Origin of the sequence: Alteromonas halophila (genome assembly GCF_014651815.1) — a bacterium.
Taxonomy (GTDB): Bacteria; Pseudomonadota; Gammaproteobacteria; order Enterobacterales; family Alteromonadaceae; genus Alteromonas; species Alteromonas halophila.
The window spans coordinates 502,037-559,707 of record NZ_BMXP01000001.1; the positions used below are offsets into that span (position 1 = coordinate 502,037).

43 protein-coding genes, 1 pseudogene and 1 other annotated feature (2 of these 45 running past the window's edge) are annotated in these 57,671 nt (G+C 48.7%); of the genes and pseudogenes, 27 read left to right on the forward strand and 17 right to left on the reverse strand.

Annotation, left to right across the window (positions count from 1 at the left end; genetic code table 11):
- Positions 1-1,229 carry the 5' portion of an anthranilate synthase component 1 gene (locus IE054_RS02345; protein WP_189403462.1) on the reverse strand. The gene continues 364 nt to the left of window position 1, outside the view, so the window shows 1,229 of its 1,593 coding nt (coding positions 1-1,229); its start codon is at positions 1,227-1,229; its stop codon lies off the left edge, out of view.
- Between the two features lie 26 nt (positions 1,230-1,255).
- Positions 1,256-1,349, reverse strand: a sequence feature (Trp leader region).
- A gap of 152 nt (positions 1,350-1,501) precedes the next feature.
- Here IE054_RS02345 and IE054_RS02350 point away from each other — a divergent pair.
- From IE054_RS02350 to rluB, 5 genes are read left to right on the forward strand one after another with little or no spacing between them, the layout of a single operon-like run.
- Positions 1,502-2,365: a PHP domain-containing protein gene (locus IE054_RS02350; protein ID WP_189403463.1), complete on the forward strand. Its 864-nt coding sequence runs from the start codon at positions 1,502-1,504 to the stop codon at positions 2,363-2,365.
- A complete protein-coding gene (locus IE054_RS02355) occupies positions 2,362-2,982 on the forward strand; it encodes an L-threonylcarbamoyladenylate synthase (RefSeq protein ID WP_189403464.1) in 621 nt (206 codons plus the stop codon). The genes IE054_RS02350 and IE054_RS02355 overlap by 4 nt, the downstream gene beginning before the upstream one ends.
- Positions 2,979-3,833, forward strand: coding sequence for a segregation and condensation protein A (locus tag IE054_RS02360; protein ID WP_189403465.1), 855 nt, complete (start codon positions 2,979-2,981; stop codon positions 3,831-3,833). Before IE054_RS02355 ends, IE054_RS02360 begins: the two co-directional genes overlap by 4 nt.
- Positions 3,820-4,449, forward strand: coding sequence for an SMC-Scp complex subunit ScpB (gene scpB, locus IE054_RS02365; protein ID WP_189403466.1), 630 nt, complete (start codon positions 3,820-3,822; stop codon positions 4,447-4,449). The genes IE054_RS02360 and scpB overlap by 14 nt, the downstream gene beginning before the upstream one ends.
- Entirely contained in the window at positions 4,442-5,338 is an 897-nt protein-coding gene (gene rluB, locus IE054_RS02370; RefSeq protein WP_189403467.1) for a 23S rRNA pseudouridine(2605) synthase RluB, read from the forward strand. Before scpB ends, rluB begins: the two co-directional genes overlap by 8 nt.
- 101 nt (positions 5,339-5,439) lie before the next feature.
- Here rluB and IE054_RS02375 read toward each other — a convergent pair whose 3' ends face one another.
- Positions 5,440-6,213, reverse strand: a complete 774-nt coding sequence (locus IE054_RS02375; protein ID WP_189403468.1) for a hypothetical protein — start codon at positions 6,211-6,213, stop codon at positions 5,440-5,442.
- A gap of 191 nt (positions 6,214-6,404) precedes the next feature.
- On the opposite strand from IE054_RS02375, the gene dkgB reads away from it, so the two are divergent.
- On the forward strand, positions 6,405-7,208 hold the full coding sequence (dkgB, locus tag IE054_RS02380; RefSeq protein WP_189403469.1) for a 2,5-didehydrogluconate reductase DkgB: 804 nt from the start codon (positions 6,405-6,407) through the stop codon (positions 7,206-7,208).
- 139 nt (positions 7,209-7,347) lie between these two features.
- Entirely contained in the window at positions 7,348-8,637 is a 1,290-nt protein-coding gene (locus IE054_RS02385) for a DUF445 domain-containing protein (protein ID WP_189403470.1), read from the forward strand.
- On the opposite strand, the gene tmpT is transcribed toward IE054_RS02385, so the two are convergent.
- From tmpT to IE054_RS17995, 6 genes and pseudogenes are all read right to left on the reverse strand, one after another.
- The gene (gene tmpT, locus IE054_RS02390) at positions 8,618-9,280 is read right to left on the reverse strand and encodes a thiopurine S-methyltransferase (RefSeq protein WP_189403471.1); all 663 of its coding nucleotides are present in this window, start codon (positions 9,278-9,280) and stop codon (positions 8,618-8,620) included. The two genes, IE054_RS02385 and tmpT, sit on opposite strands and share 20 nt — an antisense overlap.
- 96 nt (positions 9,281-9,376) lie before the next feature.
- Positions 9,377-10,036, reverse strand: coding sequence for a DUF4097 family beta strand repeat-containing protein (locus tag IE054_RS02395; protein WP_189403472.1), 660 nt, complete (start codon positions 10,034-10,036; stop codon positions 9,377-9,379).
- A gap of 174 nt (positions 10,037-10,210) precedes the next feature.
- On the reverse strand, positions 10,211-10,567 hold the full coding sequence (locus IE054_RS02400) for an outer membrane protein assembly factor BamE (protein ID WP_189403473.1): 357 nt from the start codon (positions 10,565-10,567) through the stop codon (positions 10,211-10,213).
- Positions 10,568-10,698: 131 nt separating this feature from the next.
- The gene (recN, locus tag IE054_RS02405; RefSeq protein WP_189403474.1) at positions 10,699-12,384 is read right to left on the reverse strand and encodes a DNA repair protein RecN; all 1,686 of its coding nucleotides are present in this window, start codon (positions 12,382-12,384) and stop codon (positions 10,699-10,701) included.
- An 860-nt stretch (positions 12,385-13,244) separates the two neighbouring features.
- Positions 13,245-14,714, reverse strand: a complete 1,470-nt coding sequence (zapE, locus tag IE054_RS02410) for a cell division protein ZapE (RefSeq protein WP_229804971.1) — start codon at positions 14,712-14,714, stop codon at positions 13,245-13,247.
- A gap of 148 nt (positions 14,715-14,862) precedes the next feature.
- A pseudogene (locus IE054_RS17995) lies at positions 14,863-15,126 on the reverse strand (helix-turn-helix domain-containing protein); the annotation flags it as partial.
- A 233-nt stretch (positions 15,127-15,359) separates the two neighbouring features.
- On the opposite strand from IE054_RS17995, the gene IE054_RS02420 reads away from it, so the two are divergent.
- The 11 genes from IE054_RS02420 to IE054_RS02470 all read left to right on the forward strand — a co-directional run bounded on the left by IE054_RS02420 (position 15,360) and on the right by IE054_RS02470 (position 35,580).
- Positions 15,360-16,244 carry a WYL domain-containing protein gene (locus tag IE054_RS02420; protein WP_189403476.1) on the forward strand — a complete coding sequence of 295 codons (885 nt, stop codon included), beginning with the start codon at positions 15,360-15,362 and terminating at the stop codon, positions 16,242-16,244.
- 3 nt (positions 16,245-16,247) lie between these two features.
- Positions 16,248-16,862, forward strand: coding sequence for a DUF1819 family protein (locus IE054_RS02425; RefSeq protein WP_189403477.1), 615 nt, complete (start codon positions 16,248-16,250; stop codon positions 16,860-16,862).
- A 4-nt stretch (positions 16,863-16,866) separates the two neighbouring features.
- Positions 16,867-17,451 (forward strand): DUF1788 domain-containing protein, encoded by a 585-nt coding sequence (locus IE054_RS02430; protein ID WP_229804972.1) that lies wholly within the window; start codon positions 16,867-16,869, stop codon positions 17,449-17,451.
- 19 nt (positions 17,452-17,470) lie between these two features.
- A complete protein-coding gene (brxC, locus tag IE054_RS02435; protein ID WP_189403478.1) occupies positions 17,471-21,118 on the forward strand; it encodes a BREX system P-loop protein BrxC in 3,648 nt (1,215 codons plus the stop codon).
- Between the two features lie 14 nt (positions 21,119-21,132).
- Positions 21,133-24,780, forward strand: coding sequence for a BREX-1 system adenine-specific DNA-methyltransferase PglX (gene pglX / locus IE054_RS02440; RefSeq protein ID WP_189403479.1), 3,648 nt, complete (start codon positions 21,133-21,135; stop codon positions 24,778-24,780).
- Between the two features lie 83 nt (positions 24,781-24,863).
- Positions 24,864-28,229 (forward strand): BREX-1 system adenine-specific DNA-methyltransferase PglX, encoded by a 3,366-nt coding sequence (pglX, locus tag IE054_RS02445; protein ID WP_189403480.1) that lies wholly within the window; start codon positions 24,864-24,866, stop codon positions 28,227-28,229.
- Complete coding sequence (locus tag IE054_RS02450) at positions 28,230-28,706, forward strand: toll/interleukin-1 receptor domain-containing protein (RefSeq protein WP_189403481.1); 477 nt, start codon at positions 28,230-28,232, stop codon at positions 28,704-28,706.
- Positions 28,707-30,041 (forward strand): DEAD/DEAH box helicase, encoded by a 1,335-nt coding sequence (locus tag IE054_RS02455; protein ID WP_189403482.1) that lies wholly within the window; start codon positions 28,707-28,709, stop codon positions 30,039-30,041.
- A complete protein-coding gene (gene pglZ / locus IE054_RS02460) occupies positions 30,041-32,785 on the forward strand; it encodes a BREX-1 system phosphatase PglZ type A (protein WP_189403483.1) in 2,745 nt (914 codons plus the stop codon). Before IE054_RS02455 ends, pglZ begins: the two co-directional genes overlap by 1 nt.
- A gap of 15 nt (positions 32,786-32,800) precedes the next feature.
- The gene (brxL, locus tag IE054_RS02465; RefSeq protein WP_189403484.1) at positions 32,801-34,861 is read left to right on the forward strand and encodes a protease Lon-related BREX system protein BrxL; all 2,061 of its coding nucleotides are present in this window, start codon (positions 32,801-32,803) and stop codon (positions 34,859-34,861) included.
- Positions 34,862-35,070: 209 nt separating this feature from the next.
- On the forward strand, positions 35,071-35,580 hold the full coding sequence (locus IE054_RS02470; RefSeq protein WP_189403485.1) for a GNAT family N-acetyltransferase: 510 nt from the start codon (positions 35,071-35,073) through the stop codon (positions 35,578-35,580).
- Positions 35,581-35,619: 39 nt separating this feature from the next.
- On the opposite strand, the gene nadK is transcribed toward IE054_RS02470, so the two are convergent.
- From nadK to IE054_RS02495, 5 genes are all read right to left on the reverse strand, one after another.
- Entirely contained in the window at positions 35,620-36,495 is an 876-nt protein-coding gene (gene nadK / locus IE054_RS02475; protein WP_189403486.1) for an NAD(+) kinase, read from the reverse strand.
- Positions 36,496-36,566: 71 nt separating this feature from the next.
- The gene (locus tag IE054_RS02480; protein WP_189403487.1) at positions 36,567-37,334 is read right to left on the reverse strand and encodes a 3-hydroxybutyrate dehydrogenase; all 768 of its coding nucleotides are present in this window, start codon (positions 37,332-37,334) and stop codon (positions 36,567-36,569) included.
- 1 nt (position 37,335) lies between these two features.
- A complete protein-coding gene (locus IE054_RS02485; RefSeq protein WP_373293805.1) occupies positions 37,336-38,346 on the reverse strand; it encodes an extracellular catalytic domain type 2 short-chain-length polyhydroxyalkanoate depolymerase in 1,011 nt (336 codons plus the stop codon).
- Positions 38,347-38,360: 14 nt separating this feature from the next.
- Positions 38,361-39,554, reverse strand: a complete 1,194-nt coding sequence (locus IE054_RS02490; protein ID WP_189403488.1) for an E22 family MetX-like putative esterase — start codon at positions 39,552-39,554, stop codon at positions 38,361-38,363.
- Positions 39,555-39,562: 8 nt separating this feature from the next.
- The gene (locus tag IE054_RS02495) at positions 39,563-40,858 is read right to left on the reverse strand and encodes a GntP family permease (RefSeq protein ID WP_189403489.1); all 1,296 of its coding nucleotides are present in this window, start codon (positions 40,856-40,858) and stop codon (positions 39,563-39,565) included.
- Positions 40,859-41,045: 187 nt separating this feature from the next.
- Between IE054_RS02495 and IE054_RS02500 the strand changes: the two genes are divergently transcribed.
- The 3 genes from IE054_RS02500 to IE054_RS17885 all read left to right on the forward strand — a co-directional run bounded on the left by IE054_RS02500 (position 41,046) and on the right by IE054_RS17885 (position 44,314).
- Positions 41,046-43,313, forward strand: a complete 2,268-nt coding sequence (locus IE054_RS02500; RefSeq protein WP_189403490.1) for a TonB-dependent receptor — start codon at positions 41,046-41,048, stop codon at positions 43,311-43,313.
- A 160-nt stretch (positions 43,314-43,473) separates the two neighbouring features.
- The gene (locus tag IE054_RS02505; RefSeq protein ID WP_189403491.1) at positions 43,474-44,118 is read left to right on the forward strand and encodes a response regulator; all 645 of its coding nucleotides are present in this window, start codon (positions 43,474-43,476) and stop codon (positions 44,116-44,118) included.
- A 73-nt stretch (positions 44,119-44,191) separates the two neighbouring features.
- Positions 44,192-44,314, forward strand: a complete 123-nt coding sequence (locus IE054_RS17885; protein WP_268245042.1) for a hypothetical protein — start codon at positions 44,192-44,194, stop codon at positions 44,312-44,314.
- 1 nt (position 44,315) lies between these two features.
- Here IE054_RS17885 and IE054_RS02510 read toward each other — a convergent pair whose 3' ends face one another.
- The 3 genes from IE054_RS02510 to IE054_RS02520 form a co-directional block, all read right to left on the reverse strand.
- Complete coding sequence (locus IE054_RS02510; RefSeq protein WP_189403492.1) at positions 44,316-44,744, reverse strand: universal stress protein; 429 nt, start codon at positions 44,742-44,744, stop codon at positions 44,316-44,318.
- A gap of 170 nt (positions 44,745-44,914) precedes the next feature.
- Positions 44,915-46,216 carry a transporter substrate-binding domain-containing protein gene (locus IE054_RS02515; RefSeq protein WP_189403493.1) on the reverse strand — a complete coding sequence of 434 codons (1,302 nt, stop codon included), beginning with the start codon at positions 46,214-46,216 and terminating at the stop codon, positions 44,915-44,917.
- 74 nt (positions 46,217-46,290) lie between these two features.
- Positions 46,291-46,536 carry a hypothetical protein gene (locus IE054_RS02520; RefSeq protein ID WP_189403494.1) on the reverse strand — a complete coding sequence of 82 codons (246 nt, stop codon included), beginning with the start codon at positions 46,534-46,536 and terminating at the stop codon, positions 46,291-46,293.
- 270 nt (positions 46,537-46,806) lie between these two features.
- Between IE054_RS02520 and IE054_RS02525 the strand changes: the two genes are divergently transcribed.
- Entirely contained in the window at positions 46,807-48,105 is a 1,299-nt protein-coding gene (locus IE054_RS02525; protein ID WP_229804974.1) for an alginate export family protein, read from the forward strand.
- 30 nt (positions 48,106-48,135) lie between these two features.
- Here IE054_RS02525 and IE054_RS02530 read toward each other — a convergent pair whose 3' ends face one another.
- The gene (locus IE054_RS02530) at positions 48,136-51,507 is read right to left on the reverse strand and encodes a PAS domain-containing hybrid sensor histidine kinase/response regulator (protein ID WP_189403495.1); all 3,372 of its coding nucleotides are present in this window, start codon (positions 51,505-51,507) and stop codon (positions 48,136-48,138) included.
- Between the two features lie 220 nt (positions 51,508-51,727).
- On the opposite strand from IE054_RS02530, the gene grpE reads away from it, so the two are divergent.
- From grpE to IE054_RS02555, 5 genes are all read left to right on the forward strand, one after another.
- Positions 51,728-52,384, forward strand: a complete 657-nt coding sequence (gene grpE / locus IE054_RS02535) for a nucleotide exchange factor GrpE (protein WP_189403496.1) — start codon at positions 51,728-51,730, stop codon at positions 52,382-52,384.
- A 90-nt stretch (positions 52,385-52,474) separates the two neighbouring features.
- The gene (gene dnaK / locus IE054_RS02540) at positions 52,475-54,409 is read left to right on the forward strand and encodes a molecular chaperone DnaK (protein WP_189403497.1); all 1,935 of its coding nucleotides are present in this window, start codon (positions 52,475-52,477) and stop codon (positions 54,407-54,409) included.
- A 164-nt stretch (positions 54,410-54,573) separates the two neighbouring features.
- The gene (dnaJ, locus tag IE054_RS02545; protein WP_189403498.1) at positions 54,574-55,704 is read left to right on the forward strand and encodes a molecular chaperone DnaJ; all 1,131 of its coding nucleotides are present in this window, start codon (positions 54,574-54,576) and stop codon (positions 55,702-55,704) included.
- Between the two features lie 151 nt (positions 55,705-55,855).
- On the forward strand, positions 55,856-56,335 hold the full coding sequence (locus tag IE054_RS02550) for a c-type cytochrome (protein WP_189403499.1): 480 nt from the start codon (positions 55,856-55,858) through the stop codon (positions 56,333-56,335).
- Positions 56,336-56,638: 303 nt separating this feature from the next.
- Positions 56,639-57,671: the beginning of a putative bifunctional diguanylate cyclase/phosphodiesterase gene (locus IE054_RS02555; RefSeq protein ID WP_189403500.1), read on the forward strand. The gene runs 1,529 nt beyond the window's last position; 1,033 of the gene's 2,562 nt are visible here — the first part of the coding sequence; its start codon is at positions 56,639-56,641; the stop codon falls past the right edge of the window.

Below are 57,671 nucleotides of genomic sequence, written 5' to 3' on the forward strand. Positions count from 1 at the left end.
ACCAGATGCATAACATGTGAGTAACGATCGACTTTAAGCAAATCTTTCACGTAACGGCTGCCGGGGCGACTGACCCGGGCGACATCATTGCGGGCCAGATCAACCAGCATAATGTGCTCAGACTTTTCTTTGTCATCTTCGCGCAGGTTCAGCTCAATACGGCTGTCCAGATCGGCATTGATGCTGCCATCTGCGTGTTTTCCCCGTTTGCGCGTGCCTGCAATGGGGTATACCTCAACCTGATTATCATCACTGTCGTATTTCAGCGCTGACTCGGGCGATGCGCCGAAGATGCTAAAGTCGCGATCCTGCATATAAAACATATACGGGCTGGGGTTCTGCACCTTTAACTGGGCATAGGCGGCGAGTGCGTCAGGGCACGGCAGCGAAAATGTCCGCGATGGGACAACCTGAAAAATATCGCCGGCCAGGATATGGGATTTTAGGTAGCGGACATCGTCACAGTAGGCGCTGTCATTTTTGTCGACGTCGGGCTCGGTTGTGGCCGGGACAGACTGGCCGGATGAAAGCGGCGCGACATCATGCAGTCGTTCGCGCAGTGCTTCAAGCCGCTGCGACACAGCAAAGTATTGCAGCGCCACATCCTCTCCGCTAAATACGCTGCCGAGCAGTTCGGTCTCACGGGTCTGATGATCAAACATGATCAGCGTCTCTGCCAGATAGAACACATAGTCGGGGCAGGTATTTTCACCTTCAGCAACGTCAGGCAGCGGTTCAAAGGCACCGAGCAGGTCATAGGCAAATGCCCCCGCCATGAATACGGCGTGAGGATGCTGCCGGATAGGCGTCAGCTGGTCTTTGATAAGGCGCAGTGCATCAAACACACTACTGGCCTTTAACCGGCTATCCTCATCGAGGCTGGGATCGGGCGGCGCCACGGTCAGGCTTAGCGTGCTCGCATCGTGTTGCGTTACCGTGATGCCCTGTGGTGCATGGGAACAAAACAGCGGGAGCACTGTCCGGCCATTTGGGGTTAAAGCTTCAACGGTGACGGTCTGTCCCTGGCACTCGAACCGGAGCGCCGCGTCGACCAGTAACAGGCTCTGCAGATTATCCTTTGAGTCAATTTCAGCGGATTCCAGCAGCAGCGAGTGCGCTGAATCACTGCACAGGGTCGCGAAGGCTGCCAGCGGATCATCCGTGTAATGTCCTGTCTGCATCAGCGTTTCCACTTTACCGGGGGTCTGACCCAGTTCGGCTAAACTCATTGTCGCTCTTCTCCGTTAATAAAATAAAAAAAAGGCCCGTTAAAAAACGGGCCTTTTTCAGTGATTTACACGCACCAATGCGCACACCGCCCGTCACAAGGGGATGTGCCACCACCAAATTGCAGAAACGTTCATTGTGACTGGAATATTACGCATTGATCATTAATTCTGGTTGAAACTTCGATAGGCATCGAAGTCTTTACTCCTTATACTGTGCCTATAGAAGAAAACAAAACACGCTCGGTGTCAACAGCAAATTTAAAGAAGATACAGTGAAAATAGATCTCCACAGTCATACACGCTTCTCAGATGGGCATCTGACGCCATCAGAACTCATTTTGCGTGCGCATGCTATGCAACTTGACGTACTGGCCATAACGGATCACGACACCCTCAGTGGTTTAGACGAGGCCCACCGCAGTCAGGCTGAGCAGTCACGCCCAATGACCGTGATCGACGGCATTGAAATCTCTACGCGCTGGCATGCTTTTGATATCCATATTGTCGGCCTGCAGGTAGACCGGCACGATCCGCTATTTAACGAAAGGTTGCGTGAACAGGCGCAAACGCGCAATGAACGTGCTGAGAAAATAGCTCATAAGTTAGAATGTTGCGGGTTTGACGGGGTGCTGGATAAAGCCCGTTCGCTGGCAGGTGTGGGTCAGGTGACGCGGGCTCATTTCGCCCGTGCGCTGGTGGAATACTACGGCGTTGGCTCGGTTCCCAATGCCTTTCGACAATATCTGGGTAAAGGAAAGCGGGCGGCAGTCAAAGCGCACTGGCCGTCTATTGAAACGGCCATTACCTGGATTCAGGATGCGGGTGGGCAGGCCGTACTGGCACATCCGGCACATTATGATATGACGACTAAATGGCTGCGCAGGCTGGTGGCTGAGTTTGCAGCCGCCGGTGGCGATGCCATAGAGACCCAGTTTCCGGGAATGAGTCCGGATAAGCAACGCCTAATCATCGAGCTTGCCCATGAAAATAAGCTGCTGGCATCGGCGGGATCAGATTTTCACTTTCCGTCCCGCTGGACCGAACTTGGCCGACGGCTGACAATCGATGATTCACTGACGCCAGTCTGGCAGGACTGGGCGTGTATACCTTCGGATTCTACTAAGGATAATCCATGAGCCAATTTTTTACGATCCACCCCGATAATCCACAGCCGCGACTGATAAAACAGGCCTGTGAGCTGATTCGTCAGGGGCAGGTAGTGGTGTATCCCACGGATTCAGGATACGCAATAGGGTGTCAGATGGAAGACAAGAAAGCACTGGATCAAATATGCCGGATCCGTGACATTGGCAAAGATCATAACTTCACGCTGATGTGCCGGGATATGTCGGAACTGTCGATCTATGCCAAGGTCGATAACGTGGCTTTCCGTCAGATAAAAAATAACACCCCTGGCCCCTATACATTTGTTCTTAAGGCGACCCGGGAAGTGCCACGACGCCTGCAAAATCCTAAACGAAAGACCATTGGCATCCGGGTGCCGGATAACCAGATTGCGCTTGCGCTACTGGAACATTTGAATGAGCCACTGATGTCGACGTCACTGATCCTGCCTGGCAACGCGATGGCCGAATCTGATCCTGATGCAATCCGCGACCGACTCGAGAAGCAGGTTGGACTTATCATTGATGGCGGCGCACTCGGTGAACATCCCACCACCGTGGTTGACCTAAGTGAAGGTGAGCCAGTGGTTCTGCGTGAGGGCTGCGGAGATGTAGAACAATTCCGATGAATACGCCGTCATCAGTCACTCCGCAAGAGGCGGCCGACGAAGCCACTGACGCGCCAGTCCAGCAACCCCTGCCACTGGCCTTTATCAATGGTGAAGCGCTGATTGAGAAGCCGCAGGATTTGTTTATTCCGCCTGATGCGCTGGAAGTCATCCTGGAAACCTTTGAAGGCCCACTGGATCTGCTGCTTTACCTTATTCGCAAGCAAAAGTTTGATATTACGACACTGCCTGTGGCCACAGTGACCCGCCAGTACATGGAGTACGTGGAGGTGATGACAGCACTGAAGCTTGAACTGGCGGCCGAGTACCTGCTGATGGCCGCTATTCTGGCAGAAATTAAATCCCGCTTGCTGCTGCCTAAGCGCAGCGCCGATGACGATGAGGAAGACGATCCGCGCGCAGAGCTGATTCGTCGTTTAAAAGAGTATGAGCTGGTCAAACAGGCGGCAGAAGATTTAGATGCCCAGCCCCGCATGGAACGCGACATTTTTGCTGTACAGGTAGATACGTCGGACCAGGTCGCGCCATTGCGTATTGAGCCAGACGTGTCTCTGCAGGACATTGTACTGGCATTTACCAGTGCCATGAAACGGGCTGAAGCGTTTGAACATCATGTGATTGAGCGTGAGGCCCTGAGTACCCGCGAACGTATGTCACTGATTCTGACAACCCTGGAGCATGCGCACTACACGCCGCTGGAATCGTTGTTTACCGTCGATGAAGGGCGCTCAGGTGTGGTGGTCTCATTTCTGGCGATTCTGGAACTGGTAAAAGAAAATCTGATTTGTTGTGTTCAGGCAGGACCGTTTGCCAGAATTCATGTAAAATTACAGTCCAATGAAGAAGATTAATTTTGAGCAACTAAAACAACTCGTTGAAGCTACCATTTTCGTGTCCGATGGGCCGGTTAGCAGGCAGCGGTTGCGAGAGACCGTTCTGGCAGAGTTTAAGGTTGCAGACAAAACGCTGAGTAAGGCACTGAATGAACTGACACTGGATTACCGGCCGCGGGGAATTCAGCTGGTAGAGGTGGCCAGTGGTTACCGGTTCCAGTCACTGGACAGCCTGTCGCCCTTTTTGAGCCGTCTGTGGCAGGAAAGTGCGCCGCGCTACTCCCGCGCAATGCTGGAAACGCTGGCACTGATTGCTTATCGTCAGCCAATCACCCGTGGTGAAATTGAACAGGTACGCGGCGTTGCCGTGAGCAGTAATATTATTAAAACGCTGACAGAGCGTGACTGGATAAAAACCGTAGGCCACAAAGAGGTGCCGGGACGTCCGGCCTTGTATGCCACAACCCGGGCATTTCTGGATTATTTCTCGTTACCATCGCTGGATGCGCTACCAAGTGCAACGGACTTTGCCGATGTGATGCGAGAAGGAAGTAATCCCGACCCCTCAACCGGATCGCAGCCATCTGATGCCGCGACCAGTGAACAACCAAAGAGTATGACCGTTAATGACTGAAAAGTTGCAGAAAGTATTGGCAAACCAGGGGCTCGGTTCCCGTCGTGAGATGGAACGCTGGATAGATGATGGCCGTGTGTCAGTTGATGGCAGCGTTGCGACACTGGGTGACAGAGTCGATGAAACCGCACAGATACGTGTCGATGGGCATTTACTGTCACGTCAGACAGAAAAACCGGTATGCCGGGTGTTGATGTACAACAAGCCCGAAGGGGAGTTGTGCAGCCGGCATGATCCGGAAGGGCGTCCGACTGTGTTTGATCGGTTACCGGGGATCCGTGTTGGCCGCTGGATTGCGGTCGGTCGGCTGGATATCAACACCAGCGGCCTGCTGCTGTTCACTAACGATGGTGAGCTTGCTAACCGCCTGATGCACCCGAGCTGTGAGGTCACCCGCGAATACGCAGTACGCGTGTTTGGTGATGTGTCGCCACAAACCCTTAATACACTGAAAAAAGGGGTGGAGCTGGATGATGGCATGGCGCGCTTTTCGACTATTCGTAAACGCAAAGAGGCCGGTGGCGAAGAAGAAAGCATGAATCACTGGTACAACGTGACGCTGGAAGAAGGACGTAACCGTGAGGTACGGCGTTTGTGGGAGTCGCAGGAGGTGCAGGTCAGTCGGCTTATCCGTGTGAAATACGGCCCGGTTGCGCTGCAGAAACGACTGCCTCAGGGCGCCTGGGTAGAGCTGGAGTTAAGCGAGGTCAATGCGCTGCGCAAGCTGGTTCAGTTGCCTGATGAAACGCAGACGCTGGTGGATGCGCGCCAGAGCAAGCTTGATCATGCACGTATCAGCCGCATGCGCCGGTCGGTAAAAAAACACAAAGTCAGGCAGGAAAAAGGGGAAACTGCCCCGCAGAGTAAACTTCGTGGTAAACGCCGCTAGGGAAAATGCGATAAAGTCTATCGCCACTGAGCCAGCCCGGAAGTGTATACCTGCAAGACCGGTATCGAAGACAATGGCCATCGGCCGCGGCAAGCACTTCCTTAGTCGGGGCATCCCTGCTGAAATGAAAACGCATCGGTGATATGGCGTATTGTGTTTTGCTCGTTTGCCAGATAGGTATTAAACCGCGCCAGTACTTCAGGGTGCTGGCGGGTTGAGAGGCGATAACCCAGTGTTGACGGTGCAAATGCGGTAGACACAGCAAATGTCTGAGCGGGTTCTCCGAGTGCGGCGCCTTCTCTTTGAATGGTACTGATATGCAAGTCCAGTCCATCCACCATCCCATTTAACAGCATACGGGTAAGCACTTTTAGTGACGAGTCTGTCACTAGCTCAACCTCACCGGTGTTAACGGCTTCTTCCCACTTTTTATCCGGTAAAAAGCCATACAGGGTATCGAGTTTAGTGAACTGGCCGGCTGGCATATGCTGGTTCTCAGCCAGTGTTACCACATCGGCACATAGCGTAATGACGAGCTCACTGTATTTAAGATCGGGATCAAGCTGGCTGGTCCAGTACGGATTATCAGGCAAACGAAAGTCAATGGCTCCACCATCGTACCATTCATGGAAGCGCTGGATAGGCAAGGGAATAAATTCAAACGTTATGCCTTCAGACCGCGCAAACTCTTCCATTATACGTTTCAGAATGCTGCTGCTTTGCTCGTTGTTAAAGTCCATCAACGGGTAATAAGACAGGTTTTCAACGCCAACACGGTAAACCTCACCGCTGGCACGAACGGTCATAGCAAGTATGGACAACAGTATGACAAGCAACAGCTTACGCATAAAGACAGAATGTGTGTTTACAGTCATTCATTGAGCATACCCCTGTAACCTGGCTAACACCAGAGTGAATTTGTCGACAGATCTGGTGCGTGCAGGTGTGCAGTGTCGATCTTTCAGCGGTACCGATACGTAGGGAGTGGCTACAAGGCCATGACTGGCAGGCGTTACAGCCTGTCAGACTGAGGTTAAAATACGCTTAACTTATTCTGGAGGATAGCATGAAAGATATGCCGCAACTGGGTATAGGAACATTCAGACTGGAAGGCGACACGGCACGGCGCAGTGTACTGGATGCGTTGCAGGTGGGATTTCGGCACGTAGATACCGCGCAGTTTTATGGTAACGAGGAACAGGTCGGTGACGCTATCATAACCAGTAAGCTGGAACGCAATGATCTGTTTGTCACGACCAAAGTCTGGTATGAGTCACTCAGCGAAGACAAGTTTATTCCCAGTGTTCATGAAAGCTTATCGAAATTAAAGCTGGAGCATGTCGATCTGCTGTTGGTTCATTGGCCCTATCCGGGTGAAGAGGTTCGAATGGAAGACTACCTTGGCCAGCTTGCGAAGGCGAAAGAACTGGGGCTGACCCGGCATATTGGCGTCTCGAACTTTACTATAGAGCAAATGGAAGAAGCAGAACGGATCCTGGGTAAGGGCGCTATTTACACCAATCAGATTGAGCTTCATCCGTTTATGCAAAACCGTAAAGTGGTTGAGGCGTGCGAAGCGATGGGCGTGATGGTTACCGCGTACATGCCATTTGCTGTCGGTAAAATTATGGACGATGAGACCCTTAATGCGATTGCCGATGAACACAATGCCACGCCAGCGCAGGTAGTGCTGGCCTGGATGGAGAAGAAAGGGATCCGGACGATTCCGTCATCCACCAGTAAAGTACATTTGCAGGAGAATTTTGACTATACGGGCGTCACACTGACGAAGGATAATATCGCGCGAATTGACGATCTGGACAACGGTGAGCGCATTGTAGACCCGGACTTTGCGCCACACTGGGACTAGACAACAGACTTATTCGCGTCTTCGCTGAGTAATTGCGCCTGCCTGCCGGCAGCATGTCGGCAGGCAGGGTAATCGATTGCGGACCGGCGTTCTGTTGGGCATAGTATGCTTTCATCATTGACAAGGTAGTACAGCAAGCATGGATAAAGTGCGCCAGCTGCAACGGGCAAAAAATCAGGCTCTGGCATGGCTAATTGGTGCTGCGCTGGTGTTTATTGCTACAACAGGTGCGCAACAGTGGTATCCGGTAGTGGCTGACAGTCACTGGCTTGGCCTTATCAAAATGGCCAGCGAAGCAGCGCTAATCGGGGGGCTAGCAGACTGGTTTGCCGTATCCGCATTGTTTCGGCCAATTCCATCCCGTTTTCCTATTCCTCACACCAACATTGTCGCCCGTAATAAGCCCGCAATTGCAGACAACCTTTCCCGTTTCGTCCGGGACAAGTTCTTCAACACCCAGGCACTGACACAACTGATAGAATCCAGTCAGCCTGCCCGCGGTGCCGGACGCTGGCTGCAGCGCCGGCAAAATGCCGGGCGTGCAGCCGGCTATCTGAATGATATATTTGCCGGTAGTCTGCATTTGATTGATGATGCGCCGGTGAAAGCGATGCTGCTTGACACCAGTAAGCGGGCTCTGAACAACCTCAATCTGGTGCCGCTGATTGGCGCTGCGTTTCGGTTAATGAGCAAGGAACGGCACCATCAGGCTTTGCTGAACCGTTTGCTGATGCGGTTAACCGCTATGTTGTCGACACCGGCGGCGCGTGAACAGCTTGCAGAAAAGCTGAATAGCTGGCTGAAAACCGAACATGCACGCTTATCGCGGCTACTTCCGTCAAGCTGGCTGAGCAGGCAGGGAGCCGATATAGCCGTCAATGCCATCGCCAGTACGTTGCAGGACATCAATGATGATCCGGCGCATCCTGCACGTCGTGAGCTGGACAGGCAAATCGCCGTGTTCATTCGGCGTCTGGAGCGCGACCCTGAGTACGCAGAAAAAATTGATGCGGTAAAACATCGCCTGTTAAACAACGCTGCGTTACATCATTACCTGCACACGTTGTGGGAAGATTTGCATCAATGGCTTGAACGCGATTTGGCATCACCGCAGGGAAAAACGGTCACGGCACTGACCGATGTTTTTGAAGGGATTGGTCAGCGGATTTCGACTACGCCGGCACTTGCGGCATCGCTGGATAAACATATCAGCGAGGCTGGGCAGTATATGGCACCTGAACTGGCAGAGTTTCTGACCGAACATATCAGACAGACCATACTGGCGTGGGACGAAACTGCCCTGGTCGAGCAAATTGAACTGAATATCGGCAGCGATCTGCAACGTGTTCGCATCAACGGTACACTGGTCGGTGGCCTTATCGGTGCGCTCCTTTACGGTATCGAACAGGCTATTGGGTTGTTTCGTTAAGCACTGGCAACGGGCTTAATGAAAAGGCCAGGCAGTCAGCAGCAACCTGCTGCTTAAGCCCACCCTCAATGGGGCGCCGGTACAACCGGCTTATCCGGTAGTCGTTGCCATAGAGTTGCTCAACCATTTCCTGTGGAACACTAAAAGGCGGGCCTGCCATCTCAGCCTGATGATAATCAAAGGTGATAAGTAGTTGTGGCAACTGAGGTGCCAACTGGCAAATCTTAACTGCATAGGCCCGGCGCATGTCATCAGGTAAGGCGACCAGCGCTGCGCGGTCATACACGGCCGTTACCCTGCCCACATGCGCTTGCGTAACTGAAAATATATCGCCTGCAAGGACGGTGAGCCGGTCATGTGTATAGCGTCGGATCCCGTTGTTATCCGTTATCTCTGGTACTGCGTTAAGCTCATCAAAAAGCTGCGTGACAGCAACTTCACTAAGCTCAATACCAACGACCTCATAGCCATGTGCTAACAGCACGTGGATATCGTGGGTTTTACCACATAAGGGCACCAGAACCCGTGGCTTATCCGCGCGACTGAAGACGTCCATGAATTTTCTTAAGAGCGGATTGCCGTCCTGCTCATGAAAACCTATCTCATTGTTTTGCCACTTGGCATGCCAGAAATCCTGTTCCATTTACAACGCTCAATTAACGACGGGGCTAAAGAGTGACACGTAGTCGAGAGCGGCGCAAGCCGCTCAGTGAGGTTTGTCAGTCGGTGTGACAGGACACTATTCGTCGCGCTGAGTGTACCGTTTTATCACTTTCTGCTGATGCGCCGGATTATCGATATGTAACTCTACATGGCGGCGTAGAATGATGTCACCGGCAACGGTCACAGACGCCTCAATGGTCAGGGTAGAGGTACTGCTTCCCCAGTTGTTGTCGTCCTTGCGGCGAAATATGATATCACCGTCGATGTGTGTATTACCGGTGAGGCTGATGTCACCATTTGAGGTTTCAATATCGCCTTTTACCTCGGTATCATTCAGGTCGATATCACCGTTCACCGTTTCAATATCCGCACCAATCCGTGTCCCGGTTTTTGCCGTGATATCGCCGTTTACAGTTTCAATGCTACTTTCTATACGGACGTTACGGCCCAGATCGACATCGCCGTTAACCACATCGATACTCGCTGCTTTAGCACTATTAAATAACTCAATAGAGCCGTTGACGGCATCAATGCGTCCAGCACTGGCATCTTCTTCAAGGGTAACGCCACCATTGACCGTTGATATGTCATCGACCTGCCGGCCTGCGGCGACGTCAACGCCGCCAAAGACGCTACTGAGATCACCGTTACCGGCACCGTCAACGTGAATGACACAGCCGCCAAGCGTAAGCGAACCAGCAATAGCCAGCGCAGTAAACGTTCGTGTTGTTAACATAATTATTTTCCTTTATGAGTGTGTACAGCGATAATCAGAGCAAACACTGCACCAAAATAATTAAGTTATATTTATCAAATGGTTATGCTTTATTTGATGGCCGGGCGGCCGGAGGGAGTAGTCCGATACACCAAAATGTTGTGTATCGGACTAAAACTGAATAAAGAGTGGGCGTTACTGGTCTAGCGGTGTGTCAAAATCTTCTGATAGCTCAAAGTCGCCCTCAACGTTGCTGACTTTTCCATCGTCAAAGGTAATAATCATGCGCTTTTGAAAGTCTTCGCCACGTTTACTCATTCCACGTTTCATATCGTAAACGTAATACCAGGTATCATCATCAAAGGTGTCATCCACCACTGGATTTCCAAGTACATAGATGACCTGATCTTTGGTCATTCCTATCCGCAGCTTTTTAACGTCCCGCTCATCTAAAAAATTGCCCTGGGGTACGTCAATTCGATAAATCCAGTTACTGCAGGCACCTGTTGCCAGGGCCAGCACCAATACGAATGCAAGTCTGTACAGCTTCATGGGTGAGTCGATTCCATCAATGCGTTGATTATTGGTGGCACCCGGTTAATACAAGAAGAGGCCACCGAGTGCGCTCGTTATTTTAGCGCGAAGGCATGCTACCTTGTCCACTATGACCAATCAACCGCTGATTAGTTCGATTCTGTGCTTTTCAGTAATTCACGTGCATTTGCCAGGGCTGACTCTGTTACCTTGTCACCGGCGAGTAATCTGGCCAGTTCATCTACCCGGTCCTGCTTGGTGAGTGCCAGCATTTGGGTTTCGGTGCTCGCTCCGTCAGTTAATTTGCTGACAAACAACTGATTATGCGCCTGTGCAGCCACCTGAGGCAGGTGCGTGACACATAATACCTGAGACTGTTTGCCCAGTTTGCGCAGCAAGCCGCCCACTATTGACGCCGTTGGCCCGCTAATACCGGCGTCGACCTCATCGAAAATCATGGTCGGTGTAGCCTGTTGATCACTGGCAATAACCTGTATGGCAAGCCCAATACGTGACAATTCACCGCCTGATACCACTTTATCCAGCTTATCCAGTGGCTGGCCCGGGTTGGTAGAAACGGTGAATGTGACGGTATCCAGGCCTGTTTGCGATGGCTTGAGCGTTTCATCAAAGCACACCTCCACGGCCAGCTGTGCATGCGGCATATTCATCTGGCGGATTTGTGCTTCAATGTCACTGGCGAGTTTCTTTGCTGCGCTCTGACGGGATTCAGACAAACTTTTCGTCGCGTTCAGGTAGTCAGCGTGTGCGGTTGCTACCTGCGTTTCAAGATCCGCCAGCAGCGATTCCTGATTATTCAGCGTTTCAAACTCAGCACTGAGTTGTTGATGGTGCTGGTAGAGTTCTTCGGGTTCTATCTGATGCTTTCTGGCAAGCTCCATGGCCTTGCTAAAACGTGCTTCTACCTGTTGCAGACGTAAGGGATCGATTTCCAAATGGTCGCAGTAAGTGCGTAATTCCTGAGACGCTTCCTCTACCTGAATAGCCGCATCGTTAAGCATCGTCAGAATTGGCGACAAACTCGCATCGTGCTCAGTCAGCTCGGTCAGGCGCTCAATACTGCTCTGAATAATGCTTAGTGCATTACCTTCATCACTCTCGTACAGCTGATAGAAGCTGGTCTGCGCCTGCTCAAGTAAACTGGCACCATTGCTCAGGCGTTTGTGTTCGGTTTCCAGCTCGCCAAATTCCTCTTCGCCAATTGCAAATTCGTCCAGCTCTTTCACCTGGTAAGTGAGCAGTTGCAGGCGGTCTTCACGCTGTCGCGCAGCCTCGTTAAGATCACGCAGTTTGTGCTGGTTTTCCCGCCACAGCGCGTAACTTTGTCTGACACGCTGTTGATGTATTTGGTTTTGTGCATAGCTATCCAGCAAGCTACGCTGATGATCCTCTTTTAGTAACTGCAGGTGGGTGTTCTGACCATGAATAGCCAGCAAGGTTTGCCCCAAGCCTTTGAGCTGCTGCAGTGACACAGGCGAGCCATTGATAAATGCTTTGGAGCGGCCCTCTTTGGATATCACCCGGCGAATAAAGCAGGTGTTATCGTCTTCATCGGAGGTCAGTTCGTGTTCATCGAGTAGCTGCCTGGCTGCGGTATTGCCGTCAAGTGAGAAATGCGCAACAATTTCTGCTTTGCCCGCCCCCTGGCGGACGGCACTGGCATCGGCGCGTTCCCCTAAGCACAAACTCAGGGCATCTATGGCAATAGATTTACCGGCACCGGTTTCGCCGGTAATGGCGGTAAGACCGTGCTCAAGATTCACATTGAGCTGCTTAACCACGGCAAAGTTACTGATAGAGAGATGCACTAACATAAAACCACTCGATGTTTATACAGGTAGTGTAAATATATACAGTGAGTTGAGAATGTAAAGTAAAAAGTTGTAGGTTTACTAACAGTGTAATTTCTCACAATTGAGTGTAATTGATAAATCAGTAGCATATAGCGAAGTCAGCCGTTTAAAGTAAACTGATTTTGTCGCTTAGCTTTATATGCTGGCACGATACTATGATCCAGTGCTCAGACGATCGCCGTCAGAGGTCTTCTCTGTGCCAGTAGCTGCCGTTGCTACTGCATCTCGCGGGTGGCAGCTGTGTACGTATTGCCGCCACACAAACAGAGTCAAAAGTAGCTACCGTCTTTGCGGCGCAGGCCGCTCACGTGTTTGCTGAGCTGACATCGAAGAATCGTCATGCCGGCGTAGGCCGGTACCTCCGTGTGTTACTCGTGAGGTTACAAGTACTGGGCAGCCCGTATTTTGGATAGCGAGTGAAAAGGACGGTTTGTGGTCAGTCAGCCTGTTTGGGCGGTACCGGCCTTCGCCGGCATGACAACTCTTCGTAGAAATACACGTAATGCCCGCAAATTGTCTTTTGATGCCAGTCAGCGCAGCTCGTGGGTCATCAAAGTACCTTGAGTTCAATTTGTGAGTGCAACGCTATCCTTATTGAAGAAGAAACGTTGCCATAAACAAAGAAAACTTACACTTTACGTAACATTGCGAAATAAATTGGGTTGTTGAAGTTTTCACACAACCTGAGTCAATTGCAGACGTTTGTGGTCAAAGCGATTCACGCTCAAGGGTCACAAGGCGCCTATGTTTTAGCAAATTAGGGTGATGTCTCTGCAGCGGGTGAGAGGTACTTTTTAGTTGGCTGGTCTTACCTTAATCCGTCAATGCCGTCCCCATTGCTTTCCACCCATTTCTACCAACCGAGACGCGGCTCGTCGAAAGGAAAAGGCGAGATCATTGGCGGACGATAGCTGTGCTAGTGACACGCCAATTCGACCCGTCGCGGACCACTCATAATATTCCCCCTGTCTGGTGCGAATCATGGTCGTCGCAAAGGAACTCGAGTTTCCCCCCTTCTCACTGACAATCAATTCTCCGTCTTCATCATTTCTTTCGACTCGCGCTTCAAAATCAACAAACAATTCGTCGAGCGGGACTTGTGCCGCCAGCACCAAGCGGGTGCGGGATTCATAACACGCGTCTATGAGGGTCACGAACCGTCGCGCTTCGTTGAGGTGATTAGCATCCAGTTGGGGGACTCGTTCGATGATGATGACCGGAAATCGGTCGCAGAGGGAAATATAATCGGCCGCGCCGAGCGGTTGGTAGCATAACTCGGCAAAGTCAAACCAAGCGCACCGGTCATTCAATCGGGAGACCTGGACGGAGCGACCAAAGAGTACTTGAATGACCTCGGCCTCGGTTCCGGATGCAGTGCCACCAAATATTTCTTCCAACTGCGCCTGCATGTTGTTGTTACTATTATTATCGCCATCAACATCCTTGTTTGACCAAAAATAGGACTGACCGTCCGCTCGAGTTGCGAGCCGATAATCCTTGGGGGAATCCTCCATGGAAATAATGTCGAACTTGTGTTTTAACATGTCTATGAATGGCAAAAAGAGGGAGCGGTTAATGCCTCCCTCATACAAGGTATCGGGGGAGCGATTCGAGGTGGCCACCACCACGACATTGCAATTTAATAATAATGAAAACAGTCGCTTCAAAATCATGGCATCGGCAACGTCTGTTACTTGAAATTCATCGAAACAAAGGAGTTGGGCTTCTTGTGCCAATTGTTGCGCAATGATGGGAATCGCATCATCTCGAGGGTGTTTCTGTTTGTAGACAAAGATTCGATGATGGACGTCCAGCATGAATTCATGGAAGTGGACGCGGCGTTTGGTAATTTTTACGTGTTTGAGGCTGTGGCTGTCATTATTACAGCAAGAATCATCGTCAGGAATATTAACCGACGCGTAAAAGAGGTCCATTAGAAAGCTCTTGCCGACCCCGACCGGTCCATGAATGTACAAGCCTCGCGGTGGTGGACCAAATGACGACAAGTGGAATTTTTTTCGAAGAAATGATTGGGCGGATGCTAAGGACCGCGCTAATGACTGTGAACCGTTGCTTGTACAACGGCTCTCTGTCGGATCTTCGATGCGCGAGGGTACTGGTGAGAGCGAGGCAAGAGACACGTACAGGGCATCGAGTTTTGCCGCCAGGGCGACTTGCGCCTCATCTCGCTGCACCTCCCCCGCATTTATCTTACGTTCATACGCAGCTGTCACCGGGCCTGTGAGGATGGACCGCCGAGCGACGCGATGTTTTGCTGTCATATTCTTCATCACAGCCTTCATTATGGTCCTAATGGTTACACGGTGATATGGTACGAAAGATTTCTGTATGGGTATCAAATGATTTTGTATTAGGCTTAAGTTACCAAGACAAGCGTCTCTTGAACTTAAAGATATGCAAATCTGCTCTAAATGTTGTTTTCTTCGTCAAACCGAACTCGACGAACGTAATAGTCAGCGCTGATACACTATATTTCGCTGCCTGACATCGTCGTTTAACTGTCTTAGCGTGACCGACTTCAGGCAGCTAGTGATTATCACGAATGCTGTTACGCCGAACTTCTCTACTGATGGTTGTGTGACAAACGTTCAGCCGCTTCCCAATCTCCCTATAGCTGAAACCCTCGCGTAAGTAGGCTTCGATCTGGTATTGTTGCATTTCGAACAACTGCTTGTAACTCATGGTAACTACTCTTGTTTTTTGGCGATTACAGAGTACCACCAACAGGCAGTTGGTCTCTCCTCACCTTTTAACCAAGAGTGGTGCACTTATTATCTGAATTCGGGTCCAGTTATTTTTCTCTGAGATAAGCAACCAAATTGGGAAAGGGTGTTAGGAACCTGCTTCAACACGTAAATTGAAGTGAGTCTCAAAATGAGACATACTGAGATTTTTATTGAGACGTTAAGTTAAGAATGAGTTGGCAACAACTAAGCTTTGCTCAAAAGCAACGGCTTGCATATATCGATTTCAAACTTCTTTTTATTGGACATGTTACAAGGTCCGAAGTTGTCAATTATTTTGGACAAGGTTTATCCTCTGCTTCACGCGATATTACTCTGTACAAAGAGCTGCGCCCGCAAAATATGGAGTATGACTCACGCGAAAAACGATATTATCAAACACCCGAGTTTACCCCGTTGGTCGAGCACGATGCTAAGAAGACACTCGCTAAGTTGGCAAATCACATTTCAGATGGGCTTGATGCGATAGGTGATATCGATTTCCCGGTAGAAGCTCCCAGCCAACTCAACATACCGAATATCTTTATTGTTGCCCGATTGATACAGGCAACGGTCAATAAAAAGGCCATCAGCATAACCTATACCTCTCTCAGTAGCGGGTCTGGTGCAAGGGAGGTTGTACCCCATAATATCGTTGATAATGGATTGCGATGGCACGTTCGAGCGTTCGACAGAAAATCTTCAAGCTTTCGAGATTTTGTTATCACACGTATCTCAAAGGTTTCTCTTATAAATGCCAAGGTTAACCAGGGTGAGGATAAGCTTCACGATTATCAGTGGATGCGAATGATGCCGTTGCGACTGGTGCCTCATCCAGAAAACATTAAGCACCCGACGGCCATTGAGCTGGACTATTCGATGAATGACGGCATGTTGGAACTCAATGTTAGAGCTGCTATGGCAGGATATCTGCTGCGCCGCTGGAATGTCGACTGCACGGCAAATGCCTCGTTGCGAGGCGCAGAATACCAGCTTTGGCTGAAGAACAGACAAACACTCTACGGTGCTGAAAACCTAACAATAGCACCGGGATATGAGCCCGATAATGAGAATTAATAAATGAATGCGCAGGCCAAACTTAAAAACCATAAAGCCTATTTAGGCGACCTTATCGGTGGCAGCCTGATGCTTCGCGAATCACAGACAATTGCGGAGCTGTTGTTAACATTACCGTCGGCAGATGATTGGCATGATGCAATTGTAAATCGAAATGTCTTACAAAAACGTTCTGATGCATCGGCCAAGCGTAATGCGGCCACAATCAAGAAGCGGTTAGTGGGGCTGAGCGACGTCTACTTGGAGAAGCTTGCATTCGGTGGTACTGAACTCGCTACCCAATTAATGTTTGCGGCAACGCTTATTAATTCACCGATGCTGGCTGATTTCATGCGCAATGTGGTTATCAATGCAAAGCGAGTCTTTCGCGAATATCTTGATCAGAAAGACTGGGAAAGTTTTTGGGATGACAGTGTCCGTATTTATCCGGAACTAGGCTCAATGTCTGAGACTTCCACATACAAGATAGCCCAGGTCGCGTTTAAGTTATTGGCGGACGCGGGTTATATCGACTCTACTCGTACCAAAAAGCTACAAAATATCTTCTTATTACCTGAAGTACGGTCGTTACTTGCGCAAATGGAAAGAGATGATGTCATTGCGGCAATGGAGGTCTAATCAGGTGTCGTCGTATAAGCAATTACGGACATTACGCGAGCGGCTAGACCAAGTTCTGCCAAGAATTGAGAGCGCAGAATTTTTGGAAAACAAAGGTCTGGGTAACGAAATTGGTTTCTACATATTTGACTATCCAGCGGATGCAGAACTGGAAGTTCGCGAACATCTCGGATTTATTACTGGCAAGCTTGAGAACCGGGGACGTGAGTTTGCCAGCATCAACTTATTCGAAGTAATTATCGAGATTTTGGATAGCCGAAATCTGACAGAGCGAGCATTTAAATTACAGCGAGATAGAGGGGATGATGCACTGTTTAATGCGCTAAAAGGCCCGCTGGAGCAAAACAAAGTAGCTGAGTTTATCGCCAAGAAAGCCAGTCTTGAGCAAAGCGAATTTATCCTGCTGCATGGCCTGGGTAGCGCATGGCCCATCATTCGCGGCCACGGTTTACTCAATGCGCTTCATGCCAGAGTTGGAAGCGTGCCCACCGTATTGTTCTATCCGGGCGAATACGATGGCGCAAGGTTAAAACCTTTCGGAACAATTGACTCAAACAACTATTACAGAGCATTTAAGTTAGTGCCATAAACGGATTTAGGGGAAGTATATGCAGATTAAGCAACTGTTTACCAAAGATATTGCGCGCAAAATCAATGGAGTTGTAAAAGCAGATCAAACAGAGAATGACATCGTTTATACCGAGCTGGATGAATATGTCATTACCAAAGAATTGGCCCAACACTTTGAGAAATTCTTCGATGCCTACATGCCTTCAGTTAGAGATCCGAAAGCCAAGGCGGCATCTGGAAAGCTAGGTATTTGGATAAGCGGCTTCTTTGGTTCGGGTAAATCGCATTTCATCAAGATCCTGTCATATCTGTTGAAGAATATAAGTGCTACCAACGGAGAAATTGATCGGACCGCTATCGAGTTCTTCAAAAATAAAGATCTAGACGGCTTCCTGCTGGGTGAAGTTGATACTGCTATCAACAAAGACAACACTGTCATTTTGTTCAATATTGATAGTCGCGCCAACACTGATGATGGTGACAACGCCATATTAAAGGTATTTCTGAAGGTCTTTAACGAAGAAATGGGCTTTAGTGGCGATCACCCGCACATTGCACACCTGGAGAGAGAGCTAGACAGCAAAGGGGTATTCGAGAAGTTTAAGGTCGTATTCAACGAGCTTACTTCCGTTGATTGGGTTGCGGAGCGGGATGCTTATGATTTCTATCGTGATGATTTAGCTGAAGCCCTGGCCAAGGTCACCGAGCAATCTGCGGAATCTGCAAGGCAATGGGTGGATAATCTTGAGAGAAACTTCTCCCTCGATGTGGCCAACTTCTGTAAGTGGGTGAAGGAGTATTTGGATCAGGATATCAATCGCCGCGTATTATTTTTCGTGGATGAAGTGGGTCAGTTCATCGGTAACAACACCCAAATGATGCTTAAGCTGCAAACGATTACCGAAAACTTAGGTACTATCTGTGAAGGCAGAGCCTGGGTGGTAGTGACGTCTCAGGAAGATATTGATGCCGTTATCGGCCAGATGTCCGGCTCGAAAGGCCATGACTTTTCGAAGATCCAAGGGCGTTTTGAGCGTCTGTCATTATCCAGCTCGAATACCAGTGAGGTAATTGAGAAGCGCTTGCTGGAAAAAGACAATACTGCACGTGATGCGCTGCAATCGTTATATGACCAGAAAGGCGATATTCTGCGCAACCAGCTTGCGTTTGATGCAACAACCACGGCGGAATTGGCAAACTATAAAGACGCCACTAGCTTTGTACATGCATATCCGTTTGTGCCATACCACTATATATTGGTGCAGAAGATTTTCGAAGCGATTCGCAAAGCTGGGGCTACAGGTTTGCACTTAAGCCGGGGCGAACGGTCATTGCTAGATGCGTTCCAAAGCGCGGCCCAGCAAATCAGCAACGAAGAAATCGGTGCATTAGTACCACTCTATCGTTTTTATCCGGCCATTGAGAGCTTTTTAGACACAGCGGTCAAGCGCGATATCGACAATGCCTCTGACAAAGATTCCATTTCCGACTTTGCCGTCAACATTCTTAAAACCCTTTTCCTTATTCGCTATGTGGATGTGATTAAATCCACCTTAGACAACTTAGTTACACTTTGTGTCGGCAAGGTTGATGAAGACAGACTTGCTCTGCGCCGCCAGATAGAGCAGGCACTAAACGTTCTGGAACAAAACCTGCTGATTGCGCGTCAGGGCGATGAATACATCTTCCTGACCAATGAAGAAAAAGAAATTGAGAAGGAAATCCAGCATACCGAGATTGAGGTCTCAGACGAAACCGCTGAGCTAAGCAACATCATTTATGAAGAGGTACTGCGTCGCAAAAACCAATACACCTACCCGGAGAATAACCAGCTGTTCCCGGTTAGCCGTTTTTGTAACGGTATTCCCAGAGATGGTGCAGTTGAAAACGACTTGGTTGTTAAGGTGATTTCACCGATAGATGTCAACTATGCAGAGTACATTCACACCGTGTGTATGAATAATTCGGCTGAAGGGGATGGTGCCATCCTGATCAAGCTGGGAGATGACAAGCAACTTTTTGATGAGCTAAGAACCTTCATAAAGACCCGTAAATTTTTGCGTATGACAGGGGGGAGCCGCCCCGAACAAGAACAGTTGCTTCGCGACAAAGCTTCTGAAAACCACTCTCGGCACAAACGCCTCATCACTGCGTTTGAAGAGTTGGTCAAAGATGCGGATTACTACGCACTTGGATCTCAGCTGAATCCAAAAGGCAATTCGGTTTCAGTGATATTGGATGATGCTTATCGCTACGTGATTGAGAATACGTTTGGTAAGCTCAAACTTGTTCGGCGCTTCCCTGGGGACATCCGCCGTGAAATACAGCAAACCTTAGTCGCTGATGACGCCAGTCAAATCGGTCTGGATCTGAAAGACGATGAAGTTAATCCAGAAGCTTCATTAGAAGTCGAGAAATACATCACACTGGCGGATGAAACAGGCCGTTTGACTACCGCAGAAGATGTGGTGAAACGTTTCTCAAAACGTCCGTTTGGCTGGAACGATGATGAAATTCTATTGATCATGGCGCGATTAGCGCTTGCTAACAAAATATGCTTCCACATGCGGCAACAGGAAGTACCGCTTAAGAGTGTATACGACAACCTGATTCAGGTGCGTAAGCGAGCCGAACTGCGTGTACGTAAAATAAAACAGCAGTCAGAAGCGAACTTAAAACGAGCAGCCAAATTGTATCGCGATGTGTTTTCGGTAAACGCACCTGAAACTGAAAAAGAGCTGTTTAATGCTGCGCATGACAAGCTACGCACGATGAAATCTAAGCTTGATGGTTTTGCACAAAAGGCCTCGACGGGCCAATATCCCGGCAAAGCCGAAATTGAGCATGGTCGCGTGCTGTTAGCCGGATTAATTGATACGCAGTCCAGCTTCCAGTTTATCGACCAGTTCTTAGATGCCAGCAACGATTTACTCGATTTCGAAGAAGACTTTGAAGATCTGGCAAACTTTTATGAAACCCAATTCGATACATGGCAGCGGTTAACCAGTGCATTGACGATGGAATTTGAGCGTAACCGCAAAGCACTGGAAAGTGATGAGCAAGCAGCCAAAGCGCTAAAAGAACTTCAGGCGATTTACAATAGTGTCCGGCCTTATCGGGAAATTCGCAATATCGAACCATTGATTGAGCAGGTTAAAAAGGTCAACTCGCAATTACTTGGTAAAAAACGCGAACACGCCAGAGAACGTATCGAACATCGTATTAGCCTTGTACAAGCGCAAATCAAACAGGCACAGGCTCCCGATGAGTTAAGTAACCGTGTATTGATGCCACTACAAAATGCTATTAAGCGTTTAGATAATCTGCAAGCCATTGCAGACATTTTACAAGAACAGAGCGAAGCTCAGGCGCTCGAAGAAGATGCCTATATTGTTATCAACGAATTTATCGAGCAACAGGAAACGGAGCGACAAAAACAACCCAATCCATATCCAAGCCCAGATGGAGATGGACTGAATGATGGGAAAAATGTACCTAAGGTCGCTGATAAGCCGGTAACGCCACCACCCAAGAAAATGGTTACCGTGGATACGGCATCCATTGTTCGCAAAGTAAGTCAAACGGGTGTACTTGAGACAGAGCAAGATATAAATGCTTATTTAGCTGCACTGAAAGCCGAACTTTCATCCCTGGTAAATAACAACAACAACGTGCGTATTAAATAACCAGGGACATAAATATGAATACCAAGAACTTAAAAGCTTATGCCCCAACAGCACGTAGCCAGTTTATGGAGGCGGTAGCTAAACGTGCAGCTCACTTTGGCATATACGAAGATGAAATTGTGCCAGTCAGCTTTCAGGGCAGCACGGCTATTATTGAAGGAAATGCCTTTACTAAACAGCAGGGTGAACAGCGCAAGCGGCTTGAAAAGCGTATAGAAGAAAAGCCCTTAGCGACATATAAAGAGCGTTTCGACTTGTTTGTTCGCGAGATGGCTTATACATGGTTTAACCGTCTTGCTGCGCTCCGATATATGGAGCTTCACGACTACTTTGAGCATGGCTTCAGGGTATTAAGTAACCCAAGCAATCAAGATGGTTTGCCGGAAATCCTAGACCATGCGGCAGATGTTGCCGATATGTTGGGGCTGGATAAAGCACAAATCATCGAATGGCAATTATCCGGTGATAAACAGGAAGTGTTGTACCGTGAGTTATTACTTGGCCAGTGCCATCACTTGCATAGCGTTATGCCGTTTTTATTCGAGGCCATTGATGATGCAACCGAGTTGCTGCTGCCTGATAACCTTACCAAAACCGATTCCATTCTAAAGGGGCTGGTAAACGATATTCCTGAAGAAGACTGGGAACAGATCGAAGTCATCGGTTGGCTTTATCAGTTCTATATTTCCGAGCATAAAGATGCTGTTATTGGCAAGGTGGTTAAATCAGAGGATATCCCGGCGGCAACTCAGCTGTTCACGCCAAACTGGATTGTTAAATATCTGGTGCAGAACAGCATTGGTCGTCAGTGGCTGGCTACTTATCCGGATTCGTCCATCAAAGCCAAGATGGAATATTATATTGAGCCTGCTGAACAAACCGATGAGGTAAACGCTCAACTAGCAGCTATTACGCCAAGCCGTATTGACCCGGAATCAATCAAAGCACTTGACCCTGCATGTGGTTCGGGCCATATCCTCGTTGAAATGTATGAAGTGCTCCGCGAAATTTACTTAGAACGGGGCTATCGGCTGCGCGAAATTCCAGAGCTGATCCTCACCAAAAACATCTACGGGTTGGATATTGACGACCGCGCGGCGCAGCTCACTGGGTTTGCACTTCTTATGAAAGCCCGTGAAGACGACCGACGTATATTCCAGCGCGTTCAGGATGGCAGCGTAAAACTCAACGTTTATGCATTACAGTCAACCGAAGGCTGGGATAGCGCATCTCTCTGGCAAGCACTGAACTTAGACGGCAAAGCTAAACAAGGCAGCAGTGGTGACTTATTCGCAGAATCTACAAACGTCATTCCCGCGCACGCGGGAATCTACGCCGAATACTACGACTTGCTGAAATACCTGATTATGTCATTTGAACAGGCGAAAACGTTAGGCTCATTGATTCAAATTGATCATCAATACCTGCCAACGCTTGAGAAATTTAAAGATGAGTTGCTAGAAAAATTGCAAGGCACTGATCCGACGGCAATTGCAGCCGCAATCCAGCTATTACCTGTGATTGAGCAAGCTACTGTGTTAGCTGAGAAATATAGTGCCGTCATTGCTAACTCACCATATATGGGTAGCAAAGGGATGAACTCTCTATTGAAGAAATTTGCTAAAGAAAATTTCCCTTACTCTAAATCAGATCTTTTTGCATTATTTATGGAAAGAGCGTTTTTCTGGCTTTCAAAATTTGGCGTTAATGCTCAAGTGAACATGCAATCATGGATGTTTCTGTCAAGTTATGAAAAGCTGAGGAGTAACATCCTCAGCACGAAAACATTTATTACTATGGCTCATTTAGGGGCTAGAGCATTTGGACAGATATCTGGTGAAGTTGTCCAAACTACAGCTTGGGTCATTGGGAATTATCATCTAGGTAGTTTTCAGCCAGTCTTCTTCAGACTTATAAGTGGAAACGAAAAAGAAAAGCAAATTTCATTAAAAAGCAAGAGATTTAGACATTCTCATACAGCACAACAAAGCTTTTCCAAAATTCCCGGAAGCCCAATTGCTTACTGGTTTAATGACTCTTTTCGAGAGCTATTTTCATCGAATAAAAGTGTTTTAGATTTCTCAAAAGGATCAACTGGACTTCAGACAAGTAACTCTGAAAAATTTCTAAGATATTGGTGGGAAGTTTCAGCAATATCAAATAAATGGTTTAGATACGCTAAAGGCGGAGAGTTTAGGAAATGGTATGGGAATGTTGAGCATGTGGTAAATTGGTTTAATAACGGCGCTGAAATTAAAGAATACGTCGTTAATAAATATCCGTACTTAAATGGAAACTATGCATTAGTAGTGAAGAATGAGAATACATATTTTGAAGAGGGGCTACTAACTTCTAGGATTACTTCAGGTGGCTTGGGATTTCGTATCAAAAAAGCAACAGAGCTATATGCGGATGCATGTACAGCTGCTTTTCCTAAAGACACAAAAATATTCCTTGGGCTCTTAAATTCGAAGCTTTCAGGATTAATTCAACAGCTAAACCCAACAATCAACTTCCAAGCAAGTGATCTACAGAAATTTCCTATTATTTATCCTGAAAATTCAAATGAATTTATTAAATTGGTAGATGAAGCGATAAGTGTAAGCAAAAGAGACTGGGACGACTTTGAAACATCAAGAGACTTTGTCGAATCACCAATAATAAAAAGCGATAGATTGATAAATGCCTCATTCGACAATTATTTAGATTATTGTAAAAATGAATCCGAGACCCTGAGGGGGATCGAGGAAGATATTAACAAAACAGTAATTGAAAGTTATGGGCTTGTAGATGTTTTAGAACATACAACTCCAATAAATGAAATTACACTAGCAAAAAATATTATATTTAGATACCCAAATAGTGAATCTGATTCAAGACTAATTTCAGATACGTTAACTGAACTTATAAGCTATTTTGTTGGTTGTAGTATGGGAAGGTTTTCTCTAGACATTGGAGGGCTTGTTTACGCTCATGGCGGAAATGAAGGTTTCAGACAGCTATTAGCAAAAGCCGCATATAAAACTTTCCCTGCTGATGAGGATGGTATCATCCCTCTTGCATCTGAGGAGTGGCTATTTGAGGACGACGCGACTATACGGCTTCGTGGGTTTGTTAAGACCGTTTGGGGAGAAGATAGTCTTCAAGAAAACCTTGATTTTGTTGCTGAAAGCCTTTGCTTAGATTCTATCAAACCCAAAAAGGGTGAAAGCTCGATGGAAACGATTCGTCGCTACTTCTCCACGCAGTTTTTTGCTGATCACTGCAAAATGTACAAGAAGCGCCCAATTTACTGGCTGTTTAGCTCGGGCAAAGAAAAGGCCTTTGAATGCTTGGTGTACCTTCATCGCTACAACGAAGCCACGCTGTCACGCATGCGTACCGAGTATGTCACGCCGTTGATGGGCAAATATGATCACCAGCTAAGTAGGAAAATGGAAGAAGTGGTTGAAGCCACTGGCACTGAGCTGCGTCGCATCGAAAAAGAGATTAAAGATCTAGAGAAAAAACAAGCAGAGCTGCGCAAGTTTGACGAAGAGCTTAAACACTATGCAGAGATGCGCATTTCACTGGATCTTGATGACGGCGTTAAAGCTAACTATGGAAAGTTCGGCAACTTACTGGCAAATGTAAAAGCCATTCACGGTAAAGCAGCAAAATAGCATGTACAAAGTGCGAAGCGATTATGTGCAAAAGAGATATGCACTCGATTAGCTGAGCCAAGCGCCAATAAAATGGAAGGTGAATGATGGAACTTAAAAAAATTAAAAAATACGCGAGTGAGGCACGGATATCTTTTAAGTCAGCGATCAGTCAAAGACTGAACCAAATTGATAAAAGCCAGTCGCTAATTGCTAAGATAACCGACATTGGCGAAGAGCAGGTTATAGAGCAAGCGGCTTACACATGGTTTAATCGGTTAGGGGTTATTCGATACCTGGAACTTAATGAAAAGTTAAGCCATGGATACAGAGTATTATCGCACCCAACGTTGGCAGAAAGCTTTCAAATCACCGCTGTTTTACACGAATTATGCGAAGACTTTTCCATTGATAAGCCTGATGTTATTGCATTGCAGCTTGATGGCGATAAAGAGGAAGCGTTATTTCGCTTGGCGCTGCTGGGCCAGTGTCGACAATTGTCGCAAAGCTTTCCTTTTTTGTTTGCTGAAAGTGAAGGTTGGGTAGACGAATTATTGCCTAACGATTTAACTCGTAGTCAGTCGATCATTCGCTTTTTCGTCGATAACCTGGAGGAGGATTACTGGACATCCCTTGATGTATTCAGTGAATTATTCTCGGCTTATTATGCAGATATAAAAAAAGAGTTACCCAAAAAGATCGGTCTGACCGAACTGGCGAAAGCAACACAAGTAACAGAGCCCGCATGGCTTAGCCAGTATATGGTAGAAAATGCGCTGGCGCGGCGGTGGAAAGAACTATGCCCCGAATCCAGGGTGACGGATGGGCTAGGTTATTACCTGGCTGAACCAACACAACCCGAACATGTTAGCTCGCATATCGCAAAAGTTAGTAAGGGGACGCAGGCCGACCCGCAAGATATTAAAGTGTTGGATGCTGCCTGTGGTAGTGGCCGAAACCTATTGCTGGCCTATGATTTGTTAAGCCGTATTTATTTAGAAAAAGGGTATCGGAACAGGGATATTCCACAGGCCATATTCGACAATAATTTGTTCGGCTTGGATATTGACGAACGTGCAGTGCAGGTAGCATCGCTACTATTGGTGTTAAGAGCAGGTGTTGAAGACAAGCGGTTTTTAACCAGAGGGTACAAGCCTACTATTTTAAACTTAGGTAAGTTAGGTGGCTTAGGGGCCATAGCCTCTACTAAAGAGGTTGAACGCTCAGACTACGACCCAGAGCAAAAACGTGTTTTGATAAAAGCATTAACGCAAAAATATGATGTGGTGGCCACCTATCCGCCTAATCTTGGCATTATCGGGGCCGCTGATTCATTGGCACAGCTAAAAGACGTGGCCAAGACAGACTATCCCGAAACCAAAAGTAATCTGGCCACAATGTTTTTTAGCCGCACGCTAAATTTGCTTAAACCCGATGGTTTTGCAGCGCTAATTCTTAAAGACAGTTGGCTTTTTCTGGGGCGCTACGAAAAAATGCGTAACCTGTTATTTAACCAGCATGCAGTTGCGACGCTTGTACATATGGGGCGAGGCGTTATTCCTGATCTGCATCAAATGAATGCGGTCGTGATCAGAAACAGCCACTTACCTGATTTTGAGGCGCGTTACTGTTTTGTCGAAAACACGGATATTGAAGATAACATCATCGTGGATGATACCGATGGTGAAAAAGAAGTGAGTGTGTTACCTCGGCCGCGGTACTTTCCACCAAAGAACGATAGATACGTTACTAATTCATTGGCCAAAATGTCGGTTGTTCCCACTAAGCCGCTTTCCTATTGGGTTTCATCAGGGGTACAGCAAGCTTTTAAAAAAGGCCAGCCTTTTAAATTGAGCGTTGCGACATTACCAATGGGCAAGAACATCGATCGTGACAAATATGTACGCTACTGGTGGGAGTTGGATGCCAGTAATGTTGGCACTGGTGGCTCATGGAGGCCCATCGTTTCGGGCGGTGAATATCGGCGCTGGTATGGCAACCTTAATAGCTATGTGAATAGTGCGAATAACGACATAGCAGGATTAGGGCAAGTAGTTCCGGCAGTATCAAACTCCTGGACAGCACTATCGCCAAAGTTTAATGCAAGAGAAGTTCCCACCGGTTGTATATCGGATCCTTCAGGCCCTTGCTTTGCTATGGAATCTTCTGGCTCAGATACCAGTAAGCAAAATCGCTTGTTCCAGCTTGGTTTAATGAATTCTACTGTGTTTGATCAACTGGTTAAAACGGTTTATCCCGAAGGGGTTTTGGGGTCAATCCGGGCCGGTGATTTAGCGGTATTACCGATTGAAAGCAGTCAGAAAGAGGCAATCGCAGGTATTACTGCTACGCTAGTCGACTATGCAAAAAATGACTGGCATTCGGTTGAAACTTCAACAGGGTTTACGACTCAGGTGTTGCTTGCTGAGCAGAGTGTGTCTTGCTCAGACTCCATTGCACATGATTTCACTGCATTAAAAGCATCACATTGCCAGTTTACATCCGAAGTTGCATCGTTCGAGTCAATGCTTAATGAGCATGTTAATGCCAGCTATTCGCTGGATGAGGGCGAAATATCGCCTGTAGCAATCAGTGACTTATCTTTTTATTCAAACCCCTATGTTGCCCAAGGTATACAATCGAGTAGTGCTATCACGCCTGAAGATAAGAAAAAGGTTTTTGACACTTACCAGTCAAACCAAATAGAGGGTTTAATAAGTTTTTTTGTCGGATGCTTGATGGGCCGCTTTAGCTGTTTAACAACAGGTCTGGTTTATGCCGGCACAGCAAATGAAAACTTTAAAGAAACATACACTTCAGATTATTACGGCGATTTTTTGCCCGATGATGATGGTATTGTTCCGTTAGCTACTGAATCATGGCTTTTTAACGATGACGCTACGGCCAGATTTAGCGACTTCGTGAAAGGAATATGGGGCAAAGACACTCTTCAGGAAAACCTTACATTTGTCGCAGACAGTTTGTGTTTACACGCTATTAAGCCAAAAGCGGGGGAGATTTCTACGGATACCATCCGTCGCTACTTCTCTAGTCAGTTTTTTACTAACCATTGTAAAACCTACAAACAGCGTCCTGTTTATTGGTTAATTAGTTCTGGTAAAGAAAAAGCCTTCGAATGCTTGGTTTATTTGCACCGCTACAGTGAAGGTACGCTTTCCCGTATGCGCACCGAATATTTCATACCTTTGATGAGTAAATACGAGTCTCAGCACGACTCACTGTCGGAACAAATAGTTGAAGCAACAGGCACAGAACAGCGGCGTATCGAAAAAGAAATAAAAACCATAGAGAAAAAGCAGGCTGAACTGCGCAAATTTGACGAAGAACTTAAGCACTATGCAGAGATGCGCATTTCACTAGATCTGGATGATGGCGTTAAAGCTAACTATGGGAAGTTTGGCAACTTACTCGCCAATGTAAAAGCCATTCATGGCAAAGCGGTGAAGTAAATGAGCAAGAAGCAAATATCAGTATTTGTATCTTATGCGCATCGCAATAAAAAGCTTGCGGTCGAGTTTCTCGATCTGCTGGAAGAGTTGCTGTTGCCGTCGAGGCACTATCAGTTTGATTTGTGGTTTGATAATTACATTGATGTTGGTGAGAAATGGAGAGAGCAAATACTCGACTCTCTTGAAAAAGCGGATATTGGGTTACTGTTAGTTTCTCCCGCTTTTCTCGCTTCCCCGTTTATATCTGAATCGGAACTGCCGGCCTTTATAGGTGAAAATGCAAAGCCAATGTTGCCTGTTATGCTGTCAAAGATAGATTTTGAAAAGCATGATCTGAAAGGACTTGGTGAATATCAGCTATATCGCTACGAAGATAAGAAGTTATCTGCTCCCAGAGCCTACAGTGAGCTAAAGAAAAAACGCCGAGAACAGTTTGCCTGGGAAGTATTTCAGCTAATTCACAAAAAGCTCGATTGAATGAACCTACGTCCCTACCAGAAAGAAGCCGTCGACGCGCTGTTGCTGTTTTATCTGCAACAAGGTACAAGCAGTGGCCTGTGTGTACTGCCGACGGCCAGTGGCAAAACCGTTATATTTTCTGAATTTATTCGCCAGTTAGTGGAAATTAAACCAGCAACACGCGTGCTAATCTTAGCGCATACGCAGGAAATAGTGGCTCAGAATGCGGATAAACTTCAAAGGATCTGTCCTCAGGCTGATATTGGTGTTTGCTGTTCAGGACTAGGCAGAAAAGAGATAAAGCCCATCACATCGGCGAGTCGCGACACAATTTACTGTGAAATCAGCCAATACCCGCAATGGGATTTGGTGATAGTGGATGAGGCCCATCTGATTTCACCCGACGAGCTTACGCGTTATAAAATGATACTGGAATCAATTCGGCTTTTCAGCAGTGACGTGAAAGTTATAGGGTTTACTGCAACGCCGTTTCGCACTGTGCATGGCAAAATCTACGGTGAGGAAGAGGCTGCTTTTTTTTCCAGTTTAATATTTCGAAAACGCATCGATGAACTGGTCAATAGCGGGTATATTTGTCCTGTACACGCAGTAAAGGTAAATAGTGCAGGCATTGCAGATACCTCTACAGTTCGGGTCACCAAGCACGACTTCAACGCTACAGATCTTGAACGTGTAACGGTCGGTCAGAAGCTGGTAGAGAACATAGTGACTGACTGGCTATCTAAAACTTCGGCTAATATGCCCACTGTGTTTTATGCCAGCTCAGTAGCGCAGGGGGAAATCTTTGAGCAGCTTTTAGCTGAACAGGGCTTTCATTACCCCCTCATAACAGCCAGAACTCCCAAGCAAGACAGAAAACAAATATTAAATGATTTTGACGCGGGATTGTTAGATGGCATTGTGAATGTAGCAACTCTGACCACAGGCTGGGATGCACCGCGGCTCGCGTGTATTGTCGTGGCACGGCCAACACTCAGCGCCGCTCTATTTATGCAGATTGTTGGACGTGGGTTACGCTTGCACAAAGGTAAGACAGAGACACTGCTGCTTGATTACGGTCAAAACCTTTCTCGTTTTGGTGTGCTTGAACGTGTAAGGCCTGTTATGGAAAATCGCAGAGAATTTTGGGATACCGAACAGGTTGCAGTATGCCCAGTCTGCGATTCGATAGTGTCAGTTTATCAACTTGACTGCCCATTTTGCACTGAACTATTAAAAAGCGAAGAAGATATCAGCGTATGCTACGAGTGTAGTGCAGGGAACGACCGAAATGCGCAATTTTGTGAAGTTTGTGGTGAAGAGCTAGAAGAAAATAAGGTGCTGTTTAGTTAATGAATTTTGACCAAATTATAAAGGGTATCCTCTCAAAATTTGCACGCTCACGCATCGTATTTTGGCAGGACGAAGACCACGAGTTCACTGATCAGATAGATGATATTGCTGTATTAATGCGAGAAGACGGCATTCAATTTTTAAAGCTGGGCAATGCCTCCGAGTTAGAAGTAAAACAATTACTTGAACTTAAGCAGCCCCTGGACAAATTTCTGCTGTATAGCAATGCGTCAATAAATGCCCCAAAGCGGGACTGGCTCTATGATATACGCCAGTATGCTTCACATTTTTACGCAGACTCCAGTGCCATTATTTTGAATGAGCTGGGTATGCGTATGGAGTTTAGGCAAGATATCAGCCGCTACAAGCGTTTTTTTGGCAATAAGCAGCGTTACAACAAATTAAAAAAACTACTTCCGGAAAATGCTGGCAAAGAGCTTCTCGAGCTTGCGCTGATAGCTGTCTTGCTGAAAGTAGAAACCGTCAGTTTCAGTGCTGTGATCCATCAGTTATTTGATGCCTATGCCAACAAGCCTGAAGACGCGACGCAGTTACTGGATGAGCTGGAGAAATACGACCTAGCAAAGCCGTTTTGGGGCTTTGTGGTTGCGGAATTCGGTTACATTGAACCATCGCTATGGCAGTGCGACGGCATCTCAGACAACGATGCTGATAAAGATAAACAGCCTTCTTTACATATATTGTTGATTAAACTGTTGGTGACTGATTGCTTCCAGGCAATACAGTCCGCTGGAGTAGATGCAGTGACCAGCAAGTTTGGTCAAAGCCTGTCAGCGCATATTCTACCTATGAAAGTAGACCGGGACATCTATGACCAGCTCTCTTCCACATTGCAGGGTAAGGTGGCGAATAGTGCAGCAAAACGCGCAGGTATTATCAATTTTGTTGCAAACTGGCGAGAGAACCGAACACTGGCATCAAGCTATAATACAATTGCAAGTGACATTGCAGCGGAACTTGAAATATCCAGCAAATTAGCCGAACTGTCTCACCCAAAGAAGCTGCTACACGTTGAAACATTCAAAGAAGCTGACCAACAATTACTGAAGACGCTTGCCAAAGACTTACCTGCTTTCACGCGCACAGAGGTCGACGATTGGATAAAAACGCGCCTGCGTGGCCATTGGTGTGTAGCTACCGAAAACTTTGCACCTATGTATAAGGCACTTAAAGCCGCACGTCATTTCTATGAGTTAAAAGAAAAGCATGCTGATGGCTTTGATTTTCTAAGTTGTAAGCAGATGTACGCAGCATATACCGAAGAGTTGTACCAGTTTGATTTTGCGTACCGGGTATTCTGTGAGAACTGTATTGAGCTCAATAAGACAGACGGCGGTGACTTACTGAAAGCTACCGGGCTGGTCGACGACATCGAGCGACTTTACGTTGACTGGTACTTGCATGATCTCGCTGTCGTTTGGGGCAAGCTGGTTGATAACGAGTCATTATTAGATAGCTGGAAACTTACTGATGTTAATAGCCAGCAGGAGTTCTTTAATCATGAGGTTGAAAACCTTTTGAGCAATGGGCCGGTCAAGCGTGTATTCGTTATTATATCTGATGCTCTTCGCTATGAAGTGGCGAATGAAATTGGTCAGCAGATCAATGATGAAAAGCGTTACCAGGCAAAGCTTCACTCTCAACTAGGCGTGGTGCCCAGCTACACCCAGTTGGGGATGGGAAGCTTGCTTCCACATAAAATAATGACCAGCCACTTAGGTACAACAGTGGAATACCGCGCTGATGGCTTATCGGTGCATGGATTAGAAAACCGCAATAAGATATTGGCTAAGCACAACGGCGCAGCGTTTAAAGCAAACGATGTGTTGAACTGGACCAATCAGGAAGGTCGTGAGAAAGTTCGGGATTTGGAGGTAGTTTACATCTATCACGACAACATTGACGCGATTGGTGATAAACACGTTACTGAGAACCTGACCTTTGAAGCTGCCCGCAATGCGATTAGTGAAATTAAGAACTTGGTGTCTCGCATAATAAACCGCCTCAATGGTAGCCGCGTTATTGTGACTGCTGATCACGGGTTCCTGTTTAAAATGACCGATGTGACCGATTCGGATAAGACCTCTTACGGGGTCAAACCTGATGGCGCAGTCGAAGCTAAAAAACGCTATGTAATCGGCACCAAGTTACCTGCTACTAGTTATTACTGGACGGGACGTTTAGCCAATACTGCTGGAATTGATGCGGCGAGCGGCGATAATGCCGAGTTCATTGTACCGCGTGGCAGTAATCGGTTTAACTTTGTGGGGGGAGCCAAGTTTATACACGGCGGGATCATGCCTCAGGAAATCTGTGTGCCAGTGTTGCATGTGCGGGAGTTAGACACAAAAGCTCAAACGAAACACGCGAAACAAAAAGTGGGCGTTGTGCCATTAAATAGCCCGGTGAGGCTCGTCAGTAACATTGACCGTATTCAGCTCCTGCAAACCGATGCTGTGGGCGATAAGTTCAAAGCCAGAGAGCTGGACCTTTGGATTGAATCGCCGGAAGGCATGCGAATGAGTGCTGTCGAAAAAGTGCTATTTGATTCCACGTCCGACAAGTTAGATGAGCGCAAGCGTAACGTGTCGATGAAGCTTGAAGGTAGCGGCTTTGACCGTAACCTGAGCTACAAACTGATTTTGAAAGATACTGATGCCAGTCAGTCTATGGCAACACATACAGTGACGATTGACTTGGCCATTGAAGATGACTTTTTCTAGGGAGAATACGGGTAAATGACTATCAAGAATAATGAAGCAAGTGATATCCGTAGCCAGGATCTGGATGAGTTACTTATCACAGAGTTCAAAGGGAGAGTCGTCAGGAAAGACCTGACTAAACAGTTAAAAGAGGGGGCGAACGTCCCCGTATATGTACTTGAATATTTACTAGGCATGTACTGCTCAGCCGCTGACGACGAACTTATTCAAGAGGGCCTGAAAAACGTCAAAAAGATCCTGACCGAGAACTATGTTCGTCCTGATGAAGCAGAAAAAGCAAAGTCGTTGATTCGGGAAAAAGGCACACATAAGGTAATAGATAAAGTTACTGTAAAGCTTAATCAGAAAAAAGATGTTTATGAGGCGAGCCTTTCCAACCTCGGTATCAAAGATGCGGTCGTTCCGAATAAAATAGTCAAAGAGAATGAGAAGCTTTTGACCGGAGGAATCTGGTGCATCATCACGATCAGTTACTTCTATGAGGAGGGCCAGAAAGTATCGCCGTTTAGTATTCTGAATTTAAAGCCAATTCAAATGCCATCTATGAATATGGTCGAGATTTACAGTGCACGCTCAAACTTTACAACGGAGCAGTGGATAGATTTACTACTTCGCTCGATAGGCATGGAGCCATCAAACCTTGAACAACGCACAAAATGGCATTTAATTGCGCGTATGATTCCTTTTGTTGAAAATAATTATAATGTCTGTGAGCTTGGTCCCAGAGGTACTGGTAAGTCCCATGTATACAAGGAATGCTCTCCAAACTCGTTACTTGTTTCTGGCGGACAATCTACCGTAGCTAACTTGTTTTATAATATGTCATCACGCCAGATAGGTTTGGTGGGTATGTGGGATGTCGTTGCTTTTGATGAAGTAGCAGGGATACGTTTTAAAGACAAAGACGGCATCCAAATCATGAAAGACTACATGGCATCAGGCTCTTTCTCCCGAGGTCGAGACTCGATTGAGGCAAAAGCTTCTATGGTGTTTGTAGGTAATATTGACCACAGTGTAGAAACGCTGGTTAAAACGAGCCACCTATTGGCGCCATTTCCCCCCGAAATGATTGATTCTGCGTACTTTGATCGTTTTCATGCTTATATTCCGGGGTGGGAAATACCTAAAATGCGACCTGAATTTTTCACTGACAGGTTCGGGTTGATTACCGATTATCTTGCTGAGTACATGCGCGAAATGCGCAAAACTACATTCTCCGACGCAATCGACAAGTACTTTAAGCTTGGCAACAACCTCAATCAACGTGATGTAATCGGTGTTCGCAGAACAACTTCAGGTTTGTTGAAGCTGCTACATCCACATGCTGAGTACGACAAAGAAGACGTTAGAGTGTGCTTAACTTACGCCTTAGAAGTTCGTCGCAGGGTAAAGGAGCAGCTAAAGAAAATAGGTGGAATGGAATTTTTCGATGTGAACTTCAGTTACATCGACAACGAATCTCATGAGGAGTTTTTCGTTGGGGTACCAGAACAGGGCGGTTCAGAACTTATTCCTCGTGGAATTCCCAAGCCCGGCGTAGTCCATTTTGTTACTGAAGGTGCATTAGGCAAGTTGGGCGTATTTCGACTCGAAACACAAATGACAGCAGGAAATGGAAAGCATTCAACCTCAGGCTTCGGGTCCGATAGCACTGCGAAGGAACAGGTGAGGGTAGGATTCGAGTATTTCAAAGGCAACCTCAACCGTATCGCCGCCAATACGAAGTACTCAGAGCATGAATTTCATCTGCATTTTGTCGACCTACAGAACAGTGGCAACAGCCACAGTGCGAGCCTTGCGTCTTTGGTCGCTAGCTGTTCAATTCTGCTTAACAAACCGATACAGGAGTCAATGATAGTTTTGGGTAGCATGACATTGGGCGGTGTTGTAAACCCGGTGCAGGATTTGGCTTCTAGTATGCAGGTCGCTTTAGAAGCAGGAGCTACAAAGGCCTTGTTACCAATGGCGTCAGCGTCTGATATTCCAAGTGTTCCAGCAGAAACTTTTACGAAGTTTCAGGTGAGCTTCTACAACGATCCAGTTGATGCAGTTTATAAGGCGCTGGGTGTGTCATAAGGCAAGTCAGAAAGAGCGCGGAGCATTAAGTTTTAATGTGGGCAGGTAGTCTTAAAAATCAAGATTAAGTGGGATAGAAGTAATTAGTTTAAGAGATTGACTCAAACTTTGCTTACAAAAAAGAATCACTTCCGGGGCTTTACAGAGTGGCGTCATGTACCGGACCACTACACCTGTTTCTTAAGCATTGATATGCAAAGAGAGGCCATTTGAACAACGTTCACATTCGCGAAGCGTCCGAGCAGGACTGGCCAGCCATCTGGCCCATTTTTAAGCACATTGCCCGCGAGGGAAAAACCTACGCGTTTTCCTCTGATATTTCGATGGAGGAAGCAAAGCAGCAGTGGTTATTGTCTCCACGCCTGACCTTTGTCGCTGAGTCAGATGGCGTAATTGTGGGGACCTATTACCTCAAAACGAATTTTGCAGGGCCGGGCAGCCATGTGTGCAACTGTGGTTATATGGTATCAGCGCAAGCACGTGGGCAGGGTATAGCGACAGAATTGTGTAAGCACTCCCAGCGTGTTGCCTGTGAACTTGGTTACAGGGCAATGCAGTTTAACTATGTCGCGTCCACCAATACCGGTGCAATAGCGCTGTGGAAAAAGCTAGGTTATGACATCGTCGGCACGCTGCCTCAGGCTTTTTACCATCCGCAGTCAGGGTACATTGATGCATTCGTTATGTATAAGTGGCTTTCGTCACCGGCTGCCCGTTAATACACGCACCTTGCTGTGGGTATCCACAATGCTGAACCATCAGTAAAGCTTGCTGCCCCAGTCCAGCTTATTTCGTAACACGGTAAAGTAGTTATAGCCTTTGGGGTGAACCAGCGACAGGGTATCCTGACTTTTGTTGACGGTAATTTCATCCCCAGGGAGGACCGGCAGCACAATGTGGCTGTCACAGCTGGCTTGCAGGGAATCGCTGTTCACTTTAGATACGCGCATGGCGACCACACTGTTAGAGTCAACGACAATAGGCCGTGAACTCAATGTGTGAGGGAACATGGGAACCAGTGTCAGCGCATCCAGGTGCGGCATTAATATTGGGCCGCCGCCAGACAGCGAGTAGGCCGTCGAGCCTGTGGGGGAGGCGACGATCAGGCCGTCCGACCGCTGGCTAAACGCAAACTGGCCATCAATATACACCTCAAATTCCATCATGTGCGCCACTTTACCGTGGTGAAGGACGACTTCGTTAACCGCTGAGTTACTGCTTTTTAGTTTCTGATGACGAAAAACGCTGACATCCAGCAAAAAGCGTTGTTCAACCACGCATTCACCGGCGAAGATAAGGTTCATCTGCTCGACAATATCATCAGGGTTGATATCAGTGAGGAAGCCCAGGTTGCCCCGGTTAACGCCTACCACGTGCACATCAAACCGCGCCAGGACCCGCGCAGCGCCAAGCATACTGCCATCGCCACCAATAACAACGGCCAGGTCTGCCTGTTTACCAATGGTCACCAGATCACACACAGGAATGCTATTGGCTTCGACATCTGCCGCAAGCGATTCTTCAATCAGAATGTCGCAGCCTTTTTCGGTTAAAAATCCGATGAGTACTTCTAAGCTGTCACTGGTGCCTTCGTGCTGAGGCTTGCCGATTAGGCCGACGGTGGAGTAGGGCATGGTGTACTAACGTCCTTTCCTTGTTTCTGGTCAGGACATTAGCACACAAATTAAGGCTTGTGAAAGCAGGGTTAGCGCGCTGTCCAGCCGCCGTCCAGAATCATCGTTTGTCCCGTGATGTTTCGTGCTGCAGGTGAGATCAAAAATGCGGCAGTGCCTGCCAGTTCCTCAATACTGATAAACTGTTTTTTGGGCATAGGCTCCAGCATGATTTTATTGATCACCTCTTCTTCCGTGAGGTTGTTTTCTTTTGCCTGGGCGGCAATCTGCTGTTCTACAAGCGGCGTTTTTACATAGGCTGGACACAGCGTGTTTATCGTTACGTCGCAGTCGCCCGTTTCCAGTGCAACAGTCTTCGCAAAGCCAAGCAGGCCATGCTTCGCCGCGACATACGCAGACTTGTATGGTGAAGCAACCACCGAGTGAATCGACCCAACGTTTATAATCCTGCCAAAGTTACGTTCGCGCATGCCCGGCAAAAAAGCCTGAGTGAGTAGCGCAGGGCCGACCAGCATAATATTAATCAACTGTTGCCATTTATGGGGCGGGAATGAATCGAGCTTCTCCACATGCTGAATGCCGGCATTATTGACCAGAATATCCACCGGCGTATCTGCAAGCTGCTCTCTGACTTGTGCAATTTGTTCAGCATCACAGACGTCCACTGTGACCGCCTGCGCAGAACCACCGTTATTCTTCAGGCTCTGGGCGGCATCCTGGGCAGCATTCTGATTGATGTCGGCAATGATAATATGGTGGCCTGACTCAGCCAGCTTTTCTGCAATGCCATAACCAATGCCACTGGCACCGCCTGTGATAAATACATTGTATGACGCCATTCTACTTCTCCTTCTCTGCGCCGTTACTTAACGCATTGACAATATTCGCAACGGCTTTCACCTGTTTCCCTTCGCGCGTGGCATACTCATCGCCGGTATAGCCCCACCAGTCCCAGCACCCCTGAGGATTAAGCGGCATAAACAGTGACTTTTTCGTTTGCGGGTAAACAACCACCATCTGATTATCGTCGGCCCAGCGGTTCAGCCCGGTATTATCGACATAGTCGCGACCAACGGCGTCGGCATACTGGTTACACCCATGAAAGCTGATATGTACACGGCACTGCGCACCTTCTTTACAACTGTCGGGAACGTACGCATAGCCGGTTTCAGCAAGCGTTTTTGCCGGCTCGCCACCGAGTTCTGCCTGACTGAAGCTCACTACGTCGCCACTTAGCGCATCATCAGGTTGTTGCAGGTTGCCAATCAGGTGGGTAAGTAACGCGCCTGCCGCATCGTAGTCACAGTTACCAATGTAGGGAGATTCTGAGATAGTACAGGCAGTCCCTTTGTTTTTGGTGGGAAACAGGTGCGCAAACGGCTTATCGCTGACGTACTCAACCGCATCCTCACCTGCCCAGGCCACGTATTGCTGATTCAGCAAATCAGCGGCTGTGCGGGTCACTTTTTTGTCTTTTGACCCGTGAAGCAGCCACACTTTACTGTCTTTGAGGTTATCAAGACTGGCCAGCTTGCCTTCATCAGCCCATTGCCGGGCTTTTTTATTTAAGGCATCGACGGGAATCGAGGATTCCACTTTATCAACGCACTGACTAAGCGCCGTGGTAATATCGTTCTGACCACAGTAATACGGACCTGCCGCGATCACGGCCGCGCCTTTCACCCAGTCACTGTGTGCCAGGTGAAACTGGGTGGCCATATATCCCCCCGAAGAAAGGCCCGACACAGTTACCGCATCGGTATTGAGGTTGAGGGCGGGTAACGAAGCCGCTGCGACAGCACCGCCGCCCGAAAGCAAAAGGCCAGTCATCAAAATCGTTTTAATTTGCATATGTGTGATCCCGGTTATTCAGTTAAAAACGAAGCCAGACGTTGTGACTGCTGTTGTATGTCGACAACCCCTTCCAGGTGACCCAGCTCTCCTTCAAGCTCGGCATATTGCGTTGGTTTACCCATAGATGAAAGTGCGTCATGCGCACCTTTCGCCATGTAGGGCATAAGAAGTAAATCGGTAGACGCCGGTAAAAACAGGGTTTTCGCCTGAATTTTTTCAAGCCCGTCGTTAAGGTTTTTGCCGTGTCCTGCGACAAAAAGCTGACAGGCGCGAACCAGATAGAGCAGATGATTGGCGTCCATCTTTGCGGCGCGGGATTGTGCGCGTTGGGTCAGCCACTCAACAATACTGTGGGTGTCCATAATGCTTTTTAAAGGCGCTTGCTCCAGTTGTTTATAGCCCAGCGTTTCGCCAACACGGTTGAAGTAATCGGGGTAGAGCGCATGCTGCGTGATCAGCATCAGTGCGTTGACCAGACCTTGTGTAGGGGGCGCGTCTTTTGTGTAGTGACCCTGTTGCCAGTTTGGGTCAAGACGAATGGGGTTGCCCCACTGCGCCAGTGCCGCTGTGCTCCATGCGTCACTTTCTGCGCTGCCAATTACTGATACCATTCGTTCCACCCAGTCTGGGTACGCGCTGGCCCACTCAATAGCCTGCATAGAACCCATCGACGGGCCGACCACGGCATGCAGACGGCTGATACCTAATGATTCAAGCAGCGCTTTTTGGACATTAACAAAGTCGCGAATCGTAACCACCGGGAAATCCGTTCCGTATGGCTGTCCGGTTTGTGGGTTAATGGTCGCAGGGCCGGTGGTGATCACGTTGTCATCATAGGCATTGAGATTAACCAGCGTATCGACACTGATGACAAAATATTTGTTAGTGTCGATAGCTTTGCCCGGGCCAATAATCGCATCCCAGTAACCGGCCGACTCATCCTGCGGTGAATATTTTCCTGCCGCATGAGAAGTACCGGAAAAATAATGGGTAATGAGAATGACATTGTCTTTTTTCTCATTCAGTTCGCCGTAACTCTCCCAGCCGACCTTAACTGGTGAAATCGTCTCACCGCCAAAGGTGGTGTAGCTGTCCAGCGTGAATGTCTGCTTTTCAGTAAAAAGTGGTTTGACGGTGTCTGCCACTACCGGACAACCAACAGTAGCGATAACGAGTAACCAACCTGTAACGATACGCGTAAACATATTCACTCCTAGAAAAAGCTAAACAGGGCAATGGCTACACTCAGCCCCATTACCGGGACTACCACAGTCAGCGCCGCTACGGGACCATATGCTGCTTTATGGGTCTCGTGGCAGATGGCGCGGATCGTGGTTACCACGTAACCATTGTGAGGCAGCGAGTCCAGCGCGCCTGATGAAATAGACACAATCCGGTGCAACTGCTCAGGCTCCACCCCCTGATCCATGTAATGAGGGCCAACCAGAGGCAGGGCGATTGCCTGCCCCCCTGAAGCAGAGCCGGTAAGACCGGCAATCACACTTACCGCAATTGCCGCGCCGATCAGCTCGTTGCCAGGAATTTGTGTCATCAGGGTAACCGTATCCTGAAAAGCCACCGTGTTCTTTGCAATCGCCCCAAAGCCGACCACCGCCGCGGTGTTGCCAATGGCAACCAAGGCGCCGGTGGTGCCCATATTTACTGCCTTGCCCAGGTCGTGAAAATATTTAAAATTCACCAGCATCAGCGTCAGCACACCGCCCGTCAGGGCAACGATCAATGCCAGCTGAGCAAGCGCTTCGTGCAGTAAGAATGACAAAATTAATACCACAAACAGCGGCAGAATACCGGTGATGGGGTGAGGGTAGTCGCGCTCATGAATGACCGGGTCGGTATCGCGTGCCTCGAAACGCTCACCATTTTCCACCGCTTTATTGATCATGCGGCGCAGCCACCAGTACCCGAAGCCTGCCATTAGAATGGCGACCACCAGACTGACTTCCCAGGCAGCAAACGGCGACGTGCCTAAATACTTGATGGGGATCCAGTTCTGAATTTCCGGTGAGCCGGCTGAGGTCATGGTGAAGGTCACTGAGCCAAATGCCATTGCCGCGGGAATAAAGCGCCGGGGCAGGTTGGCGTCTTTAAACAGACTCACGGCCATGGGGTACACAGAGAATGCCACCACAAACACGCTAACTCCGCCATAGGTAAGAATGGCGCAGGCCAGTACTACGGCCAACACGGCCTGGCGAAAGCCAATGCGCTCTATTATCCAGCGTGCTACCGAATCAGCGGCGCCGGTGTCTTCCATGAATTTGCCAAATAGCGCACCTAACAAAAACATAAAAAACCAGGCCGCAATAAAGTCAGTAAACCCGGCCATATAGGTAACAACGAAATTCTCGTCTCCCATAAACACCGAGATACCATTGGTTAGTGCGACAATCAGTGCACACAAAGGTGCAGCGATAAAAAGGTTCATACCACGAATGGTCAAAAGGATGAGTAGCAGCAGTCCGCCGACTAATCCAAACATACTTAACATAATCGATTCCTTGCAAAAATCTGTGACCGCAGATCTGCTGTAGTAGCCGCTAATTCTGGCTGTCTGCCGGGAAGTTTCCCATAGTACGATGGTACTACATACGAATCATCCAAACTGCCCTAGAGTAATTTTCGACCGCAGGCATTATTACTCATTGTCAATATACATAGAATAACAGGGACACATTATGTCAATCTCCAACACAACAACGCACCGATTCACTCGCTCGCTGTGCGCAGCGGCAGTTGCTTCAGCCTGTCTGTCAGTGCCGGCCGTTTGGGCACAGGACAACACTGACGACGATGCATCAGCAGGAAAACTGGAGCGCATCGAAGTTACCGCCCGAAAGTCTGTTGAATCACTTCAGGAAGTTCCTGTTGCGATTACATCCATTGGTGAAATGGAACTGGCTGAAAAAGGCATTGAGAACATCACCGAAATACAGCAGTTTTCGCCTAATACCACGTTACAGATGAGCCGGGGGACAAACTCAACGCTTACCGCCTTTATTCGTGGTGTCGGCCAGCAAGACCCGGTATGGGGCTTCGAGCCAGGCGTTGGCATTTACATCGATGATGTCTACATTTCCCGTCCTCAGGGCGCGGTGCTGGACCTGTACGACGTAGAACGTATTGAAGTACTGCGCGGTCCGCAGGGCACCCTGTATGGTAAAAACACCATCGGCGGCGCCATTAAATACATCACCAAGAAAATGAGCGGTGACACCGAACTGGCGGTGAACGCAACCATCGGCACGGCCTCACAGCGAGATCTAAAAGTCAGTGGACAGGTGCCTGTCACTGATAATCTGTACTTTGGTTTTGCCGTGGCATCGCTGCAGCGTGACGGGTTCGGGACCTTTTTGGAAGCGCCGGAAGGGCAGGATCGCGAGAACTACAATAAAGACATTCTGGCCGGTCGCTTTACGCTGGAATATCAGGCAACTGATGATTTATTTTTCCGCCTGAGCTATGACAAAACCCGCGATGAATCTAATGCCAAGGGCGGTTATCGCCTGGTTGACAGTCTGCTCACCGATGCCCCTCAACCGGATAGTGTTTACGATTCCTACACCAGTCTGCCAACCTGGAACAAGGTGGATCTGGAAGGCATGAGTCTGACGGTTGACTGGAATATTAATGACTTCTGGGCATTTAAGTCGGTAACGGCGACCCGCGAGGGTGACTCGCCTACCAATATTGATTTTGACAATACGCCGCTGCCAATTTTCGACGTACCTGCTAAGTATACCGATGAGCAGTTCACGCAGGAATTCCAGCTGAACTATGCAGCCAGTAATATGACGGCAGTGGCCGGGGTCTATTTTTACGACGCTGAGGCCTGTGGTATTTATGACGCGAACCTGGTGGCATTTGGCATTGCTCTGGAACAAAGCGGCTGTACCGATACTACCAGTTATGCCATTTACGGTCAGACCAGCTATGACTTCACTGAACAGTGGTCGGTAACAGCGGGTCTTCGCTATACCAAAGATGAAAAAGACGGCGTAGTAAATGCAGCAACCCTGCTGGGCCTTAATTATCCGGAAAGTGGCTGGGTAGACGGTTACGTGCGCCCTGACAACGCAGGAACAACGGTCATTGATGACACGGAATCCTGGTCCCGCGTTACCCCGCGCCTGGGTGTCGAGTACATGTACTCGCGCGATACCATGTTCTACGCCAGTTATTCGCAGGGCTTTAAGTCTGGTATGTACAACCCCCGCGCAACCTTTTATCAGGAGCCGGCTGCGCCTGAGGTGGTGGACTCGTACGAAGTTGGATTCAAAAGTGATATCACCGATAACTTCCGTTTGAATGCCACGGCGTTCTGGCTGGACTACACCGACAGACAGTATGTGGTGAATGTACCTTCGGATGACCTGGCGGAGCCGACGCAGCGTATCGCTAACGTGGGTGAGTCTGAAGCATCAGGAATTGAGGTTGATTTCACGTATGTGGTGACCGATGCGCTTACCGTAACCGGCTCACTGGGCACCATTGATGCAGAGTTTACTGAAGTCCGCTCGGTGGATGCAGACGGTAACCCGATTGACCTGTCTGATAACTTTGTCATTTCCAATACGCCTGAATATACCGCGAACCTGGCGGCAAACTATACCGTCACAACCGGCATTGGCGATATTGTGTTTAACGCGAATTACTATTACCGCGACGACTACGAGCTGTTTGAGTCGCCAGATCCATTGCTTGCGCAGGAAGGCTACGGGCTGGTTAATGCAAGCGCAACCTGGTACAGCGACGATGGCAAGTGGCAGGTCGGCCTGCATGGCAAGAACCTGACCGATGAAGAGTACCGTGTCGGAGGCTATAACTTTACCGGTGGCCGCGATGAAAACGGCAACCTGTTACCTGGTCTGGGCGGCGATACCACGCTGATCGGCTACTACGGCGATCCGCGTACGGTTCACCTTAATGTTGGCTACCGTTTCTAAGCGGGCCTAATATCAGCCTCATTGTACAGATTATGTACGGTGAGGCTGTTTTCTTCCGTCAATCACTTACCACTGCGATAAAAGCACCTTTCACACCGGGTCAGATTGGATTAACATTCACGCTATTATTAAGTAACAACGCAGTAACACATCAACCGCCATGTCCACGCACGTTCTTATTGCCGATGATCACCCACTGTTTCGCGCCGCTATGCGTCATGCGCTATTGGATATTGTTGGCCCTGCAACACGTGAAGCCGCCTCGGTCAGTGAGGCGCTGTCGGTACTGGCCAGCCATGAACAGATCGATCTGGTGTTTCTGGATGTGAAAATGCCAGGCAATGAAGGCCTGACGGGATTAAGTGAAATCCGCACCCAGTTCCCTAATGTGCTGGTGGTTATTGTGTCTGCCCATGATGATCCGGTACTGATCCGAAAGGCCATCGACTTAGGTGCCAGTGGCTATATCCCTAAGTCATCGTCGCTGGAGACCATATCGGATGCCGTAAGTCAGGTACTTGACGGTGAGCAGTGGCTTCCTGAAGGGATGGATATTGCTGTTCAGGCTTCATCTGAATCACAAAATCAGCAACTGGCTGCGCGAATCGCCCAACTGACGCCGCATCAGTTTAAGGTGTTAAAAATGCTTTCTCAGGGCCTGCTTAATAAACAGATTGCCTATGAACTGACAATTTCTGAATCAACCGTGAAGCAGCACGTGTCGGCCATACTCAGAAAGCTGGAGGTCATAAACCGGACCAAAGCTGGCGTCGCGTTCCGGCATATGATGGATGTCGAGGACTAGGCAAGTTGCGAATAAGTCCATCATCACTTAGCGAGTCCCGAAGAGCGTAGTCGCAAGGCAGGTTTCCCGGGCAATGGCCCAATTCTTTGAAAAGAAAATCTTCCCTGGCTGCCCGTATCCAGTCGACTATCGCCTTCAGGGCACAAGCCGCATTGCTGCGTTGCAGGCCAGTGACCATCTTAATAACGGCATGTAGCCTAAACTCGCACAACCAGCACGTCACAATTAACGCCGTGCAGCACCGCATTTGCCGTTGAGCCTAACAGCAGTCGCAGGCCGCGCTGGCCATGGGTACCAATAACAATCAGATCACACCCTAACTCTTCTGCCAGTGAGTGAATCTCATCTGCAGGGTGACCGACATTAACAAAGGTGTTGTCCTTAACGATCCCATGCTCACTCGCCACGGCGGTCAGTTTTTCGCTGGCTTTTTCGCGGGCATCACTTGCCAGATCCAGGGGGGCGGCGACACCATAAGGTGAGAAAAAGATTTCCGGTGGCGTGACATGAAGCAGCGATATATCTGCAGGACTTGCTGCCACCTTTAGCCCTCGTGCGAGTATGTGCTGATAATCTGCGTTGATATCAATGGCAACAAGTATTTTTTTATACATAGCATTTTGCATGTCAGTCTCCTTATTGAAGTCGTGACGCTGAGGCGGCATCCCTCTGGTCATTTAACGTGACAGGACCGGTATCGTAATTGACCAATGCGGACCCTGTAGAATGTGCTAATAAGTAAAGACCAGTCCGGTTTTGATGTCATTGATGTGTGTCAATACTTGGCAAAATTGTGTTATCTGGTGTAGTTGGCGTCGGTATCAGGGGCCTGAATTGCCGATTCGGCCTGGGTGAAATCATGGCCGCGAAAAATATCGTCAAGACTGAGCCCGACAATAGCAATAAGTGCAGTGCCGTCAGGCGCCTGCAGGCGGCGACTGTAGTGCGAAATAAAATTACCTGTTGATGCGTCAAAGCTAATATCTGAGACCTGCGAGTCCCTGCCGGTGAGCGCTGTCACCTTCTCTTCGTCACCCTGATAGTAATCAGACAACAGCGCTGATGTGCCCAGTAATACGCCATACTCATCAGTGATAAAGACTTCTTTTATTTCAGGGACATTTTCGCTCAGTTTGCGCAGGTGAGCAGATACCGGGTTATCCATCATTGCCTGCATAAACGTGTTTCGCTGTTGCCGCGCAATATTCTCTTGCCAGGCTTTATCCCGCTGAACTATCTGAGTGTCTGACAATTGCGCATCGCGAGCAGCCAGGGCTGCTGCACGGGCTAACACGGTCTCAGGCAAGGGTGAAATAACCGCGTGTTCTGCAAACTGGCGAATAATGGCAGATTCTGCAGCATTAACGTCGGTAATGGCGGGATTGCACTGCTTAATCCTGTTATTGAAGGCACGCACCAGTTCCGGGTTGTCACGTACAAACTCTGCAGAAAAGGTGAGGCCCTTTGCCATGTAGCGAACAAAGTGGCGGTGAAGCGAAGCCAGTAACGCGGACGCTCCACTTGCGCGCTCCAGTAATCTGATATCGGCAATGAAAACATCAAAGCGACCGGCATTAAATTGTTCGACCAGCTGCTGATAACTGGCTGCCATGATATAGGGATTGATTCCCTGTTTGTTCAACCAGTGTGCGATATCACTTTCGCGGATAACACCAATACGCTGGTCACGGAGATCTGAAAGGGTATTTTTGTGACTAAATGCAAACCACTTTTCGAGATAAATTGGCTGAGTATTAACACCCGCGGTATTCTCGCTGAAACTGGTCAGGAAGATTCCGTCCACACTGTTCCTTGAAAGCTCTCTTTTAGCCCGGGCCCAGGGAATATGAACTATCTCATAGTTAAGCCCTACATTCTTAAAAATACAGGCCAGCAAACGCTGAATATCATCCTGGTTCTGCTCCGGGCCGGTTTTTTCGGCCTGTTTTTCAGGGTGGGTTGCCAGCAGTATAACTTTGCTGTCATTTGCCTCAGCCCGAGGTATCAGGCAAAGCAACAACACCGCCAGGAGGGTGATGCGCCACAATAAACCAGCAGGTGCCTGTGCTGGCGTTGTTTTATTCCCTGAGGCTTTCATAACCTATCGCTCAGTTCCTTTGACATAGTACGTCTGCCCGGTGTGCAGTTTTCTCTGTCGCCGACGCGTGATAATTAAATAGCAAAATGCCCAACATTTTTATCGATACTGCGTGACACTTTGTTAATTTTCTTACTCTGTGATGTGGATCCCTGAATAACCTTTAGCACTTTAGTAAACACCGCAGACTGCGTTTCAGTATTGGTACTGAGAAAGCGGCTGTTAGAAATACTGATTATGCTCACCAACAGTACCAGAAACGAGACAAACGCAAGGGGGACCGCAAATTTTTGGCGCACCGACAAATTATCGAAATTCATTACACTTTTGTCCTGTTAAAACGCAAAAAACGACTGTCTGTGTATACGCCGGATTGTGACTTTGATGATATTACGCTTTGGTTTTGAGGCACATAGCAGCCACAGCAGGCAGTACCAATCAGTACAACGTTTTTGTATTTTTTTAATTTATAAAACGTAGACATAGACAAAAGAAAGTACAAATGCATTTTTTGCATCTTCCATTACAATATGGGGCAGTAAATTGCACTGGGTTTATAAAAATTCATAAAATGAAAGTGAGATGTCTTCATGATTAAAAACGGTTTTTGTAAAGCAGCGCTGGCGGCGCTGAGTTTGTCCTCCATGGGCGCGGGCATGTCTGAAGCAGGCGCGTCAGAACCTGAGTTTTCGGTGAGTGGCTCCTGGCGCCTTCGCCTGGAAGCGCTGAATAATCCGATATTTCCTGTTTCGCCGGGTGAGCGGGAGCAGCACAATCAGCGTCTGTCATCACGGTTACTGGTTAAAGGGGAAATGAAATGGGATCAGTTTGATGCCGTGATTGAGATGCAGGATTCACGTGTCTGGCTGGATAATAATGACCCGACCTTATCCTCGTCTCAGGTTAATACGCTGGAGCCATTACAGGCGTTTGTTCGTTATTCACCGGACCAGTTTACACATCTGGCGTCGGTTACTGTAGGACGGGTTGCCCTGGGTCATGGCAGCCGTCGGTTACTTGCCAAAGGCGTATTCAGAAACGCCATCAACAACTTTGATGGCGTGCTGACAGACTGGACGTGGCAGGACTGGCAGGTACGGGCATTTTACCTGTTGCCTGTGAGCCGGTTACCGTCTGACCCGACGCTGGTGGATGCCAACGAGCGCGCATTGGATAAGAGCTTCAGCGAGCGGCGTTTATTTGGTATCTATGCGCATTCTGACGACAACCGGTGGGATCTGCACAGCTATTGGTTTAAGGAGGACGATGGTCCTGGGCTTGCCACCCGTAACCGTGACCTCTATACGCTGGAAGTGGAATTCACAGATACACTCGCCGGAGACTGGCTGGCCAACCTGGATGTTATTGGCCAGACCGGCACCGCCCGACAGACCGCCAGTGCCAGCGATATCACTGATCTCGACCATCGGGCATGGATGGTCCATGCCAGTCTGGGACGGGCCGTTAGTGACAATACCGTGCTAAAAGCGGAGGCTGATCTTATCAGTGGTGACAATGATGCCACGGATGACTCGCTGAACAATTTTGAAGGCCTTTATGGGGTAAGACGTTTCGACTTTGGGCCGACAGATGTGTATCAGGCCATGCCACGACGTAACCTGATTGCGCTTGGTGCGCGCAGCGTCAGTAAGATTCAGGGCACCAAAAACCTGATGCTGGGTTACAAGGCATTCTGGTACCAGGAAACCCCGCAAAACGTTGACAGTTTTATCGGGCATCAGCTTGAAGCGCGGCTACGCTGGCAGACCACATCGTCACTCAGACTGGAGTGGGGGGGCGCATACCTGTTTAAAGGGAAAGGCTTCGAACGTGGAGCGTACCCGGATAACTCTGCCTACGTCTACACAAACTTTCTGTACAGTTTTTAACGGCGCACTGAGACAGGCAGGCCATGACGCCTAGCGCTGAAATAGCACCAGTTCGCGTTTGATAAGGCGTTTCAGAGCGGCCGGTTTCACTGGCTTGGGCAGGTACAGCAAGTCATTTTGCTGAGCCTGCTCGCGGATCCCCTCACTGCGGTTGGCGGTGATCAGTATACCGGGCACATTACGTTGCCAGTGCTCTCGCAGTTGGTTGGTCACACAAATGCCGGTCTGGCCGTGATCAAGGTGATAGTCGGCGATAATAAAGTCTACCGTGTCCGTGCATGTTCGTTGCGCAACGTCGAAGGTTGATGCCGTGGTAACCTCAGCGCCCCATTCCCTGAGCAGAATGGTCATGGCCTGCACAATCTGAGGGTCGTTTTCCAGCAGCAGCACACGTTTACCTGTCAGTAATGCCGGGCTTTGCTTATCATTGCTGTGCGCTTTGCCGCTGCTGCTTAACGCCCGCTCACAACGTGGTAACACCACCGAAAATACAGTGCCGCTGCCCATTATTGAGTGCAGATCTACCGGGTGGTCAAGCAAGTCACTCATGCGCTCAACAATGGTTAAACCCAGTCCCAGCCCCTGATTTTCCTGCGCACTCTCCAGCTGATGAAATTCTGCAAAGATATTTGCCTGCTGATTCACAGGGATCCCTGGTCCCGTGTCATACACACATAATGCAACCTGCGAACGTCCCTGTCGCCGGGCGCCAACCAGCACGCCACCGGATGTGGTATAGCGCATGGCATTGGAGAGCAGGTTCTGGGCAATCCGACGAAGCAGACGTTTGTCAGAGCGGACAATCAGGCCGGTTTTTACATACGATAAGCGCAATTGCTGCTGTTTACTTATCACCAGAAACTCATTAATGAGCGGTGATAACACATCATCCAGACAAAACTGTGAAAACTGTGGCGTGAGCTTGCCGGATTCCAGCTTAGTCATATCCAGCAGCATCGAAAGCAGACTTTCGGCGCTATTCAGAGACGTAACAACCCCATCTGAGAGGGCGGCAAGTTCGGTATGCGCGGTTTTCTCTGCCAGCATCGAAGCATAAAGCGTGGCAGCATTAAATGGCTGCATCAAATCGTGACCCGCCGCGGCCAGAAACTTGGTTTTACTCTCGTTGGCGCGATCGGCGTCCAGCTTCGCCTGCTGCAACTCTTCAGTACGCTGTGAGACCCGGGCTTCCAGCGCAGCCTTGGCCTCTTCCAGCGCCTCCTGAATGGCGATATATTCGGTAATATCGCTGTAGGTGGTGACATACCCGCCGCCGGGCAGGGGACTGCCGTTGAGTTCAATCACTTTTCCGTCCGGCTGCCGACGAATGTATTTATAGCGGCTGCCGCCGCGCATAAAATCAATGCGTTTATTGATTTCATTTTCAACGTTACTGCCATTGCCCAGCAATCCGCGCTGTGCATTGTAGGTCAGCAAACTCTCAATTGGCATGCCGGCTTTTAGAAAACCGCGCGGATAGCGAAACATCTCAACATAGCGCTCATTCCAGGCCAGCAAACACAGTTTGTCATCCAGAACACTGATCCCCTGCTCAATGTGTTGCACCGAGGATTGCAGTACTTCGTGGTTAAACTGAAACGACTGAGTGGCTTCTTCTACCCACTCCACCAGTTCGGTCATACTGTCCTGTCCTGTGTCAGCGATAGCGCCTAGAAGAATGCGGGCACTCGGACTGCCTACCTGCGCGGCAAGCAGCTGCTTCACCCTGGCCAGTACGGCATGGCTGGCGTATCCCTGTCTTTGCGCCTGGGCGCCCCCTGAAAGCTGACTGATCAGTGCCCGGTGCGCGTCGTCTTCCAGCACCCGTTCTGTCAGCGTTAACAGGTCGTGTATGCGCACGGCCAGCGGTTGTTGCGGGTAGGCGCTTTTGATCTCACTGTGCGTCTCAGGCTGTGAGTGGCATGAGGAAACAAGTGTAACCAGAACAAATACGCCGCAATTGATCAGTAGCGAATAGACGAACCCTAAGCCCAGATCCGCATCCGATGGCGGCGGGTTAAAGTAATAGCTGGACACGATACTGGGGTACAATAACCACATTACCCAACAGCAGAAACCGGCCAGTAATGCGCATTGTGCTGCCTGCTTGGTACTGCGCTGCCAGTAAAGGCCAAACAGCAGGATAGGAAAACTCTGGGCGATCAACGCAATGGCAATAATACCGCTTTTGAACAAGGGGGCTGACTGACTGACATTGAGGTGATACCAGTACGCCACCGACAAAACCACAAGCACGGTCAGGCGTCGTATTGTTAGCAAACCGGCTGCTTTCATGGTGGTGTCAGGGGCCTGACGAAGGCGGGCTTTTAACCACAGCGGCGTGATCAGGTTGTTGGCAATCATGATCCCCAGCGCCAGCGTCGCAACAATCACCATGCTGGTGGTAGCGGAAAGCCCGCCAACAAAGGCAATGATGGCGACACCCAGATTGTCTGCCATCAGGGGTAAGGCGATGACATACGTATCTGATTTCACATCTGCGGCAAGTAAGGTGCTGCCAGCAAGCGCAATGGGCAGTACAAAGGCTGTCATTCCCAACAGATAAAGAGGCAGCAGCCAGCGTGCTGTGCGTAATTCGCCTTCACCATTGAGCTCAACAAAATTCATATGAAACTGGCGGGGCAGCACAAACAGGGAGCAAATACCCAGCAATACGTGACTGACATAGACCCAGGGGGCCGCATCTGCATACATCACCTGTCTACCGGACGGGTGTGCTGATGCAGTGGCAATCAGATCCTTCACTCCGTCAAACAGGCTGTAACAGACAAACAGGCCGACCACGCAAAGCGCCAGCAGCTTGATTGCAGACTCTACAGCGATGGTGACCAGCAGACCCGGATGCTTGTCGGTAAGGTTCAGCGTTCGGGTACCGAACAAGATAGCGAACAGTGCCATTAACGCGGCCACATAAAACCCCACCGTATTACTGCTGTTTTGGGTATCCGGCGTCAGCAGGTTAATGGTTTCGGTAATGGCATCAAGTTGCAGTGCAATGTAGGGAATTACCCCAATAAAACACAAAAGGGTGATAAGTGCCGCCAGCAGATGTGAATGGCGGTAGCGCAGACCGATAAAGTCAGGTAACGACGTAATATTGTGCTGCTGACATAACCGGCTGATTTTAAGAATAACAGGAAACGCGAAGGACATTGCCAGCATGATCCCGGCATAGGTGGGGACGATCGCCCAGCCATATTGGGCGGCCTGGGTGGTAGTGCCGAAAAACGCCCAGGAGGTACAGTGCACACCGAGTCCCAGACTGTAAAGTACCGGATGTTGCTGGTTATCCCGGAGTTTTCGCTCCCCCCAGAATGCCAGCAGAAAAAGTAGTCCCAGATATACGGCCACAACAGAGCCGACCGTCCAAATACTTAACATGGTGTTTTTCTCTTGAAAACAGGGTTTTACCCTACCACGAATTGCCCACGACAGGGCAATAAAGTGGGATGTCACAGACGGGTACCCGTCGCTGCGGGGGACAGATAATGATGACTTTCCACAAAATTTGTGTGGATACACTTGAAGGTCGTTAATAAAGCCCCATAACTAGCCCCAACGAAATTTATTGCCCCATTTATTGAATTTGCTGGAGGTAGGCATGAGCGAGAAGCGCGACGCGCAGAATACCGAAGAAACCCAGGAGCAGGCACAACCTGCACACGCTGCAGACACTGCAGAGGAAGGGGTGAACGAGCAACCGGAGAATGCGGCCGGGCAGGCCGACGATCAGCCGGCGGAAGGTGACGAGCAGGCGCAACGGATTTATGAGCTGGAGACAGCACTTTCTGAAGCACAGTCAACCATCAAAGAACAGCAGGAAGGTGTGCTTCGCGCCCGTGCTGATATGGAAAATGCACGTCGCCGCGCCGACACTGAAGTAGAAAAAGCACGCAAATTCGCACTTGAGCGTTTTGCTGGTGAACTGCTGCCTGTCATTGACAACCTTGAACGAGCCATTGAAATGGGAGATGCCGAAAACGACGCGGTGAAGCCATTGCTCGAAGGGGTTGAAATGACGCGTAAAACTTTTATTTCGACTATTGAAAAATTCGGTTTAGCGCCTATTGATCCGCAAGGCGAAGCGTTCAACCCGGATCTGCATCAGGCAATGTCGATGCAGGAAAGTGCAGAGCACGAACCGAACAGTGTGATGGCGGTGATGCAGAAAGGTTACCAGCTTAATGGCCGTCTACTACGTCCTGCCATGGTGATGGTGTCACGTGCGCCCGATGAAGGCGTCGACACAAAAGCCTGAAATTTGGATTAATTTTTTTACGACTCTTGAAAAGTGTGGGAAATAACCCCACTAAAAATGCAGAATTAAGAAACAGTTTGGAGACACGTAATGGGTAAAATCATTGGTATCGATTTAGGTACAACGAATTCATGTGTCGCAGTTCTTGACGGCGACAAACCACGCGTAATTGAAAACGCAGAGGGCGATCGCACAACGCCCTCAATCATCGCGTACACCAAAGACGGTGAAACGCTGGTAGGTCAGTCAGCGAAGCGTCAGGCGGTCACTAACCCTGAAAACACGCTGTTTGCGATTAAGCGTCTTATTGGCCGCCGCTTCGAAGATAAAGAAGTGCAGCGCGACATCGACATCATGCCTTACAAAATTGTTAAGGCAGACAATGGTGACGCGTGGGTTCAGGCCAAAGATGAAAAAATGGCACCGCCGCAGGTTTCTGCAGAAGTGCTGAAGAAAATGAAGAAAACGGCCGAGGATTACCTGGGTGAAGAAGTAACCGGTGCAGTCATTACCGTGCCTGCTTACTTCAACGATAACCAGCGTCAGGCAACCAAAGATGCGGGTCGTATCGCTGGTCTGGAAGTTAAGCGTATCATTAACGAGCCGACTGCTGCCGCCCTTGCTTATGGCATGGACAAGAAAAAAGGTGACAATGTCGTCGCCGTTTATGACTTAGGTGGTGGTACCTTTGATATCTCAATCATCGAAATTGATGACGTTGATGGCGAGCACACCTTCGAAGTACTGGCGACCAACGGTGATACCCACTTAGGTGGTGAAGACTTCGATAACCGCATCATCACGTATCTGGTCGACGAGTTTAAGAAAGATCAGGGCATTGACCTGCGTAAAGATCCGCTGGCCATGCAGCGTCTGAAAGAAGCTGGTGAGAAAGCCAAAATCGAATTGTCTTCCGCGCAGCAAACTGAAGTTAACCTGCCGTATATCACAGCAGATGGCTCAGGTCCTAAGCACCTTGCCATTAAACTGACGCGTGCCAAGCTTGAGTCGCTGGTTGAAGATATGGTGAAAAACTCACTTGAGCCAGTTAAAAAGGCGCTGGCCGATGCTGATATGTCTGCCAGCGATGTACACGACATCATTCTGGTTGGTGGTCAGACGCGTATGCCGCTGGTTCAGAAGTATGTGTCTGAGTTCTTCGGTAAGGACCCACGCAAAGATGTGAACCCCGACGAAGCAGTTGCTGTCGGTGCAGCAATTCAGGGTGGTGTACTGGCCGGTGACGTGAAAGACGTATTGCTGCTGGACGTAACCCCGCTGTCGCTGGGTATCGAGACCATGGGCGGTGTAATGACCGTGCTGATCGAGAAGAACACGACGATTCCAACTAAGAAGTCGCAAACGTTCTCGACAGCGGAAGATAACCAGTCTGCAGTAACGGTTCACGTACTGCAGGGTGAGCGTAAGCAGTCCAGCGGTAACAAATCGCTTGGTCAGTTTAATCTTGAAGGTATTCGCCCGGCAGCCCGCGGTGTACCGCAAATCGAAGTGACCTTCGATATCGACGCTGACGGTATCTTGCATGTGTCTGCGAAAGACAAAGACACAGGCAAAGAGCAGAAGATCACCATCAAAGCATCGTCTGGCTTAAGTGAAGACGAAGTCGAAAAAATGGTGGCTGATGCCGAAGCCAACAAAGAGTCGGACAAGCAGTTTGAAGAGCTGATTCAGGCGCGTAACCAGGCTGATGGCATGATCCACGCGACACGTAAGCAGCTGGACGAAGTGGGTGACGCCTTGTCAGAAGAAGACAAGAAGCCTATCGAGTCAGCACTTGAAGAGCTGGAGACGGCGGCCAAAGGCGAAGACAAAGCGGAAATTGAAGCGAAAACACAGTCGCTGATGGAAGTATCCAGCAAGCTGATGGAAGCGGCTCAGGCACAACAGGGCGCAGCAGCTGGCGCTGAAGGCGCGGCCGATGCCGGTGCTGAAGGTGCATCTAAAGGCGATGATGACGTTGTCGACGCTGAGTTTGAAGAAGTAAAAGACGACGATAAGAAGTAAAAACTGTTGCGGTCGGCCCGCTTTGCGGGCCCATTCCCACGCAGTAAGGCGCAGCAGGGACAGCTTGTTGCGCCTTTTGTTGTGTAATAAGGCACGACAATGTAATGCAGTTACAGTGGCCGTTAATAACGGTGGCTGGTAAGAAGAGTAGGAAAAGCAGCGATATGTCGAAACGTGACTACTACGAAGTGCTCGGGGTAGAGAAAGGCGCCGGTGAACGCGAAATAAAGAAAGCGTACAAGAAAATGGCGATGAAATATCATCCCGATCGTACCCAGGGTGATAAAGGCCTCGAGGAAAAGTTCAAAGAAATTCAGGAAGCGTACGAAATCCTGACCGATCCACAAAAACGTGCCGCCTATGATCAATACGGCCATGCCGGTGTGGATCCGAACCGTGGCGCTGGCGGCGGCTTTGGTGGCGGTGCCGATTTTGGTGATATCTTTGGTGACGTATTCGGTGATATTTTCGGTGGCGGCCGTGGCCGTCAGTCGCGTGCAAGACAGGGCGCAGACTTGCGTTATAACCTGGAGCTGTCACTGGAAGAAGCGGTACGTGGAAAAGATGTTGAAATCCGGGTTCCTACCCTGGTTGAGTGCGAGAAATGTCATGGCTCAGGTGCTAAGAAAGGGTCATCGCCGTCAACCTGTCCAACCTGCCATGGTAATGGTCAGGTGCAGATGCGCCAGGGCTTTTTCGCGGTTCAGCAGACCTGTCCGACCTGTTCCGGTAAAGGCAAGATTATTGAAGATCCGTGCGACAGTTGTCATGGTCATGGTCGCGTTGAGAAAACCAAGACCTTGTCGGTTAAGATCCCGCCTGGCGTAGATACTGGCGACCGCATTCGCTTAAACGGCGAGGGCGAAGCCGGTGAAAGTGGTGCACCAGCCGGTGATCTTTATGTCCAGGTGCATGTGCGTGAACATAAAATCTTCAAGCGTGATGGCAATAACCTGTTTTGCGAAGTCCCGCTAAGCTTTACGACTGCTGCTCTGGGTGGCGAACTTCAGGTTCCTACTCTGGATGGCAAGGTCAAGCTAAAAGTCAGCCCGGAAACACAAACAGGTCGTATGTTCCGCCTGCGTGGCAAAGGCGTAAAATCTGTTCGCAGCGGTGCCATGGGCGACTTGATGTGTAAAGTGGTGGTCGAAACGCCGGTCAATCTGTCATCGAAACAAAAAGAGCTGCTAAAAGAGCTTGAAGAGTCGATGGGTAAGGAGACGGCAAAACACCGTCCAAAAGAGCAGGGCTTTTTTGATGGTGTGAAGAAGTTCTTCGACGACCTGACCAATTAAGATCAGCGTATCCCGAAATTAAGAACGCGCCTGCTCAGGCGCGTTTTTTGTTTCTTGCTATTTCGTCAGGGTTTGGTCAGGATAATGAATAAGGGCCTGTGACGCAGAATTTGTGCACAGAGACTATCAGTCATCTTAAGGAGAGTTATTCATGAAACACCTGACCCGTCGCTTTACTGCCTCTGCAGTGCTATTTAGTTCGCTTATCTGCGCGGGAGCTGTGGCAGAAGAAGCCGTATCACGCAAACATGCGGAAACGGCTATTGAATATCGCCAGTCTCTATTTCAGCTTCTGAAAAGTAATATGGCACCACTCGGTGGGATGGCAAAGGGGGCATTGCCTTATGATGCCACTGTAATGGAAACAAATGCCATGCGGATTGAACAACTGGCAGACATGATGGCGGACTACCTGAAAGTGGACACGCGCAAGTTTGATGTCAGCACTGGTGCCAAAGATGATATCTGGGATAATTTTTCAGACGTCGAAGACAAAATTGGCGCATTGCATACTGCCGCCAGCAATCTACAGTCGGTTGCCCAGGCCGGCGATGAAAGTGCTTATCGCAGTGCCATCGGCGAAGTGGGCGCGGCGTGCAAGTCTTGTCATGACGATTATAAAAAAGATTAGTTGATCTTATAATCTGGTATCTGACATGCACCTGTCAGGGGGGCGTTATACACCAGACAATTAATGGAAAGGCTGGCTTCAGTATGATGTCAGCCTTTTTGCCATTTTAAACGGGCATAATTCGTAATGTGGGGTTGTCAGACGAGGATTAATCAAGCGTTGGATAACCGGGCAACTATTGACTATTGTTAGTGTAAGGACTCGCTGAGTGATGATAAACGCAGATCCCCTGCCACGGGTTTATCTAATGCGATAGTCAGGTGTTTTAACAGGGATGTCTGTGACACATTCGTAAGGAGTGCGATGATGAACCAATACGGTTATAACCTGACGCTATTGCCATCTGAAATGGATAAGCAGCTTGTCTCCGTCCTGGACAAAGCACGCCACTCCGTGCATGCCGATATTGTTATAGTGGTAAGTGCCACAAAGGAAAGTGAGGAAGCAGCGCTGGTCAATTCCGACTCATCGGTATTTGTTCGGGGTGGTGAAAAAATTGTATTGCCCAGTGTAGCTATTCAGACGCTGTCGGTACCACAGGTAAGTAAACCTGTGCGTGGTGATGAGTTTACATGGCCTGCGACCCTTGAACGTTGCCAGAGAAATAATGTGATCATCGCGCCTATTTTTGATCTTCATAATCATCTCATCGGCGCGGTGCTGTTCGCCATTGAACATCCCACCTTAAATGCTATGGAAGAGAATTTTGCGGAACTGGCTCGTCAGCGTGTTGAATTGACACTGCAAAAAAAGCTGGTGGAAAATCCGTATGCCGATCAGCTTAACGAGAAAGTGGCGTTGCTCGATGAGATCAGCGCGCTCTCAAAGACGGGGGGATGGGAATATGACGTCGAGTCTGATGCGCTAAGCTGGACGGCTCAGACCTACCGGCTTTTAGGGGTCACCGAGACCAGGGATGCCCAACCCAGTTTTAACCTTGCGAACATTTCCAAAGACAGTCGACGGACAGTGCAGGGGGCTATACAACAGGCGATAGCGACACAAACAGGCTTCACCTGTGACATTCCGTTTCTCAGTGTAGAGGGTAAAACGCGCTGGGCCAGCGTAACTGGCAAGGTGGTGAGAAATGTTCTGACCGGTAAGGTTCAGCGTGTCTACGGTGCGGTAAGGGATGTTACCGAAGAGAAGCATTTGTCTGATACCGAGTTTAAGTATGCAGAGTACCTGTCTACCATTCTTGATAACCTGCATGATGCAGTGGTAACGATTGATACACAGGGTACGATTATCACTGCGAACAAACCGGTGAAAACATTGTTTGGGTATCACCCAGGCGAACTGCTGGGCATGGATGTGACAGTGCTGATGCCGGAGC

What these genes read in the sequence shown, in the direction of transcription:
- pglZ (WP_189403483.1), top strand. Translation starts at nt 30,041, where the DNA reads ATGAATTTTGACCAAATTATAAAGGGTATCCTCTCAAAATTTGCACGC.
- rluB (WP_189403467.1), top strand. Translation starts at nt 4,442, where the DNA reads ATGACTGAAAAGTTGCAGAAAGTATTGGCAAACCAGGGGCTCGGTTCC.
- pglX (WP_189403479.1), top strand. Translation starts at nt 21,133, where the DNA reads ATGAATACCAAGAACTTAAAAGCTTATGCCCCAACAGCACGTAGCCAG.
- IE054_RS02515 (WP_189403493.1), bottom strand. Translation starts at nt 46,216, where the DNA reads ATGAAAGCCTCAGGGAATAAAACAACGCCAGCACAGGCACCTGCTGGT.
- scpB (WP_189403466.1), top strand. Translation starts at nt 3,820, where the DNA reads ATGAAGAAGATTAATTTTGAGCAACTAAAACAACTCGTTGAAGCTACC.
- IE054_RS02520 (WP_189403494.1), bottom strand. Translation starts at nt 46,536, where the DNA reads ATGAATTTCGATAATTTGTCGGTGCGCCAAAAATTTGCGGTCCCCCTT.
- IE054_RS02525 (WP_229804974.1), top strand. Translation starts at nt 46,807, where the DNA reads ATGATTAAAAACGGTTTTTGTAAAGCAGCGCTGGCGGCGCTGAGTTTG.
- IE054_RS02360 (WP_189403465.1), top strand. Translation starts at nt 2,979, where the DNA reads ATGAATACGCCGTCATCAGTCACTCCGCAAGAGGCGGCCGACGAAGCC.
- IE054_RS02530 (WP_189403495.1), bottom strand. Translation starts at nt 51,507, where the DNA reads ATGTTAAGTATTTGGACGGTCGGCTCTGTTGTGGCCGTATATCTGGGA.
- IE054_RS02450 (WP_189403481.1), top strand. Translation starts at nt 28,230, where the DNA reads ATGAGCAAGAAGCAAATATCAGTATTTGTATCTTATGCGCATCGCAAT.
- brxL (WP_189403484.1), top strand. Translation starts at nt 32,801, where the DNA reads ATGACTATCAAGAATAATGAAGCAAGTGATATCCGTAGCCAGGATCTG.
- IE054_RS02480 (WP_189403487.1), bottom strand. Translation starts at nt 37,334, where the DNA reads ATGGCGTCATACAATGTATTTATCACAGGCGGTGCCAGTGGCATTGGT.
- IE054_RS02375 (WP_189403468.1), bottom strand. Translation starts at nt 6,213, where the DNA reads ATGACTGTAAACACACATTCTGTCTTTATGCGTAAGCTGTTGCTTGTC.
- IE054_RS17885 (WP_268245042.1), top strand. Translation starts at nt 44,192, where the DNA reads ATGGCCCAATTCTTTGAAAAGAAAATCTTCCCTGGCTGCCCGTATCCA.
- tmpT (WP_189403471.1), bottom strand. Translation starts at nt 9,280, where the DNA reads ATGGAACAGGATTTCTGGCATGCCAAGTGGCAAAACAATGAGATAGGT.
- IE054_RS02505 (WP_189403491.1), top strand. Translation starts at nt 43,474, where the DNA reads ATGTCCACGCACGTTCTTATTGCCGATGATCACCCACTGTTTCGCGCC.
- IE054_RS02490 (WP_189403488.1), bottom strand. Translation starts at nt 39,554, where the DNA reads ATGTTTACGCGTATCGTTACAGGTTGGTTACTCGTTATCGCTACTGTT.
- IE054_RS02385 (WP_189403470.1), top strand. Translation starts at nt 7,348, where the DNA reads ATGGATAAAGTGCGCCAGCTGCAACGGGCAAAAAATCAGGCTCTGGCA.
- zapE (WP_229804971.1), bottom strand. Translation starts at nt 14,714, where the DNA reads ATGAAGAATATGACAGCAAAACATCGCGTCGCTCGGCGGTCCATCCTC.
- IE054_RS02510 (WP_189403492.1), bottom strand. Translation starts at nt 44,744, where the DNA reads ATGCAAAATGCTATGTATAAAAAAATACTTGTTGCCATTGATATCAAC.
- recN (WP_189403474.1), bottom strand. Translation starts at nt 12,384, where the DNA reads ATGTTAGTGCATCTCTCTATCAGTAACTTTGCCGTGGTTAAGCAGCTC.
- brxC (WP_189403478.1), top strand. Translation starts at nt 17,471, where the DNA reads ATGCAGATTAAGCAACTGTTTACCAAAGATATTGCGCGCAAAATCAAT.
- IE054_RS02550 (WP_189403499.1), top strand. Translation starts at nt 55,856, where the DNA reads ATGAAACACCTGACCCGTCGCTTTACTGCCTCTGCAGTGCTATTTAGT.
- IE054_RS02485 (WP_373293805.1), bottom strand. Translation starts at nt 38,346, where the DNA reads ATGCAAATTAAAACGATTTTGATGACTGGCCTTTTGCTTTCGGGCGGC.
- IE054_RS02400 (WP_189403473.1), bottom strand. Translation starts at nt 10,567, where the DNA reads ATGAAGCTGTACAGACTTGCATTCGTATTGGTGCTGGCCCTGGCAACA.
- IE054_RS02425 (WP_189403477.1), top strand. Translation starts at nt 16,248, where the DNA reads ATGAATGCGCAGGCCAAACTTAAAAACCATAAAGCCTATTTAGGCGAC.
- IE054_RS02395 (WP_189403472.1), bottom strand. Translation starts at nt 10,036, where the DNA reads ATGTTAACAACACGAACGTTTACTGCGCTGGCTATTGCTGGTTCGCTT.
- dnaK (WP_189403497.1), top strand. Translation starts at nt 52,475, where the DNA reads ATGGGTAAAATCATTGGTATCGATTTAGGTACAACGAATTCATGTGTC.
- IE054_RS02420 (WP_189403476.1), top strand. Translation starts at nt 15,360, where the DNA reads ATGAGTTGGCAACAACTAAGCTTTGCTCAAAAGCAACGGCTTGCATAT.
- IE054_RS02500 (WP_189403490.1), top strand. Translation starts at nt 41,046, where the DNA reads ATGTCAATCTCCAACACAACAACGCACCGATTCACTCGCTCGCTGTGC.
- dkgB (WP_189403469.1), top strand. Translation starts at nt 6,405, where the DNA reads ATGAAAGATATGCCGCAACTGGGTATAGGAACATTCAGACTGGAAGGC.
- IE054_RS02495 (WP_189403489.1), bottom strand. Translation starts at nt 40,858, where the DNA reads ATGTTAAGTATGTTTGGATTAGTCGGCGGACTGCTGCTACTCATCCTT.
- grpE (WP_189403496.1), top strand. Translation starts at nt 51,728, where the DNA reads ATGAGCGAGAAGCGCGACGCGCAGAATACCGAAGAAACCCAGGAGCAG.
- IE054_RS02355 (WP_189403464.1), top strand. Translation starts at nt 2,362, where the DNA reads ATGAGCCAATTTTTTACGATCCACCCCGATAATCCACAGCCGCGACTG.
- pglX (WP_189403480.1), top strand. Translation starts at nt 24,864, where the DNA reads ATGATGGAACTTAAAAAAATTAAAAAATACGCGAGTGAGGCACGGATA.
- IE054_RS02455 (WP_189403482.1), top strand. Translation starts at nt 28,707, where the DNA reads ATGAACCTACGTCCCTACCAGAAAGAAGCCGTCGACGCGCTGTTGCTG.
- nadK (WP_189403486.1), bottom strand. Translation starts at nt 36,495, where the DNA reads ATGCCCTACTCCACCGTCGGCCTAATCGGCAAGCCTCAGCACGAAGGC.
- dnaJ (WP_189403498.1), top strand. Translation starts at nt 54,574, where the DNA reads ATGTCGAAACGTGACTACTACGAAGTGCTCGGGGTAGAGAAAGGCGCC.